Origin of the sequence: Mesorhizobium sp. M1312 (assembly GCF_040318115.1) — a bacterium.
Taxonomy (GTDB): Bacteria; Pseudomonadota; Alphaproteobacteria; order Rhizobiales; family Rhizobiaceae; genus Mesorhizobium.
Map to the genome: position 1 here is coordinate 115,344 of NZ_JAMYLQ010000010.1, position 56,654 is coordinate 171,997.

Consider the following 56,654-nt stretch of genomic DNA (forward strand, 5'->3'; position numbering starts at 1 on the left):
GTGGCGGCTTGGTCTGGACTCACTGCGTTATCGCGCGCCCCGCTCGCCTCGATCGATATGATCGGCTCCTGGTCGGAGGATACGAGTTCTGCCGCCAGATTCTGATAGGCGTGCAGGTTCGAGGCGGGCCTGAGATGTACTTTGTGCATCGCCTCGCCGGTGGCATCAAAGAATTGCAGGCTGCGGCGGATCTCGGCTCCCTCGCGCTTCTCGACGGCGAAGCCATACGCCCACGCTTTCCGGAAGATGCGCAGGTCGATGTCGTCGCCGAGCACCATGGCATGCTGGTTGCCGGTGACCACTTTGTCGTAGACGCCGATCTTTTCGTGCACGGCACTTTCGTTCCGGGTGAGCGCCATCACCTCGCCGACCGCTTCGAGGCCGGTCAGCAGATCATCGACGCGCGGCTCGATGCGCACCGCGCCGTGACCACAATGCGCCGCGACCAATTCGGCTTCCGAAATGCCCAATCGAGCGGCGAGATCATGCTCCCGGATTTTCGGATTGTCTTCGCACGCCCGCCGGATTTCGTCCGGCGACGGTTTCTCGCACTGGTCCATGTCTTACCCCTGCTTCCACCTACGTGTAAGGATCAGCTGCCCTGCCGGGGAATCTTCAGCCGATAGGGCGTGCCGTAGTGCTGCACCCTGATCTGCTGCTGGCCCGTGAACAAAGTGTCGCTGGACAGCGTGCGCACGTCGTCGCACCCGCGCGAAGACCGGGGGTGCTGCCGGAGCGGCGAGACCCGAGTGATACGAGCAGGCACATGCCGATGGGATCCCATCGAGCCGGTCGGCGGCCACTGGGCGGTGGTGAGCGATTGTGGGTGTTGTCGCAATCGGCCAATCGGGCATTCGGATGCCACGGGCGGCGCTGCTTTGCCAAACAAAGCGTATCTGACCCAGTCCTGACATGTTGCTCCCTTGCTTCGCCCCATCGATCGCGAGGGCACCCACGACATGATTGTGGATCGGCAGTCTCTTGCCGCCTCGCCAAATGGAGCTTCAAAAACCGTGCCAATTGCGCCGAAGCAAGCTCAGAAGAAGTCTTCTGTACGATGGTCATTGGTTTAATGTGAGTTCAGCCAAGAACTCAGGCCCAACATCCCGCGTGGCGGACCCGACAAACCCGACAGTAGGTGTCGGTTGGCCGACACCTTCGCAGCAATGGACTCACAAGAACCACGGCAGTGTCAGAGATGCCGCGCTGTGTTGAAACGTTTTTTCGCTTTGGCACGGTGCATGCAACGTGATGCGCAAGCAGGTCCCGGACTGAGGAGAATGGAGCTATGATTACGCTCACCGACAACGCTGTTGCCGCCATCAAGACTGCTCTTTCCCGCGCCAGCGAGCCGGCGGAAGGCTTTCGCATCATGGTCCAGGCCGGCGGCTGCGCCGGCTTCAAATACTTAATGGGCCTGGAGAGCGTGTCGCGCGAGGGCGACGCGATCACTGAGACAGATGGGATCAAGCTGTTCGTGGACGCGGGCTCCCAACCCCATGTCGCCGGCATGACCGTCGACTTCCTCACCGGGCTCGAAACTTCCGGCTTTGTCTTCGATAACCCCAACGCGCGCGAGAAGTGCGGCTGCGGCAAGTCCTTCAGTTGATCGCCCAGCGCCTGTGCGGGTCCATGAAGCGATTGCCGCCGACGGACTCATTTGCGGCAGAGGAGGCTTATATGGCCGGCACAACAAATGTCCCCGTCCTCAAGAACAAGGCAAGGTCGAAGCCGATCTTGGGACCGGCAATCGCTTCCGGTAGGATGCAAAGAACGTCGCCTCCCGAAACAGTTCGGTTCCTGGTGGCACCCGAGCTGCTGGCGGCCAAATCGCGCCGCTGCGCCAAATTCGGCTTATCGATAACGTTGTCGCGTTCGGGCGTCCTTACCTGCGGGCTGACGGCGGCCACTGCGAACCTGTCCATATCGACGGAGATCCGGTCTGCGTCAACGGTCCGGCGTCTGCGCCGGCTGCCAGTTCAGGCCCATTATCATCAACGGCATGCGCCAGAGGCTCAATGAGGCGGTCTCGCGCTCTCGTCATTCCGGTAAACTGAGGATCGCACCTATGAAGCCTGTCTACCTCGACAACAACGCAACCACACGGGTCGATCCTGAGGTCGTGCAAGCGATGTTGCCGTTCTTTAGGGATCAATTCGGCAACCCTTCGTCGGCGCACGCTCTTGGCGCCTCAGTCAGTGCGGCGGTGAGAAAGGCGCGGAGGCAGTTGCAAGCGCTGATCGGCGCGGAGTCCGACGATGAGATCACCTTCACCTCGGGTGGGACAGAAAGCGACAATGCAGCACTTCTTTCGGCGCTCGAGGCGGCGCCCAACCGAACCGAGATCGTGACGTCCGCGGTCGAGCATCCCGCCGTGCTGACGCTCTGCGCGCATCTTGAGAAGACCCGCCGCGTCAAGGTGCACAGGATCCCGGTGGATTGCCGTGGCCGGCTCGACCTCGACGCCTATATGGCCGCCCTCACCCCACAGGTGGCAATCGTCTCGATAATGTGGGCGAACAACGAGACTGGTGTGATCTTCCCCGTGGCCAGGCTTGCCGAGTTGGCCAAGGAAGTGGGCGCCCTTTTCCATACCGATGCTGTGCAGGCGGTCGGCAAGCTTCCGATGGACCTGAAGTCGACCGCAATCGACATGCTGTCGCTCTCCGGCCACAAGCTGCACGGGCCGAAAGGGATCGGCGCGCTTTTCGTAAAACGTGGCGTCAACTTCCACTCGCTGATCAAGGGGGGCCACCAAGAACACAACCGGCGTGCTGGCACCGAGAATACGCCCGGCATAGTCGGGCTCGGCACGGCGGCCGAACTCGCCTTGAAATTCATGGACGACGAGACCACACGGGTAAAGTCGCTCCGCGATCGCCTGGAGGACGGGATTCTCCAGCGCATTCCAAGCACCTGTGTCACTGGTGATCCCCTGCAACGGTTGCCCAACACCGCAAACATCTCCTTCGAACATGTCGAAAGTGATGGAATTCCACTTCTCCTCAGCCGCGTGGGCATCGCGTGTTCCTCCGGCTCGGCCTGCACCTCCGGTTCGCTGGAACCGAGCCATGTCCTGAGCGCGATGAAAACGCCACACGCGGCAGTCCGCTTCTCCTTGGCGCGGGACAACGGCGAAGAGGACGTCGACCGGGTGCTCGAGGTCATGCCGGGAATCGTGGGGAAGCTGCGTAGCTTTCCCAGTTCTGGGCCGGGTAAGCGAAGCTCCGAAGACGTTCAATCCGGTCTATGCCTGAGCGGCAGTAGAACAGGCTACCGTTCATGACGCGTCATGTCTTTCTCAACGATACGACCTTGCGCGATGGCGAGCAGGCGCCCGGCGTCGCCTTTACCACGACGGAAAAGCTGGAGATCGCCGAGTCTCTTGCGGCGGCCGGCGTCACAGAGATCGAGATCGGCACGCCGGTCATGGGCGCCGACGAGATCGAAACAATTCGCGCCGTGGTCGCGCGGCGTCTCCCGGTTCGGCTCATGGCTTGGTGCCGGATGACGTCGCTGGATCTCGATGCAGCGATCGAGAGCGGCGTCCACGCCGTCAATCTATCGCTGCCTGCGTCGGACATCCAACTTGCCGCCAAGCTCGGCCTCGATAAGGCGGGAGCGCTCCAGGTCATCGAGCATATGGTCAGGCGCGCAGCCGCCGCCGGCTTCTTCGTCGCGGTGGGCTGCGAGGATGCCTCGCGGGCCAATCGGGATCATCTCGCCCGCGTCATCGAGACGGCTGCACGCGCCGGCGCAAGCCGCGTCAGGCTAGCCGACACAGTCGGTGTTCTCGACCCGTTTTCGACCTTCGAACTTGTCGCCCAGCTCGTGGCGCAGTCTCCAATCGACCTTGAATTTCATGCGCACAACGATCTCGGACTTGCTGCCGCCAACACGCTGGCCGCGATCCGCGCAGGCACGCGCCATGCCTCCGTCACCGTCCTGGGGCTCGGCGAGCGTGCGGGCAATGCCGCGCTGGAAGAGGTGGCCGCCGCGATGGCGGTCCTCGACGGCGCTGATACCGGCATCGAGCTGACCGCATTGCCCGACCTCGCCGCCCAGGTGGCTTGGGCCTCCCGCCGGCAAATCGCGGCCATTAAGCCGGTCGTCGGCGCCGATGTTTTCACCCACGAATCCGGCATTCACGTCGCAGGGCTGCTGAAGGACTCGCGTACTTATCAGGGGCTCGATCCGGCTCTCGTGGGCCGCTGCCGGCGTATCGTCATCGGCAAGCATTCCGGCGCCACTGCGATTGCCCATGTGCTGAGCGAAAGCGGTCGCGATCTCGACCCGGATCTGGCAGCCGCGATGGTGGCCCGCGTCCGGCGCGAGGCGGCCGAGACCAAATCGACCGTCACTGCAACTCAACTGGTCGAGCTCTACGATGGAATGTGCAGCGAGGCATCCCTCGCGGAGCTGTGCGGGTCCAGGTCAGCCGTGCGCGAGCCCACCGACACCACAGTTTTCCGACCAGGGAGAATGCAATGAATTGTTCCGCTGACAGCCGCCCCATCGATGTCACCGACATCCTCGCACGACTGAAGCGCCTGTCGGCCGCCGAGGAGTTCTTCGCAGTCCTTGGCGTCTCCTATGACCCGAAGGTGCTGAATGTCTCGCGGCTCCATATCATGAAGCGCGTGGGCCAATACCTTGCCGAAGAAGATTTCTCCGGTCTGCCCGACCAGGTGATTGCCGCGCGGGTGCGCGCGACGCTCGAACGCGCTTACGAGGACTTCGCGATTTCCTCGCCGCTCACGCATCGGGTCTTCAAGGTGCTCAAAGACCACGATCCGAACAAACCTGCCACGCCGGGCCGCACCTTTGTCCCGTTCGAGTCCGTACTGAAGCGGTTCGGACAGGAATGACTGCGACACGGGTTGCGACGCGACAATGTCGAGAAGCCGACAAATCCGGTCATCACCACGGTACGGCGCCTTCAGAAGCAACCAACCGAAGTTCTAGGAATAGGGGGCACGCAAAACAGTTGGCACGAATGATGCACACCTAGGAGATGAACCGCCAAGCCCGCATCCGGACAGGAGCCTAGAGAAACCGCCAATGCACATCGTAATCTGTATCAAGCAGGTGCCGGACTCGGCACAGATACGGGTCCATCCGGTGACGAACACGATCATGCGCCAGGGTGTTCCGACCATCATCAACCCTTACGACCTGTTCGCCCTCGAAGAAGCCCTCAGACTGCGCGACGCCTATGGTGGCGAAGTCACCGTGCTCACTATGGGTCCGCCCATGGCAGAGGACGCGCTGCGCAAGGCGCTCGGATACGGCGCCGACCGAGCGGTGCTCTTGACCGACCGCTATTTTGCCGGCTCCGACACGCTGGCGACCTCCTTCGCCCTTTCCCAGGCAATCGCGAAGGTTGGCGAGACGTTCGGCACGCCAGACCTCGTCTTCACCGGCAAGCAGACGATCGATGGCGACACCGCCCAGGTCGGGCCCGGCATCGCCAAGCGCCTCGAACTCCTGCAGCTGACCTATGTCGCGAAGATCGCCTCCATTGATATTGCTGCGCGCGAGATCAAGGTCGAGCGCCGCTCCGAAGGCGGCACACAGATGCTGAAGAGCAGTCTCCCTTGCCTGGTCACCATGCTGGAAGGCACAAACGAGATCCGCCGGGGCTCGATCCAGGACGCCCTGTGCGCCGCGCGCAGCCAGGTCTTGAAATGGAGTGCGGCCGACGCCGGCATTGAGGATCTCACCAAATGCGGCCTGCGCGGTTCACCGACGGTCGTCAAGCGCGTTTTCGCCCCTCCTGCGCGGGCGGAAAAGGCGGCAAAAATCGGCACCGCCGAGATGACCTTGCGCGATATCGCTGACGAACTCATCACGGCAATCTTCACCCGCCAGCCGGCATTGGAACATGAGCTCGCCTTCAACGGCGGCGCGTGAGAGGGCAAGGAGCAGACGATGTCGACCGCGAATCGAGAAACCCCTCGCCCTGCAGCCGGCCGTGCCGGCATAAAGAAGGAGCTGCCCGCGCATTTCAAGGACTACCGGCACGTTTGGGTTTTCATCGAGCTCGAACGCGGCCAGGTCCATCCCGTATCATTCGAACTGCTCGGCGAAGGTCGCAAGTTAGCCGACAAGCTTCAGGTACAGCTTGCGGGCGTCGTGCTTGGACCGCCGGGAGAGGCCATCGGGAACGCCGTTGCCGAAGCGTTCGCTTATGGCGCCGACCTTGTCTACATCGTCGAGGCGCCGCTGCTCGCCGACTATCGGAACGAGCCGTTCACCAAGGCGATGACGGATCTGGTCGATACGCACAAACCCGAAATCCTTCTTCTCGGTGCCACCACACTCGGCAGGGATCTTGCCGGCTCCGTGGCGACGACCTTGCAGACAGGGCTCACGGCCGACTGCACCGAACTCGATGTGGATGCCGACGGTTCGCTGGCGGCGACCCGTCCGACTTTCGGCGGTTCCTTGTTGTGCACGATCTATACACTCAATTTCCGCCCCCAGATGGCGACAGTGCGACCGAGGGTCATGCCCATGCCGCAGCGGGCGGATAAACCGGTCGGGCGTGTCATCCGGCACAAGCTCTCGGTAGCCGAGGACGAGATCGTTACCAAAGTGCTGGGCTTCCTGCCGGATAGTCAGTCGGCAAAGGCAAATCTTGCCTATGCCGACGTCGTGGTTGCGGGAGGCCTCGGTCTAGGCGCGGCGGAGAACCTGCAGCTTGTGAAGAATCTCGCGCGAGCTATTGGCGCCGAGCACGGCTGTTCGCGCCCGTTGGTCCAGAAGAGCTGGATGCCAGCTGATCGGCAGATCGGCCAAACTGGCAAGACCATCCGGCCGAAGCTTTACATAGCGGCCGGGATTTCCGGCGCGGTCCAGCATCGGGTTGGCGTCGAGGGGGCGGATCTCATCGTGGCCATCAACACCGACCCGAACGCGCCGATTTTCGATTTCGCCCACCTCGGGATCGTCACCGACGCGATCCGCTTCCTGCCCGCACTGACGGAAGCCTTCACGCGGCGGCTGTCGCCCCACAGTCGCGATAAGCTTGCGAGCTAAGGGATGGACATGACCGAGGAAAAATTCGACGCCATTGTTATTGGGGCCGGCATGTCCGGAAACGCAGCTGCTTACACCATGGCCAGTCACGGCCTGAAGGTGCTGCAGTTGGAGCGGGGTGAATATCCGGGCTCCAAGAATGTCCAGGGTGCCATCATGTACGCGAACATGCTGGAGAAAATCATCCCGGATTTCCGGGACGATGCGCCTCTCGAGCGGCATTTGGTTGAACAGCGGCTTTGGGTGATGGACGACACGTCCCATACCGGGATTCACTATCGGTCGGACGATTTTAATGAGGCCAAGCCCAACCGCTACACCATCATCCGTGCCCAGTTCGATAAATGGTTTTCGCGTAAGGTGCGCGAGGCCGGCGCGACGGTTCTGTGCGAGACGACCGTGACGGAACTCATCCGTGACGCCAAGGACAGGGTGGTCGGCGTCCGCACAGACCGGGCCGGCGGAGCCATCTACGCGGACGTGGTCGTTCTCGCAGAAGGTGTCTGCGGACTGCTTGGCACGCGGGCCGGCCTGCGCGAGATGCCGAAGCCGCAAACCGTGGCGCTCGCCGTCAAGGAAATGCATTTCCTGCCCGAAGAGGTCATTGAGCAGCGGTTCGGCCTCAAGGGCGATGAAGGCTGCGTGATCGAGGCGGTGGGCACGACCTCCCGCAGCATGGCCGGGCTCGGCTTTCTCTACACCAACAAGGAGTCGATCTCACTGGGCATTGGCTGCCTCGTCTCCGATTTCGCCGCGATGGTCGAGAGCCCTTACGTCCTCCTCGACGCCTTAAAAAGCCATCCTTCGATCCGGCCGCTGATCGCCGGCTCGGAAGTGAAAGAATATTCCGCGCATCTCATTCCCGAAGGCGGCTACAAGGCTATTCCGCAGCTCTTTGGCGACGGTTGGGTCGTGGTCGGCGATGCCGCGCAACTGAACAACGCCATTCACCGCGAGGGTTCGAACCTCGCCATGACCTCTGGCCGCATCGCGGCTGAGGCAATCGTCGAGGTCAAGAGCCGCAACGGTCCTATGACCATACGGAATCTCGCCCTCTACAAAGCCATGCTGGACAAGTCCTTCGTGGTCAAGGACCTAAGGAAATACAAAGACATGCCGGCCTTGCTCCACACCAACTCCTGCAATTACTTCACGACTTATCCGCGGTTGATGTCGCAAGCCGCGCAGAGCTTCATGCGTGTCGACGGCACGCCGAAGATCGAAAAGGAAAAGGCGACCACGGCGGCCTTCATCAAGGCGCGCTCGCGCTGGGGGCTGGTCAGCGACGCGGTCCGCCTTGCATTGGCGTGGCGCTGAGGGGAGACGAAATGACGATCGCAGTGACGAAGTCACGTGTCGAGGACAAGCTTTACCAGAACCGCTACTTGGTGGATTCCGGCCGTCCGCATATCAAAGTGCGACCGCACGAGAGGCCAAGCGCGAACTTGCTCGCGCTGACCCACGTCTGCCCGGCGAAATGTTATGAGTTGAACGACAAAGGTCAAGTGGAGATCACTGCCGACGGCTGCATGGAGTGCGGCACCTGCCGGATTTTGTGTGAGACCAGTGGCGAGATCGAGTGGAACTATCCACGCGGCGGCTTCGGAGTCCTCTTCAAATTCGGATGACCAACGCACGCACCGTATCAACAGGGTCAATCTTGGTACACCTGAGGTCGCGACCAACGCCAAGTCTATCTTTGCTTGGATCGCCTCGCAACGAAGAGAAGCTCGTGAATACTGTGCTTTCAGAATTCAGACTCAGATACAAAAGGAGGAGCACTCTGGACGACAACCCCTGAGGTGTTTCCATGGCTCACGTACCGCAAGATCGGGTCGACGAGGTAGCACCTCGGGATACCCGCCCTGAACCGCCCATCAAAAGCATGCCCCAAGCAGATATCGCGCTCAGGGGACTCTACGAGATATCGAAGGTGCTGACCGCCCCCAGCGAGCTGGAGATTACGCTCGCCAATGTCGTGAACATCCTGCCATCGTTTCTGCAGATGCGTCACGGAGCAATCGTCGTCCTGGACGCTGAAGGAGAGCCGGAGATTGCCGCAACTGCCGGCAATACCCACGCACCTCAATCAGGCACTCGCCGCGTCATACCACAGGCCGTAACCGATCAAATCGTCGCTACGGGGACGCCGCTCTTCATACCGGACGTCCGCAAGTCCCAACTATTTCAGGCTGACCTTCAAACGTCTTCAAGCAGCGGTACCATCCCAATTGCCTTTATCGGTATCCCGCTAAAGGCTGATCATAAGATCCTTGGGACATTGTCGATCGACCGCGCCGGAGACGGCGCCACCGACTTTCGCGACGACGAGGACACATACTTCCTGACGATGGTCGCCAACCTTGTCGGCCGGACCATCCGTCTCCATCGCATCCTGCGTACAGATCGTCAGCTGTCTGTCCATGAGCAATTCAGACCGGAGAAATCGCCCAACGAGGCGAGGACCTACGACCCTGCCCGGCATGCGGATGTCAAAATCGACGGGATCATCGGGGAAAGCCCCGCACTCAAGCAGGTGCTCGAAACCGTCTCGGTCGTAGCAGGGACAAATTCCACCGTGCTTCTGCGGGGTGAAAGCGGCACCGGCAAGGAATTTTTTGCGCAAGCCATCCATAAGCTCTCACGTCGGAGGAAGAAGTCTTTCGTCAAATTGAACTGCGCCGCACTGTCTGAAAGCGTTCTGGAGTCAGAACTGTTTGGGCATGAAAAGGGCGCTTTCACGGGTGCTATCTCCCAGCGCGCCGGTCGTTTTGAATTGGCAAATGAGGGAACGCTGCTACTTGATGAAATCGGCGAGATTTCGCCGGCCTTTCAAGCCAAGCTGTTGCGTGTCTTGCAGGAAGGCGAGTTGGAGCGAGTCGGCGGCACCAAAACGCTACAGGTCGACGTGCGCCTCATATGCGCCACCAACAAGGACCTCGAGACGGCCGTCATAAAAGGGGAGTTCAGGGCCGACCTTTATTACCGCATCAATGTGGTGCCAATTATTCTGCCTCCGCTGAGAGAGCGACCCGGCGATATTCCACGCCTTGCGAACGCCTTCCTCAACCGATTCAACAAGGAGAACGATCGCGCACTCGCCTTCGCGCCGTCGGCGCTTGACCTGATCTCGCAATGCTACTTCCCTGGTAACGTCCGCGAGCTGGAGAACTGCGTCCAAAGGACGGCCACACTTGCGCGTTCACGGACGATCACGCCATCCGATTTCGCCTGTAAGAAGAGCCAGTGCCTTTCCTGGCTCCTCTGGAAGCGAGCCGACCGCTCGAATGGCGGCAATGCCATCGACGATCTCGCACGGGTCAACGCAGTGCCGGTCGAATTGCGGCTGCCGGCCAGTCGCATCGGTGCCTCCGCAGGCAAGGTATCTCCCCTTACGGCCGGCGATCCGAACGATCCCGCTTGTCCCCCGCGTCTGACGGAACGCGACCGGCTGATCGACGCGATGGACAAGGCCGGTTGGGTTCAGGCCAGGGCGGCTCGTATCCTCGGCCTCACGCCGCGGCAAATCGGCTACGCCCTGCGCCGGCATGGTATCGAGGTGAAGAAATTCTAGACGTCGTGATGACGTCAAACGTAAGCCCGGAGTAGTCTCCCTCACACTCTGCGCGCCCAAGGCTGGTAGCCTTCGCGACCCGATTTGCTTGTCCACTGTCGGAAGCCCGACAAAGGTGTGTCGGAGCAATCCGACGGAATCCGACACGAAAGCCAATTCGTGAACCAAAACCGCTCTTTGAGCTGGCATAGCTCTTGCGGTTTGAACTGCGACATTCACCCAGCAACGGAGCCGTTCGATGTCCGCACCGGCAATTTCGCTTGAGAGCCCCAGCACGACATTCGGTGACCAGTTGCTTGCCACCGTGAAAGCCGGTGGCTGCGCATCTTCGTCCTGCGGCTCGTCGATAAAACCGGACGACACGGATCCGGCTATCTGGGAGAAGATCAAGGATCACCCCTGCTTTTCAGAAGAGGCGCATCACTATTTCGCGCGCATGCACGTCGCGGTCGCGCCCGGCTGCAATATCCAGTGCAACTACTGCAATCGCAAATATGACTGCGCCAACGAAAGCCGGCCTGGGGTGGTCTCCGAAAAGCTGACGCCCGACCAGGCGCTACGCAAGGTGGTCGCGGTCGCCAACGAGGTGCCGCAGCTCTCTGTGCTCGGCATCGCCGGACCGGGCGATGCCTGTTACGACTGGAAGAAGACGAAGGCAACGTTCGAACGAGTCGCGAGGGAAATCCCAGACATCAAGTTTTGCATCTCCACGAATGGGCTCGCGCTGCCGGACCATGTCGATGAGCTTGCCGACATGAATGTCGATCACGTGACGATCACCATCAACATGGTCGACCCTGAGGTCGGTGCAAAGATCTATCCTTGGATCTTTTACGACCATCGCCGCTACGTCGGCATCGAAGCCGCCCGGATCCTGCACGAGCGGCAGATGTTGGGTCTGGAGATGCTGACCGCGCGCGGCATCCTCACAAAAATCAATTCGGTGATGATCCCCGGCGTGAACGATGAGCATCTGATCGAGGTGAATAGATGGGTCAACGAGCGAGGCGCGTTCCTGCACAACCTCATGCCGCTGATTTCGGACCCGGCGCACGGCACACACTACGGACTGAGCGGGCAGCGCGGCCCAAACGCAATGGAGATGAAGGCTCTTCAGGATCGTGTCGAAGGCGGCGCCCAGTTGATGCGCCACTGCCGGCAGTGCCGGGCAGATGCCGTCGGCCTGCTCGGAGAAGATCGTGGCCAGGAATTCATCGCCGACCGGATTCCCGGCGAGGTCACTTACGATGCCAGCAAACGCAAGGCCTATCGGGAGTTGGTCGCGGAGGAGCGCCGTGATCACGTGGCGGCTAGGAGAGAAGCGATCGGAATGATCAAGGCAGCGGGCCCCAGCAAGTCCGTTCTCTTCGCCGTGGCGACTAAGGGCGGCGGCCGCGTCAATGAACATTTCGGCCATGCGAAGGAATTCCAGGTTTATCAAGCCTCGCCGAGAGGGATCAGCTTTGTCGGGCATCGGAAGGTGGAGCAGTATTGCCTCGGCGGCTGGGGCGGAGAAGCCGCCCTCGATGGCGTCATCGCAGCGCTTGAAGGCATAGATTTCGTGCTGTGCGCCAAGATCGGAAATTGCCCGCAGGATCAGCTCGCGGACGCTGGAATCCGAGCCACCGACGCTTATGCCCATGACTATATCGAGACCGCAATCAGCGCGATTTACGCCGCCGCGTGTGGGACCCCCGCACTCGCGGCGACGGCCTGAGCTGTCTCATTCATTCGGACCAGGAGTTAAAATGGCTTTCAAGATCATCGCATCCCAATGCACCCAATGCGGCGCCTGCGAATTCGAATGTCCTTCCGGCGCGATCAAGTTCAAAGGCGAGAGCTACGTGATCGAGCCGCACAAGTGCACCGAGTGCGAGGGGGTCTTCGATGCGCATCAATGTGCCTCGGTATGCCCGGTGCCGAAGACCTGTGTTCCTGCGTGACGGACATTGGGCTGCCGACATGGTCGGGGATGCCTTCGCAGGACGCCTGGAACGCCTTTGTTCACAATCTGCAGCCTCAAGAGAAATCAGGGAACGGACATGTCGCTTGGACGCGAAGAGGAGGTCGAAATCCGCAGGCCTCCACGATTCATGCCGGGAGAGCGGGTACGTGCCACTCGCCACATAAAGAATGACGGCACCTATCCTGGCAGGGAGATCGGCGAAAATCTCGTGCGGAAGGGCGACGAGGGATATGTGCGCGACATTGGCACCTTTCTCCAGCAGTTCTTCATCTATGCGGTCGAATGGATCGACCGTGGCACCGTCGTCGGCATGCGAGCGCGTGAACTGATGAGCCTCGACAAAGCCGAGGCGCCCTGCAGTGCTGAAAACAATACCAATGAAGGGACGGCCAGATGAAAGTCATGATCCGCAGGACCGATGCTGGCTTGTCGGCGTATGTCCCCAAAAAGGACCTCGAAGAGCCGATCATCAAGCTTGAGAAGGAAGAGTTGTGGGGCGGAACTGTGACGCTCAGGAACGGGTGGCGGCTCCTCCTACCCGACCTTCCACGGGATACGCGTCTGCCGATCACCGTCGAGGCAAGGAAGGTTTCCGAAGAGGACTGATGCTGCCCCTTGATAAGGTGCGTCGCGAGGAAACGAGCATGAACACGATCCTGACATCGGGCCACCTCGTCATCGTGCGGGACAGTTTTGCCGAAAAGCTGCTTGACCTGGCGAAGGAAGCGCTCGCCGGCGACGAGGTGATCCCCTATCTCGGTCCGGGTCTTCTTGGATTCAACTGTGCGGAACCGCCTGTGCCGCATACGCCGGAGGTCGTTGCCGCGGCACTCAATGCACGGGCGCCAGCCCCTTCCAGGATCCGCACCAATATGTGGTCGGTTGCGCAGTTCATCGAACAGCGCCGGCATCGCCGGACGCTTCAAGCTTGGATGACCGACATATTCGCAGCGCCGGTGGCGCCGACCCTCCTCCACGCCTGGCTCGCAAGGCTGCCGCTCTCTCTCATCGTCGACAGCTGGTACGACGGCGCGATGCGCACGGCTCTCGTAGAGACCGGCCGAACGGACGTCGTTGAGATACAAGGCGTCACGCGGGCGAACGAAATCCGGGACATTTGGACGAAAACCTACGATCTGTCCGGGAGGGAACTCGACCCCCGATCGGGGGCAAAGACGGTTCTCTATACACCTCACGGGAGTATTAGGCCGGCGCAAAACTTTCTCGTCGCAGATTCCGACTATGTCGAAGTCCTGACCGAAATCGATATCCAGACACCGATCCCAGACCTAGTGAAGGAACGGCGCATCACCCGTGGATTTTTCCTCGTTGGCTGCCGCTTCAACGATCAGATGCTGCGCACCTACGCCAGGCAGATCATGAAGCGCTCCCGAGGTCCACATTGCGCGGTAATGGACGCGGAAACGCTGACCAGAAACGAAGCGCGTTTCCTTGCGGCAAGCGGAATCACGGTGATCGACATGCCAGTAAGTGAAGCCGCGGCTCGGCTTATTGGAACGGGCACTGCTGCAGGTGGTGGACAGGATTAACAATGGCGGGCCCCTTTGATGATTGGTCCTTCGGCTTGCCTCGAAGGCGCAAAATGCAGTCGGGAATACACCCGTGAGCAGTGATGCTATCGGCAGCGCAACGAACGCTGTGAATTCGTTGACCCATGTGGAAGCGGCGCGCTGGGGCCGGGATTTGAGTACGCTGTTGCGCATCACGCGTATGAATTTGCGGCACCCCTGGCAGGTCGCCTTCGCTATGGGCTCGACGGTCCTGGCGGCAATCCTCCAGTTGCTAATTCCCCAGCTTCTCGGCCGGGCCGTCGACCTGACCCAGACAGCCATCGGGGGCGGTGTCGCGGGGACCGCGGCAGGACAAGCGCTCTGGACCCCTGCTCTCCTGCTGCTCGCCGTCAGCGCGCTACGCGGCCTTTTCACGATGGCGCAGAACTATTTTGCCGAAGCCGTCGGGCATCATGTCGCGTACGAACTGCGGCTCGCCTACTACGACAAGATCCAGCGTCTCAGCTTTTCCTTTCACGACCGGGTCCATTCAGGCGATCTGATCACCATCGGAATGCTCGATCTCCAAGGCGTGCGGATGTATTTTTCCACCGCGCTCGTTCGCGTGCTCCTGCTCACCATGCTGATCGGGATCGGCGCCTACATGATGATCTCGACCGATCCCATGCTCGGCCTGGTCGCGCTGAGCTTCGTGCCTTTTGTCGCCTGGCGCTCATCGGCCACACAGCTTAGGCTGCGCGCCACCTGGCTCGACCTGCATGAGCGGCTTTCGGTACTAAGCCGCGTGATGGAGGAAAATCTCGCAGGCATCCGCGTGGTCCGCGCTTTTGCGGCTCAAGCCTATGAGATGCTGAAGTTCGACGGCGCTTCCAAGAACGCGCTCGACCTCGCCCGCGACCGAGTTGACATCTACGTGCCCAGCACGTCGGCGATGACCTTGTCCTTCTTTTTCGCAATGGGATTGGTGCTCTGGATCGGTGGCAGCAAGCTCGTCGCTGGCGAGATCAGCGTCGGAACGGTGGCGACCTTCCTGACCTTCATGACAATCCTGCAAATGCCAGTCCGCCAGATCGGCCTCATGGTCAATGCCTTTGCCCGCGCTTCTAGCTGCGGTTCGCGGCTTTTCGGTCTCCTCGACCAGGAGATCACAATCAGGGATGCTCTCGAGGCCAGACCGCTCGAGATAAGCGACGGCACTCTGCGCTTCCACAACGTCTCGTTTGCTTACCCCAGCGCCGAAAACCGCGCCATTCTGAAGAACCTCAGCTTTGAGGCCCGTAGAGGCGAGACGATCGCGATCGTCGGTCCGCCGGGTTCGGGCAAATCGACGATGGCTCATCTGGTCCCCCGCTTTTACGACGTGACCGGTGGCGCCATCACGCTGGACGGCCAGGACATACGCAATGTCACCCTCGCGACGCTTCGCAAGGCGGTCGCCGTCGTACAGCAGGATGCATTCCTATTCACCACCACGATCGAGAACAACATCGCTTATGGCGATCCCTGGGCGAAGAGACAGCGAATAGAACGCGCTGGCGAATTCGCCCAGCTCCACAACTACATCCTCGGGCTCCCAGCAGGCTACGAGACGGTCGTGGGCGAGCGCGGCGTCTCTCTCTCTGGCGGCCAGCGCCAGCGTCTCACGATTGCTCGCACCATGATGCTGCGCCCCTCCGTCGTCGTTTTCGACGACTCAACGGCCGCGATCGATGCCGGCACCGAGCAGCGCATCCGCGCGGCGATGCGGCGCTTCGCCAAGGATCGGGTGACGATCATCATCGCGCACCGGCTGAGTGCGCTTATGCACGCCGATCAGATCCTTTTTGTCGATAACGGCGAAATCGTAGAACGCGGCACGCATCAAGAGCTTTTGGCGAAGCGGGGACGCTACCGGGCCCTTTACGATCTCCAGACGCGCCCGGGTGACGACATTATGACCCAGTATGGAGGCGCCCGCTGATGGCGCAGGGCCGCGCCGGCGAACTCGAAGCCGAACGTGACGACGGCAGACGCCCTCCGCGCGCGGTTGTCGGCTCGCACCGCATCGAGGAAGAGATGTTCGGCCGGGCTTTCGACAAGAGCATCCTCCGGCGCATCTGGGCCTTCGTCCGTCCCTATCGGGCCAGGGTAGTCATCACGATTGCAGCAATGCTGATCTTCACGGGGACGCAGCTTCTCATCCCGTTGATCATCCGCTACGCGCTCGACCAGGGCATGAACCCGGCAAGGACCGATCGCTCAGCCCAGCTTGCGGCCGTCGGCGCGTTCGTTTTGGCGATTTTGGTCAATTTCGCTGCCGGCTACATGCAGGAAACCGTGGTTGGGAAAGTGGCCGAAACTGTCTTGTTCGACATCCGCCGCGCCATGTTTGGCCATCTGCAGAAGGTTTCGCTCTCCTTCATGGACAAGACCGAGGTCGGACGCCTCATGTCGCGCCTGCAAGGCGACGTCAACTCCATACAGGAATTCCTCGAAACCTCGGTATATTCCGTAGGCGATGTTGCGCTTCTCTTCGGCATCGTTTTCGTAATGCTGTGGCTCGACTTCCGCCTCGGCCTCCTGACGCTCTCGGTTCTGCCGGTCCTGGTGATCGTCCGCATTGTCTGGCTGCCGCGTGCCCGCGCCGCCTTCATGGCTGCACACGAGACTAATTCCGTCGTCAACGGCGCGCTGGCCGAAGCCATTCACGGCGTGCGCACCGTCCAGTCCATGGACCGCCAGCAGGTGAATTTCATCCTTTTTGACGACAAGGCCCATGCCAACCTCAGGACCCACCTGATCGCTGCCAAATATGCACTGGTCATGGTGCCTATCGTCGATGGCCTCACCGGCCTCGCCATGGCCGCCGTTATTGTGGTCGGCGGCTCGATGGTCATGAATGGCCGCATAGATGTGGGCGTATTGGTTGCCTACCTATTTTACATCCAGCGCTTCTTTGACCCGATCCGCTCACTCACCCTGCAATATTCGATCATGCAGCGCGCCATGGCCTCAGGCAAGCGCCTGACCGATGTGCTCGACGTCAAGATCGATGTTCAGGACAAACCCAATGCCGAGGTGCTTTCGCCCGAAATGGACGGCTCGGTCGAGTTCAGGGACGTCAGCTTCGGCTACAATCCCAAGTGTCCGGTGCTGAAAAATGTCTCCTTCCGGGTCAATCCCGGCGAGACGGTCGCACTGGTCGGGCCGAGCGGTTCTGGCAAATCGAGCGCGATGGCCCTGGTCCACCGCTTCTATGATGTTCAGCAGGGCCAAGTGCTGGTCGGCGGACATGATGTGCGCGATCTCACCCAGGAATCGCTCGGCCGCCAGGTCGCCATGGTGCTGCAGGAGCCATTCCTGTTCACCGGGACGGTCTTCGAGAACATTCGATACCACAAGACGGAAGCCACGCGCGACAAGGTGATCGAGGCCGCCAAGGCGGTCGGTGCGCACGACTTCATCATGAGCCTCGCCGACGGGTATGAGACCCAACTTGGCGAACGCGGCGACAACTTATCTCTCGGCCAGCGCCAGCTCATCAGTTTCGCTCGCGCCCTCGTCGCTGACGCCAAGATCCTCGTGCTCGACGAAGCTACCGCCAACATCGACAGCTACACGGAAATGCAGATTCAGAAGGCTCTGATAAAGCTGCTTGAAGGGCGCACTGGCCTCGTCATCGCCCACCGTCTTGCCACGATCCGGGGTGCCGACCGCATCATCGTGCTTCAGAATGGCCAAGTTATTGCGACTGGAAACCACGATCAGCTAATAGCCATGGGGGGCCTGTATTCCAAACTCTACAATCTCAACTACGCCTCCTTCGACGATATTCCCGAACACGATCCGACCGTACAAGCCGGCTGCCAGACCTGATCATCTTGGCGGCCTTGTGGTACTGGCATTGACTTCGGGCGTGCCGGCGGACACTCAGGCCCCCGCAGACGAGGAAGCAGGCAGCATTCATGAAAAGCACGCGCGCAGATCGTGAAGACCGGCTGCGAACGATTTCCTCCAGCGTCGTTATCCGACCGCGGTGCACCCCGCGACATGGGCGAACTCGCTCCAGGTGGTGTCGCTCGGCGTAGCAAAGCCGCTCGCGAGCGCGCCCTCAACAGCGCCGTAGCGAGTGACGGCTTTGCTACCGCCGAGCCGCTGATGAAGCTGGATGCGGGAGCCGCCACCGGCGCCGCCCCGGTCGAGAAGAACCCTCTGCGGCGGGCTATGGGCAATGCCTAGCGCGAGCGCGACGAGCAGACGCGTGCCGGCACCGTGGCGCGCTCGGCAATCATCTCCTTAGGATCGTGCAGGCTCACACCGTGGCCCAGACGCCGGCCAACGCACAAACCCGGCAATCTGCGCCCCCGGTTCGTCGTCAGTTTGGCCTCCCTCACGATTGCCCAATCCCCACCACGTGCACGCTCGAGCACGTGGATGTGAGGGAGCGCTGTTACAACGATTTACCTTCAGATCAGACCGCGAATTTCATGGTCAGCCAAGTCGAGCCATGATTTCGGATTGAATGGTCGTCGCGGTGTACAGGGAAGCATCGAGCGGCAGATTTCCAAATGCCAGTTGACAAAGCAGGTAGTTGGCACCTGCCTCTTCCAACTGATCCAACAGAACTTTTCGCACAGATTCTGCTGATCCTACCACGCACAATTCACGCTCTATTGCCGCATCGAAGGTCAGCGGCAGGTTTGGTGGAGTCGGGATGGCATTAAGGTCGTAAAGGAATTGGAAGCTCTTGAGCCATCGTTCGTAAGCAGGTGCCGCGATCGAATACGCGTCTGTTTCGGAACGCCCAATCACCACCATTCGGAGCAATCCAATAAATGGTGCTTGATCGCCCGTGTCAGTGTTGTCCTCTCGATAGGCGCGGAAGGCATCCGTAGTTTTGCGAACAAAAGAGGAAGGTCCTACACACGCGATATTTGCTCCATTCGCAGCGGCCCAGGCTGCGGACTCGGGTCGATTGGCAGCGACCCATGTCGGCGGATGTGGACGCTGATGAGGTCTTAGCGTCAAAGGAACGTCATTGAGCTCAAAATGGTGGCCTTGATAGCACAGGGTGCCGACCTTCATCGCATTAACAAGTATTTCAATAAGAATTTCGCTGGCTTCCGCATAGCGGCCCGGCACCGCGTCCGCACCAATCCCGAAGTAACCCAATTCGATCGGGAGAGCACCGCGCCCTATGCCCAGTTCGAGCCTGCCACCGCTCAACTGGTCCAGCATACAGATCTCTTCGAACGCACGCAGCGGATGATAAAGCGCAAGCAGCATCACCAAGGGTCCGAGACGCAGGCGCCGGGTGCGCTGGGCGACGCTCGATAAGAACAGATTTGGCGATGGACCTCTCCCATGGGGGGTACAGTGGTGCTCTGCGAGATGATAGGCATAGAACCCAAGCTGATCGCACGCCTCTGCTAATATCAGGCGATCTTCGTACTGCCGGGCGATATCGCGGCCGTCCTCGTCCAGATGATCGAAGATGCCGAAGGCTAGGTTTGAAGGAAAGACGTTTGTCACTCGATATTGTCCCCGATTTTAAAGAAAAATGTTGTCATGCTTGGGTGACCAAGCAAGTCTAAAGATAGCAATGTGTGATATCGGATTAGGGTCAGCGTACCGAACAAGCAGAGCCTGACGCTCCCCTGCCCGTGGTGCTTGGTATGTTTAAGCTTCCAACTATATCGCCAGCGGCAGCAAGAAATGCGTCCAGCTGCTCTTTTGTGCCGATGCTGACGCGGATGCAATGTTCCAAACCATTGTCCGGAAAGTAGGCAACGAGTATCTTTTGCCCTTTCAAGGCTGCTTGCCACCATGAGCCGTCCTGTCCCGCTGGCACACGGGCTAGCAAGAAATTTGCGTGGGAGGGCGTTACGGAAAATCCAAGTTGCGACAGTGCGGCTGTCACTCGCTGTCGTTCATGTCTGATGTGCTTGTGGTTCTCTGCGTAGGCGCCGCGATGCGCAAGCACGCTGATACCAACCGCATGCCCGATCACGTTCATGTTGAAGACGTTCTGGATGTTGCGCAGCCTGCCAATAATTTCAGGGTGACCAAAACCGAAACCGACGCGAATGCCGGCGGCGGCATAGCTCTTCGAAAATGTTCTCAAGATCAGAAGGTTCGAATAACGGTTGACGAGGCGCAGCCCGTGATCGGGCGCAAAGTCGACGTAGGCCTCATCAAGGACGACCAGGCGGTCCGATTGTGCTACGAGGCGTTCGATATCGCTTATCGGGAGGAATGTTCCGGTCGGATTGTTTGGATTGGCCAACAGAATGAACTTGGCGTCTTTTGCCGGACCGGAAAGCATTTGCTCCATTGGTAGCGAATGATTTTGACATCCGATCTCCAGAAACTCAGCACCATGCAACATGGCAAGTTTGCGGTTGAACGAAAACCCAGGCGAGATCATCGCCACCTTGTCGCCAGGGGCGAGGAAAGCTCTGTAGATGAGTCCGAGCAGTTCAGACGACCCGTTGCCTGCGATGACCTGATCCCTGGATAGGCCATAGGTATGGGACGCTGCTTCCCTCAATCTGATGTTATCGTCGTCCGGATATAGATACTGGCGCTTGAGGGCCGCCACTGCACTTTGCATTATGATTGGCGGCAACGGAAACGGGTTCTCATTCGTATTCAGCTTGACAAAACTTCTACCCGGCGCTGGTCCGTTGGACGGCAGAGGATCTAACTGTCGCGTCACTTGCGGAAGAGACGAAAGCACAGTTTGCAGTTTTGCATCGGACATATCTTATCTCCGTTTCAGTCGCAGAGCGGCATCCGTATGAGCTCGCAACGAGAGCAACATGGCGGACGGGATTGACGATGGCAGCGCTGCCTTTCACAGGATGGTCGCAACGCCGGCTGCCGGGAATTGGGCCAGGCTGTCCTCGGTCGGATCGACTTGACGCCGACGCAGATCTGCATCCCTGCGCGGGGCTAAAGTGCTAAGCGGTCTGAGCTAATCGCCTGAGTCATGCTTTCACAGACGCCTGATCTCGATGCCGTATTTCCTCAGCACGTAGCCAATCTGGCGCGGCGTCAATCCAAGCAGGCGCGCCGCCTTTGCCTGCACCCAGCCACATCTTTCCATGGCAGCAATGACGCGCTCGACGTCGGTGGTCCTCGCGCCAATCGGGTGGGTTGCGCCGGCAGGCGGGACTATAGTTTCGGCCGAACGAGCGGCCGCATCCGGCGGCGTGGCCGGCTTCACTGGCTCCGGCAGGATCGGCGCTGGTTGCAGCGCGGCCTTGCCCGATCTGCTCTCCCACAGCGCCTCGGCAAAGCATTGGCCCTGGGAGCAGGCAAAGTCGTTTCTCCCGATTGATAGTCCCGCCGCCAGGATCGCTGTCCGGTGCACGCAATTTTCAAGCTCGCGAATGTTGCCGGGAAATTCACATTTCATCAGCACTTCAATCGCACGCGGATCGAAGGTGAGCGTACGGCCGTTCTCATCGTTGAAATTCTTGAGAAACTCAGCTGCGAGGAGCGGAATATCGCTGCGCCTTTGGCGCAACGCCGGCACCAGCAAGGGAACCACGTTGATGCGATAATATAGGTCGGCGCGGAACTCATTCCTTGCAACCGCCTCTTCCAGGTTCCTGTTCGTGGCGGCAATCACGCGAACATCGACCTTGATGGTCTGGTTGCTGCCGACGCGCTCAAACTCCTGCTCCTGCAGCACGCGCAGCAGCTTTGCCTGGAACGAGGCCGAGATCTCGCCGATCTCATCCAGAAACAACGTCCCCTTGTCGGCGAGCTCAAAGCGCCCCTTGCGGGAATTGAACGCGCTTGTGAAGGCACCCTTCTCATGACCGAACAATTCGGATTCCAGGACTGTCTCTGGCAGCGCTGCACAATTGAGTTTGATGAAGGGCCGCTTGGCGCGCGGCGACAACTCGTGAATTGCCTTGGCAGCCAACTCCTTCCCGGTACCAGATTCGCCTCGCAACAGAACCGTGGTCTTTGCCTTGGCTATCACCGCGATCTTCTCGAGCAGCGCGCTTAGCGCCGGACTGTCGCCAATCATCCCCTCGACGTGAACCTTCTTGCGCTGCCGTGCTGGGTGCGTGACATCAGAGAATTTCGTTTGCAGCCGATCTTCCAACGCCGGCGGTCGCTCGCGGTCGCCCGCGGAGAAGCGATGCAACTTGACTGTCTGTCCCACCATGTTGGCAATCATGGTGAGCAGCCGGACATCATAATCGAGCCGATACCTTGACCTGCTGTCCAAGAGGCGGTCGATAGTCAGCGTGCCTACGGCGTTCCCATCAACACGGATGGGAACGCCGATGAACGACACGGTGTCGGAGGCCCCAAGCACCTCTATGTCAGCGGCAGTGAAGGCCGAATGCATCGCTATGTCCTCGGCGACGAGCGGCATGTCCGTCGTCACAATCTGATCGATTGCGTTGCGCGGCAGGCGCGACCGGGAGCGCTCATTGCTGTTCTTGTCGCAGCCAGTGGCCACGGTGATGTCCAGTACGCCCTCCGCGTCGCAGAGAGCGATGATGCCGTGCCGCATCTGCACAAACGAGCGCAGGAGATCAACGACCTTGGCCAACGTGACTTCGAGCCGGGCGGGGTCGGTGAGTACTTTCGATATTTCGGAGATGCCGATGAGCACGCGCTCGTGGAATGCCACATCCGCAGGATTCGTCTCGGACTTTGGGTAACCCTTTTTCGCATCCGGAAGCGATATGCGGCACTCGCCGGCATTTGGTTCTGATTTGCGAATGTTGTGGTGCATGTGATCCTCGATCTCGCGGCATGAAATGAATGCCGGCGGCATGTGCGCCCGCGACGTCGCGGGGCAAGCGCGAAAATGCTCTGACGTGAACTCGTGCCGCCGCCATCTGGTCGAGTGCAAAGCGGGTCGACCCCCTGACGCATCGCTTGGCTCTCCCTCCACGAAGCTTGGCCACGTTCTCGGCTTACACCGGGAGCAACCGCACGTTGATTCAAAAGACCGGAGCGAGGCGGGATAGTCAATCGAGCTTTCTTTCTTTCGTGAAAGGAAACCTCGGGGCCCATGATAGAATTTATCAGTTCTAATTTGTGTCGGCGATATTGAACGACAGAAATACCTGCGCCGGCGATGCGGTGCCCGAGCGAGTGACCGCGCCAAGCGCAAACTGCGGGGCCGTGCAACCGCATCGTCGCGGTCACGACCAGCGGCGTCAATCTCTACGTCTCGACGTCGCTTCCAAGCTGTTGCTGCAGCATTAGCGGGGCAAAGAGCACGGCAATTGTCCGCTCTCGTGCCAGCGATACGGCCCGTCCAAAGTCGGCAAAACCGAGGGGCGCACCACGATGTGCAGCAAAACCGCAACCCAGAGAGATCGACCGCCGGCAATCTGCCGGAGAACATCAACGGCGTGTCGGACGGCGGCCTGTCAATCGCGTCTTGTGCCACCGCGTTCTTCAGATCCGATTATTGGCCACGGTCAGTTCAGCTCATGCGGATTCATTTGGCATGGGTATTGCGGCGGCGTTGGTGCAGCGTTCGACCGGAGCGCCGCGATAGGGAGAAGCCCGGGAGAAGTCACCCCACCTCGATCCGGTCAGGGAGAGAGAAACAGTGTCAGCTGCACAAGTCCGCGGCGCGAGTCCCGCGCCCCGCAAACCCTTCTATGCCAAGCTTTACGCCCAGGTGCTTGTCGCCATCGCCCTCGGCGTCGCAATTGGCTATTTCTATCCGGGGACCGGCGAGAGCCTGAAGCCGCTGGGCGATGCATTCATCAAGCTGGTCAAGATGATCATCGCGCCTGTCATCTTCCTGACAATTGCGACCGGCATTGCCGGCATGAACGATCTTCACAAGGTCGGCCGGGTCGCCGGCAAGGCGATGGTCTATTTCCTCACCTTCTCGACGCTCGCGCTGATCGTCGGCCTCATCGTCGCCAATGTCGTCCAGCCTGGCGCCGGCCTCAACATCGATCCGGCCTCGCTCGATGTCCAGGCCGTGAATACCTATGCCGCAAAGGCCCACGAGCAGTCGGTCACCGGCTTCCTGATGAACATCATCCCGCCAACGATTGTCGGCGCCTTCGCGGATGGCGACATCCTGCAGGTGCTGTTCTTCTCGGTTCTGTTCGGCATGGCGCTGGCGATGGCCGCAGAGACGGGCAAGCCTGTCGTTTCGTTCCTTCAGGCGCTCATCGCGCCTGTCTTCAAGCTCGTCGGCATTCTGATGAAGGCCGCCCCGATCGGCGCTTTCGGCGCAATGGCCTTCACCATCGGCAAATATGGCATCGGTTCGGTCGTCAACCTCGCGATGCTGGTCGCGACGTTCTATTTCACCGCCTTCCTCTTCGTGTTCGGGGTTCTCGGCGCGGTCTGCCGCTACAACGGCTTTTCGATCTTTTCTCTCATTCGCTACATCAAGGAAGAGCTGCTGCTTGTGCTCGCAACGTCCTCCTCGGAGGCCGCGCTTCCCTCGCTCATCCAGAAGATGGAGAAGGCCGGCGCCAGGCGTTCGGTTGTGGGTCTCGTCATCCCGGCCGGATATTCGTTCAATCTGGACGGCACCAATATCTACATGACGCTGGCGGCCCTCTTCATCGCGCAGGCGACGAACACGGATCTGTCAATCGGCGATCAGGTGCTGCTGCTGCTCGTTGCGATGCTTTCCTCCAAGGGCGCTGCAGGTGTGACAGGTGCGGGCTTTATCACCCTGGCTGCTACGCTCGCCGTAGTTCCGAGTGTTCCCGTTGCGGGGATGGCACTGATTCTCGGCATCGACCGCTTCATGTCCGAATGCCGGGCACTGACGAATTGCGTGGGTAACGCAGTGGCATCCCTCGTCGTCGCCCGTTGGGAAGGAGAATTGGACCGAGCGCAGATGAAAGCCGCCTTCTCCGGTCATCAACTTGCCGAGGCATCAGACCGGCTACCCTCCGCCGAGTAGGTCGACACACCGCGACCGGTTAAGTCGCCTGGCTGGTCACATGACCTGAACGATCGGCTCGCAGGCTCTAAACGGCGCCTCACGGACCATGTATCAGAAGCGCTAAATGTGTGAGTGCAAATCGTCGCCCCCCTAAGCGAATGAACCTTCCGTTATACCCGGCCGGTCTACGTCTGGAGTGCTGTTCGTCCAATACGCTGTTCAGTATGCGGACGTCTTCACTTTGCCACCCGAAACCATTGTCGAATCGCGCTAGGTGACAGAGAGCCAGCCTGCGCCAAAAACCAATCAGAACAGGACCCATGACCAAGCGCCCCACAATTGCCGATCTCGCCCGCGAAGCCCGAGTCAGCGTAGCAACGGTCGATCGGGTTCTGAACGCCCGCCATCCGGTGCGCGAGGAGACCGCGCGGCGGGTCCACGACGCCGCCCACGCGATCCGCTATCATGCCGCGGGGCTCATCAAGCAGCGCTTGCGGCGAGACCTTCCGCACTACCGTCTGGGCTTCATCTTGAGAAAACCGGCCCAGCATTTCTACCAAGACTTTGCGCGCGAGGTCGAAGCGTCGGTCAATTTGGCCCAGTCCTTCCACGGCATTCCGCTCATCGAATTCGCCCCGTCACATATGCCCAGCGACCTGATCGCACCGCTCAAGGATTTGGGCGCACGCTGCCATGCGATCGCGATGGTGGCACCGGACCACCCGAAAATTACAGCAGCGGTTGAGGACCTCAAGGCCAAAGGCATTCCGGTTTTCTCGCTGCTTTCCGATTTCGCCGCCGGCGTGCGACAGGGCTATATCGGCCTCAACAACCGCAAGGTGGGACGCACGGCCGCTTGGATGGTGTCCAAAGTCGCAAAACGGCCCGGCAAGGTGGCGGTGTTTGTGGGCAGCCATCGTTTCCAGGGGCACGAGCTCCGCGACGTCGGCTTTCGCTCCTATTGCCGTGAGAACGCGCCGATGTTCGAGGTGCTCGATCCGCTCGTGAACCTCGAGAAACGGCAGATCACCTACGAGGCAACGCTTGACCTCATGCAGCGGGAACCCGAGCTCGTCGGCTTCTATGTCGCCGGCGGCGGGATGGAGGGCGCCATCTCCGCGGTCCGGGAAGAGGGCAAAAGTCGGGATCTCGTCGCGATCGTGAATGAAATCACGCCGGAATCTCGGGCGGCACTCGCAGATAACATCATCACGATGGCGGTCGCCACGCCAATGCGCCGGCTTTCCCAGGAGCTGATAACGCTGATGACGCGGGCTATCGAGACCGGCACCGCTGAAACACCAGGACAGACATTTCTGCCGTTCGACATCCATCTGCCGGAAAATATATGAAACTGGATTCTATCGTAAGCGGGGAGTTTCCTTTCATAGATGAGAGAAAGTTGATTGATGATCCGATCCACGCGGGGTAGCCGCACCCCATAGGCCTCAGTCGCGGCCCAGGATGAAGCGCCGATTGGGTGAACGGATCGGCCGCGCGTTCAGGCGGAAGCGCGAGGTAAATTGCCTACATCCGCAGCGTCGACCTCGACCGGCTTCATTGCCAACATCCTCGACGTTGTCGGTGCAGGGCGGTGTCGTCAAGGATGCCTCACGCCAGTAGCCGAGCGAGGCCGGCAGTCCATTGGTCGACCTCGTCGACCGCCATCTCCCCGCCTGGCTGCGCGTGAAAAGCCGCGGCAAGGCCGGCAAAGTTGGCATTTAAGTGGGGCAAAACATCTTCTGGGACTTCGCACGCGAAATCGGAGGCGGCAGTCAATTCAGTACCAACCCGGGCATGTGTTCTGCTCGTTCCTGGCCATCGTACTCAGCAAGGAACTGCGCCGCTCTGCCGGGCCAAGGCCTGACGCCCGAATGGCAACCGCTCCTACGCGATCGCGACCGCCTCCAGGAAGCCACCATTGAAAAGGATGCTCGCGTCGTCACCACCACGTACGGCCAAAGTGGGCAACGTCTTGAAGGCAGCTGGCATCGCTCTGCCACACAACCTCGACGAACAACTCGCCTGAGATCAGCCCCAAAATGTGGTGGTAACACGTGCCGGCGCGCGCCTAACATGCTGATCAACGGCATTATTCTTACAGGCGGTGTTTAGGTGGGGCTAAATCTCTTCTGGGACTTCGCACGCGAAATCGGAGGCGGCAGTCAATTCGGTACCAACAACGGCAAGGTCGGATCCGGCGTGCCCGAGACGCTCAATAGCTTTCAAGCAAAGGCGCCAGGCGAGATGCCTCCTGCAACATCATTTCCCGCATCCATAGGCTTGCCGGATCAGTGTTGTGAAGCGCAGGCCATTGGACGGCCTCCGTGAATGCGGGATGAGGAAGTGGCGGCGGAAGTCCGACAATCCGCAGGGGTGTTGTTTGTGCGAAATGCTGCGCCAGCCGTAAGGGCATGGTCCCGATGCGGTTGGTGCCTGATAGGACGGGCGCGATCAGGCTAAAGCCCTGTACGACGACCTCGATACGTCTCTCGAAACCGTGCTCGAGCAAATACCATTCCTCCATGGTGGGCTGCCGGGTGTGCCTGAATTTGAGCACAACATGCCCCATCGACAAGTATCGGTCGAATGTAAGTGGCTCTGACAGCTGCTTGTTCGTGCCGCAGCCTACGCATACGAGCATATCTTCGAACAGGGCTGCGCGAGGATGTTTCGACATGAACACTTCCGGCATAATCAGAAAATCAACGTCGCCGCGCCGGAGAAGCTCCTCGGGGTCGTCGGAAATAGGCAGACATTCGAAGCGGACGGCGGGAGCTTCCCGCGCAGCACGCTCTACGATCTTCTTAAAAAATACGAGCGTGAGGTAATCGGAAAGCATGATTCGGAAGAGACGAACCGATTGGGCTGGGTTAAAGGCGTCGGAGGAAATAATCGATAGCTGGATGTGCAGCAATGCGTCCCGGACTGCTGGGGCGAGCCCCTCCGCGCGCGGTGTCAAAATGAGCTCGCGGCCGTTCATCGCAAATAGCTCATCGCTGAAATAGGCGCGTAACCGAGCGACGGCGGCGCTCATGGCCGGCTGGCTCAGGTTAATACTGTTGGCCGCGGCAGTGACTTTACGCTCCCTGATCAGAGCGTCCAGCACAACGAGGAGATTTAGATCCAGCCCCTTAAAACGCATGCCCTGATCTATCCAGCGTGTGGATGGGTACCATCTAAACAATCAATTTTACGAATTTACGAACCATGCATTAGAGGAACGTAAATGACCGACGTCAAGCTAAAATCGACGGCGCCGCGACACGGGCGGGAACATCGAGAGAGCTCATTTGCGAGCCCGACCGGCTGGCTCACCTTCGCTAACGACAACGGTTGAGTGCAGCCAACAACGCCGCCGCTTTGGCCGGGTAATGCGGCCCGCAACAAACTAATATGAAGAGAGGTCCTGAATGCGCCCTCAGGTGCAGTGGAAGTTGTGCTGGGAAAACGAGTTGCAGCTCTCCGATCACGTCGAGCTCGCCGAGTTCTTTCGTAATACCTACGGGCCGACCGGGGCGTCCAACGCAGAACCGTTCGAAGGTAGTCGAAGCTGGGCCGGAGCCAGGCCTGAACTCCGCGTAATCGCCTATGATTCGAGCGGTGTAGCGGCTCACATGGGCGTACTGCGCCGTTTCATCAAGGTTGACGCCGTCGACCTGTTGGTGGCTGAGCTGGGCCTGTACGGGGTACGTCCGGACCTTGAGGGTCTCGGAATCGCCCATTCAATCCATGTCATGCTTCCAATACTGCAGGAGCTTGGCGTTCCATTCGCTTTCGGAACGGTCCGGGACGCGCTGCGGAATCATGTTGAGAGGTTCGGGCGGCGATACAGCCCTTTGGCCGTTTTGTCGGGAATTCGCGTGCGCTCCACCCGACCAGAGGCGCGCCTCGACCTGCCGCCCACACGCATCGATGACGCACTCACCATTGTTCTGCCAGTTGGACGGCCGATCAGCGATTGGCCCACGGGCACGATGATCGATCGGAACGGACCAGAGCTATGAGCCGTCCCGATTGCTTGTACGAAGTGCGCCGTGAGTGCTCTGACGGCACCGGCCGTCGCAGCGTTTATCTGACGTTTGACGACGGTCCCAATCCACTTTTCACACCGGAGATTCTCGATGTGCTGGCAGAGCAGCGGGTGCCGGCGACTTTCTTCGTCATCGGCGCCTACGCCTTAGAGCACCCGGATCTCGTCCAACGAATGTTTGCAGAAGGGCACGAGCTAGGCAACCACACGATGACTCATCCGAATCTGAACAAATGCGGCTTCGGCGAAGTGCAACGTGAGGTCTTTGGAGCGAACGGCGCCATCACGAGGGCATGCCCGCAGGCCTCGGTGCGCTATATTCGCGCGCCCTATGGCGCCTGGAGCGAAGAAGTCTTCACAGCGTCACAGATCGCCGGGCTGGCGGCCCTCCATTGGTCCGTCGACCCTCGAGATTGGTCTCGCCCTGGGGTCGGCGCGATTATCGATAAAGTGCTCGCCTCTGTCCGGCCGGGCGCAATCGTACTCTTGCACGACGGATGCCCTCCCGGCGAGTTGAGCCAAGGCGCTCACGTCGGTCTGCGCGACCAGACGGTCACGGCGCTGTCCCGGCTGATTCCAGCACTGCATGAACGCGGATTTGTAATCCGCTCACTTCCCCAACATCACTGAACAAACGAGATCCCATGACTCTTCTTGGTACAACCAGCACTGTCGCCATATCGCTTTATGCGCTGCTCTCGACTGCTTATAAGAGCATGCAGGGGCTTTATGCTCTGCCGACAAACGACTCATCGGCGTTGGAGGATCTCGTCGGCTCCGATCAACTGCCCAGCGTGGATGTCATCGTCCCCTGCTTCAACGAGGATCCGGGCACGCTTTCAGAGTGCCTGGCTTCCATTGCAGACCAAGAATACGCCGGAAGACTTCGGGTCTATGTGGTTGATGACGGTTCTGGAAATCGCGAAGCCGTAGGAACTGTCCACGAAACCTACGCGCGCGACCCTAGGTTCGACATCATTTTGCTTCCTGAGAATGTTGGAAAGCGCAAGGCGCAGATCGCCGCGATACGCCGCTCATCCGGGGATATGGTGCTTAACGTTGATTCAGACACGATACTCGCGTCCGACGTCATTACCAAGCTTGTACCGAAGATGCGAAATCCAGCGGTCGGCGCGGTCATGGGTCAGTTGACGGCCAGTAACCGGAGCGAGAGCTGGCTGACCAGGCTGATAGACATGGAGTACTGGCTGGCTTGCAACGAGGAGCGCGCGGCACAGGCTCGCTTCGGTGCCGTTATGTGCTGTTGCGGCCCATGTGCCATGTACCGCCGGTCTGCGCTCCTTTTGTTACTGGACCAGTACGAGTCGCAATTTTTTCGGGGCAAGCCAAGCGACTTCGGTGAGGATCGCCATCTCACTATCCTCATGCTGAAAGCAGGCTTTCGAACCGAGTACGTTCCGAGCGCCATCGCGGCCACAGTCGTTCCGAACAGACTCGGACCGTATCTGCGCCAACAACTCCGTTGGGCACGAAGCACATTCCGGGACACGCTGCTTGGGCTGCGCTTGCTGCCCGGCCTCAATAGCTATCTCACGTTGGACGTGGTCGGACAGAATCTCGGGCCGCTACTCCTCGCCCTATCGGTACTAACGGGCCTCGCACATTTCGCACTGACAGGCACTGTGCCTTGGTGGACAGGATTGATGATTGTGTCCATGACCATGCTCCGATGCAGCGTGGTAGCATTTCGCGCTCGACAGTTTCGATTTCTGGGCTTTTCCCTGCACACGTTCATCAACATCTTTCTCTTACTTCCCTTGAAGGCCTACGCGCTGTGTACATTGAGCAATAGCGATTGGCTGTCGCGAAGCTCTGCTGTCCCTACGTCTTCGGGATTAGCGCTTCGGGCAACATTTGCGGCGACCAGTGATCGCTAATTACCTAGGTGGACGAGAGGTGGACGAGTTTGACCCAGAACATGAATCATCAGTTGCTCGATCGGGAATTGGCCGCAGACGATCCGTGGCGCCTCGACGGCAATCCGTTCGAGCGGGAGCGCCACACGCAAATGCTCCAGCTGGCGCTTGCCCAAGGCTCCATTACAAATGCCCTCGAAGTCGGGTGCGCTGCCGGCGCATTCACGGAAAAACTAGCCCCCTACTGCCAAGGGCTCACCGTCATCGATGTCGTGGCGCAAGCGATTGCTCGAGCACGTCAACGGATAAAGGAGCCGTCGCGCATCAACTGGATAGTCTCCGATGTTCAACAGTTTTCGACGGACGAGTTGTTTGACCTGATCGTTGTGGCGGAGGTCCTATACTACCTCGAAGACATAGCCGAGATGCGCGCGGCCGTCAAAAACCTGGTGCGGGTGCTTGCGCCAGGCGGGCATCTGATCTTCGGATCGGCAAGGGATGCTAATTGCCGTCGCTGGGGTCACGCCGCTGGTGCTGAGCCGGTCATCGCCATGCTGAACGAAACGTTGATCGAGGTAGAGCGTCTTGAGTGTCGGGGCAAGTCGGTCAACGAAGACTGCTTGCTCGTCCGTTTCCGGAACCCGCTTTCCGCTTCCTGATGAATCGAATCTATCGCCGTTAACGTGGAGACACTATGCGCATCTGTGGTACCAAGCTGACCCATGATGGGGCGATCGCCCTTGTCGAGGATGGACGGCTCGTCTTCTGCGTTGAGCAGGAAAAGCGGCACAACAATCCGCGTTATCAAACCATCGATAATCTCGACGCAATTGTCGCCGCTTTGGCGGAACAGGGGCTAAATCCTTGTGATGTCGATCAGTTCGTTATCGACGGCTGGGATGGCGAAGACGAGTCACAGTTTCAGGTCCGGCAGGCAACCAAGCAACCGCCAGTCTTGGCATCCCTCTCGGTAAAATGAACCCATGTCCATGGTAGCGATCGATCTTACTGACGTAAGCAAAACTTATGACAAGCTCGTTGTCGACAGACTGTCGTTCCGCGTTGCGGCGGGGGAATGCTTCGGGCTCTTGGGACCGAACGGTGCGGGCAAAAGCACGATTGCGCGTATGGTCCTCGGCATGACATCGCCTGATGCGGGGAAGATTACTGTGCTCGGCGCTCCAGTGCCGGCGCGCGCGCGTTTGGCACGTATGCGCATCGGCGTGGTCCCGCAGTTCGACAATCTTGATACCGCGTTCACTGTACGCGAGAACCTGTTGGTGTTCGGGCGCTACTTCCGGATGAGCAGACGCCAGATCGAAGCGGTCATACCGTCGCTGCTTGAGTTCGCCCGCCTCGAGAACAAAGCGGATGCGCGCGTCGCCGAACTGTCCGGCGGCATGAAGCGGCGCCTGACGCTCGCGCGTGCGCTGATCAATGACCCGCACTTGCTGGTGATGGACGAGCCGACCACCGGCCTCGATCCGCAGGCCCGCCACCTGATCTGGGAACGGCTGCGATCGCTGCTGGCGCGGGGCAAGACTATTCTTTTGACTACCCATTTCATGGAAGAGGCCGAGCGGCTGTGCGATCGGCTGTGCGTTATGGAGGAGGGGCGCAAGATCGCCGAAGGCCGCCCGTCCGCACTCATTGACGAGCAGATCGGCTGTGACGTGGTCGAGGTCTACGGCGGCAATCCGCATGAACTGGGTGCGCTGATCCGGCCGTACGCACAGCGCATCGAGGTGAGCGGTGAGACGCTTTTTTGCTATGCACCCGATCCGGAGCAGGTGCTGGTGCAGCTACGCGGGCGCGCGGGTCTGCGCCTTCTGCAGCGTCCCCCCAATCTCGAGGATGTGTTCTTACGGCTAACCGGGCGCGAGATGGAGGACTGAACAATGGGCGAACGTTATGCGGCGGGCATGCCCGCCAATGCGTGGAATTGGGTCGCGGTTTGGCGCCGCAACTATCTTGGATGGAAGAAAATCGGGCTTGCATCGGTTCTCGGCAACCTCGCCGATCCGATGATCTATCTGTTCGGTCTCGGCTTTGGCATCGGAACAATGATAGGTCCTGTTGAGGGCACTTCGTACATTGCGTTTCTCGCGGCTGGCATGGTTGCCACAAGCGCGATGGCATCGGCGACCGCTGAAACGGTTTACGGGAGTTTCGGCCGCATGGACAACCAGCGCACCTGGGAAGGAATGCTATGCACTCAGCTAACGCTCGGCGATATCGTACTCGGCGAATTGGCGTGGGCAGCCACCAAGGCCCTGATGGCGGGCACAGCAATCACTATTGTTGCCACCACGCTCGGCTACACATCGTGGCCATCCATCCTCTGCTTGCTGCCAGTCATCGCTCTCAGTGGCCTCGCCTTCGCGAGTCTAGCGATGGTCGTCACGGCGCTTGCGCCCAGTTATGAATATTTCATATTTTATCAAACGCTTGTTATAACACCCATGCTGTTCCTTTGCGGCGCCATGTTTCCGGTCAACCAATTGCCCGGCGCTTTTCAGGACGTTGCCTCCTTGTTGCCGCTCGCACATGTAATCGACCTCATTCGTCCGGCGATGCTTGGCCGTCCGGTCGGCAGCATGGGCCTGCATATCGGCGCGCTTTGCATATACACGGTTTTGCCGTACTTCCTGTCAGTTGCTCTTTTTCGTCGTCGGCTGATGCGTTGACGCCACTCACCATTCGTAAAATTGATTGTTTGGGCGATACCCATCCACGCGTCGGATAGGTCAAAACATGCGTTTTAAGGGGCTCGATCTAAATCTCCTCGTTGTGCTGGACGCTCTGATCAGGGAGCGTAAAGTCACTGCCGCGGCTCGCAGTATTAACCTGAGCCAGCCGGCCATGAGCGCCGCCGTCGCTCGGTTACGCGCCTATTTCAGCGATGAGCTATTTACGATGAACGGCCGCGAACTCATTTTGACACCGCGCGCGGAGGGGCTCGCCACAGCAGTCCGGGAGGCATTGCTGCACATCCAGCTATCGATTATTTCCTGGGACGCTTTTAACCCGGCCCGATCGGATCGTCGCTTCCGCATCATCCTTTCCGATTACCTCATACTCGTATTTTTTAAGAAGATCGTAGAGCGTGCTGCGCGGGAAGCTCCCGCCGTCCGCTTCGAATGTCTGCCTATTTCCGACGACCCCGAGGAGCTTCTCCGGCGCGGCGACGTTGATTTTCTAATTATGCCGGAAGTGTTCATGTCGAAACATCCTCGCGCAGCCCTGTTCGAAGATATGCTCGTATGCGTAGGCTGCGGCACGAACAAGCAGCTGTCAGAGCCACTTACATTCGAGCGATACTTGTCGATGGGGCAGGTTGTGCTCAATTTCGGGGACACCCGGCAGCGCTCCATCGAGGAACGGTATTTGCTCGAGCACGGTTTCGAGAGACGTATCGAGGTCGTCGTACAGGGCTTTAGCCTGATCCCGCCCGTTCTATCAGGCACCAACCGCATCGGGACCATGCCCTTACGGCTGGCGCAGCATTTCGCAAAGTCAACACCCCTGCGGATTGTCGAACTTCCGCCGCCACTTCCTCCCGCATTCACGGAGGCCGTCCAATGGCCTGCGCTTCACAATAATGATCCGGCAAGCCTATGGATGCGGGAAATGATGTTGCGGGAGGCATCTCGTATGATTACCCCGCCTAAGAGCACCGGACGTCTCAGTTGTCGGCCGAATTGAGAAACTGACCCCCTCGGTTAGGAGAGGAGGCATGGATGGCGATTGGGATTGGGCGATTCCTGCATTGTCGAGAACGATGCAGGGAGAGCAGATCCTTCAGCCTGAAGAGGTGGCGGCGATGCTGCGGCTGCATGAGCTTGGCTGGGGAATGAACCGACGGGCGAAGGAATTCGGGTGCGCGCGCAACACGGTGCCTCGGTATCTAAGCGAGGGCGGGACTGTTCCGTTTCGCAAGCCTGTGCGGCCGACCGCGTTTGACGGACTGTACGATTGGCTGCGGGAGCGCTTCTTCCCCCATGGCTCGGGCTGGATGACGATCTCGACCCGCTCCAGATGCGCCGGGAACGCCTTGCGCGGTCGCGCAGCACGTCGCGGCTCGCCTGTCGGTCTTGCGGCCTCGAGCTCGGACTCAATCGCGCCGAGCCCGGTCTGGATTTCGTCGAAGGCGAAGGCCTGCTGGTCCCGTTCGAGCTTCTCGGAGCTGCGACCGAAGCGGCGCGCTCCAGCTGCTTGACGATCCCATGAAGGTCGGCGATCCGCTCCTGGGCAGGCTCGTTGAGTGTCGCCATCCGGACGATCTCGGCCTTGAGTGTTTCGCTCCGGAGTTGTTGCAGTTCGGCCTTCTCCGCCGCCATGGCGACGAACATCGCCTTGAGCGTATCGATGTCCGCGGGAAGGGCCGAAGCGCTTCTCGTCATGACGCCGACAGAAGCTTATTGTGCACGGCCTGAAGCCCGCCTTTTGCGCCTGAGTCACTTCGCCACGGCCTCGGGCCGATGTCGGGCGCCGTCTCCGTTCGGCTCGAACGCGCGTCCAGTCCATGCCTTCCGAGCGCCATCAGTTCGGCGCGGCAAGCCGGATCACGCCGTTCTCCACCCGCGGCCAGCGGAACTTGTCCTCGTCCAGCGCTTACGGTGCGGGTATGCCGGCGTCGAGCAAACAGAGAGAAGTTTGGGGCCGAACCAGGTCGGCCCCATTACGAAGTGTTGTCCTGGTGGTTTGAGTGTCGAATCTTCAGATCGATTGCTTGGGCGACCAGCGTCCCCGCCGCCAGCGAGCCCGCAACTGCTCAGCAGAAGGAAGTGAACGGGAGTGCATCCATTTCGTAAATGTGTGTCTATCCAAGCAATCGATTTCTCTAATTATCCGATGAGCAATATGAACGCGTCAGGCAGGGTGCATCATTAGGAGTATTTTTCGATGGCAAACATTATCGAGGGTGGCCCGAATGCCGAAACACTCATCGGCACCGAGCGTGAAGATTGGATGGAGGGTTTCCAGGGCGGTGACTGGATTGACGGTCGTGGCGGCAACGACGAGATCTCGGCTGGCCCGGGCAGTGACCGAGCCCTTGGCGGCGAGGGTAACGACCGCATCTTCGGCGGAGATGGCTGGGACGATCTCTCCGGCGACAACGGCCGCTTCAACGCGCGCATCTCCGGTGACGACAATGACAGGCTCAGCGGCGGTCCCGGCCAGGATGTCCTCTACGTGGGTGACGGCCAGGACACGTTGACCGGGGGCACCGACAATGACACGTTCGTGTTCCAGTTCCACAATCCGGTGCCTGGGGTTGTCGGGTCGAAGTCGGACATTACCACTATCACCGATTTCAACCCGGCGGAGGACAAGTTCGCCTTCGATGCGGTGGGCCTCTACAATGACGGTTTTGGCGCGAACTTCGTCAACAACGCCAGCATACAGTCCGGCTACCCGGTGGGCAGCTTCTACAGTGGTGCGGCCTCAGGTGCGAACGGCGAACACGTCGTGGTAATCACTGGCGAATCTTTCAACTCTGCTTCTGAAGCCGCGAGTGCGATCTCCGGCGAGCACGCCGGCGACATCATTGTCTACCAAAGCAGCTACACCGACAGAGTCGCAACTCTGGCCTATGTCACGGCCGACAACAGCGCGCATGAGTTCGCCCACCTGGGCGGTGTGGTCACCGTGGCCGACCTAGGCCTGACCGCGTCGGACTTCACCTTCGTTTGATCCAGAAAACCCATACGGAACAGCGCCCCGCCCCCCCGGGGCGGGCGCTTTCCGTTTCCGCTACTTGCGATGGGCCGGGGCGCCCGGGAGCAGTCGCAGCGTGTACAGCTTGACGAAGCCCTGCACGTCGCGCTGGTCGTACACCGAAATCTCCCTGAAGGCGTGGGCGGTAAGCCTGTTCGGGCCCTTGCGGCCGGCCACGATGACGTTGCCCTTCCAAACCTTCAGCCGGACGGTGTTGTTGACCCGCTCTATCAAACGCCGGGACCAAACATATTTGGCGGGAGCACTGATCCTGACTCAGCGAGCGGATGCAGTCGATCGCCGTTCGGGAAGCAATATAGGGAGCTGGGTGCCAGATCCTCACGGAGATCTACCTGAATAACCATTCCTTGAAGGATTCAGCTTTGAGACCCTTCCCTCTGACTGCCGCAATCTGGGGTATTGTGTTGATCAGCGGCGTGGTCAACGTGCTTGCGCTGATCTCGCCGCTGTTCATGCTTCAGGTCTATGACCGCGTTCTGGCAAGTGGCAGCGTATCGACGCTGGTGGGGCTCGTCGTGCTTGCTACAGGGCTTTATGCGTTCCAATGCCTGCTCGACATTTTGCGCGCGCGCGTGCTGCTGCGGATTGGCGAGCGTTTCGATGAACAGTTTTCCGGACGCGTTCACGATGCGATCGTTCGCCTTCCGCTTTTAACGCGCATGCCGGGCGACGGCTTGCAGCCGCTTCGCGATCTCGACAATATTCGCGGATTCTTAGGTGGAAACGGTCCGACAGCGTTCTTCGATCTGCCATGGATGCTGCTTTATCTTGGCATTTGCTTCCTCTTTCATTTCTGGATCGGCATGACGGCACTTATCGGGGCGATCGGTCTCACATCTCTGACACTCCTTACCAACACTCTCTCGCAAGGGCCGATACGCGATACCATTGACCACAACATGGTACGCAATGGTCTACTGGAAGCAGCGCGCCGCAATGCCGAGGTCGTGCAAGCTCTCGGTCTCGGAAAGCGGATCGCTGCCCGATGGCACAAGGCCAATGCCAAGTATCTGGCCGCCAACCGGAAAGTCGGGGACGTGGCAGGTGGGCTGGGTGGCATTTCAAAGTCGCTGCGCGTGCTGCTGCAATCGGCCATTCTTGCCGTCGGCGCGTACCTTGTCATCAGGCAGGAGACTACGGCCGGGGTCATGATTGCCAGTTCGATCACGATGGGGCGTGCGCTGGCTCCGGTCGATCTGGCCATTTCAAGCTGGAAACCCTTCCTCATGGCGCGCCAGGGTTGGGCGCGGCTGGAGGACCTCCTGGGAAAGGTTCCTGAAACCGCTCCTGTTATGCCAATGCCTGCACCTGAACGCGAACTCCGCCTCGAAGGCGTGACAATCGTTCCGCCCGGCGAAAGGAAGCCGACCGTGACCGGCCTTGCGTTTGCCGTTCAGGCGGGAAGCGCACTCGGGATCATCGGTGCATCGGGTTCGGGCAAGTCGACACTCTCGCGCGCCATCGTCGGCGCATGGGCGCCGGTCGCCGGAAAGGTTCGCATCGACAGCGCAAGCCTCGATCAATGGGACCGGGAAGCGCTAGGCCGTCATATCGGCTATTTGCCGCAAGGTGTTGAACTGTTCGACGGCACCATTGCCGAAAACATCGCTCGTTTTGAAGACGATCCTGACCCTGAGGCTATTGTCGCCGCGGCGAAGGCAGCGGGCACGCACGAACTGATCCTCCGATTTGAGCACGGCTACGAAACTCCGATTGGTGAGGCCGGATCGGCACTTTCCGCCGGGCAGCGCCAGCGTATCGGTCTTGCCCGTGCTCTTTATCGAGACCCTTTCCTTGTCGTGCTGGATGAACCCAATGCCAATCTCGATGCGGAAGGCGAGGCTGCGGTCGTTAAGGCGATCGCCTCCGTGCGCGAGCGCAAGGGCATTGCGGTTGTCGTTGCCCATCGGCCGAGCGCCATCCGCGCCGTGGATTTGGTGTTGGTGATGGAAGGTGGACGGCAGCGAGCATTCGGTGCGCGTGATGAAGCGCTTTCCAAAGTCCTTAAGGGGGCAGCGATGGCATCAGGCGCTGGGGTCAAGGCCATCGAGTCTACACAGGATAACGAGCGCGCTGACATGGAGGATCCCGGTGTCCGGCATTCATCAGAACAATGACGTTTCCAGGTCCATTCGCCGGCACCTGGTGGCGGGCCTGCTGGCGAGCGTGATCTTTGTGGGAGGAGCCGGAGCCTGGGCGGCCTTCACGAATCTCTCCGGCGCGGTTGTCGCGTCCGGACACTTTGTCGTCGATTCCTATGTGAAGACGGTGCAGCACCCGACCGGCGGGGTGGTGGGAGAAATCCTGGTGCGCGAAGGCGATAAAGTAAAAGCCGGCGACATCCTCATGCGGCTCGATGCCACCCAGACGCGCGCCAATCTCGCCATAGTCACCAAGCGGCTCGATGAGCTGGCCGCCCACCTGGCACGACTCGAAGCTGAGCGTGACGATCTGGCGGAGATCGCCTTCCCGGACTGGCTGCTCGCCCGCAGAGATGTTCCGGACGTAGCTTCGGCAATACATAGCGAGACGCGGCTGTTCGAATTCCGCAGACAATCCCGCGACGGAAAGCAGGCGCAGCTAGCGGAACGCATTACTCAATATGAGCACGAGATCGAGGGACTCAAGGCGCAGGAAATTGCCTGTGAGGAAAGCATCGAGATTCTCCAAAAGGAAATTGCTGCCCTGAGTGGACTGCGCGACCAAGGCATTGTCTCGGACCAACGCTTGAACAGCCTGAAGACGCAGGTTGCCACTTTCGGCGGCGAACGCGGTGAGAAGATTGCATATCAGGCACAGGCGGCAGGCCGCATAGCCGAAACGCGCCTGCAGATCCTGCAGATCGATCAGGATCTCAAGACGGAAGTCGGCCAGGAGCTCAGAGAGGTTCAGGCGCAGGTTGGGGAGTATGTTGAGCGCAAGGTGGCGGCTGAAGACGAACTGCGACGGATCGATATTGTCGCGCCGCAGTCAGGCGCCATTCAACAACTCGCAGTTCATACGGTCGGCGGAGTGATCACGCCCGCCGATCCGATTATGCTAATCGTGCCGGAAGGCGACGATCTTGCGCTGGAAGTACGGATCACCCCGAAGGACATCGACCAAATCCAGCTTGGTCACAAGGCCATGCTGCGGATGTCAGCCTTCAATCTGAGAACCACGCCGGAATTGAACGGATATGTCAGCCGGATCGCAGCCGATCTGGCGACGGACGAAAAAACCGGCATTTTCTATTACCTGGTGCGTCTATCGGTTTCGCATGCGGAACTGACGAAGCTCAAGGACCTGACGCTCGTGCCCGGCATGCCAGCCGAAGCGATGGTCCAGACGGGCGAGCGTACGGCGCTTTCCTATTTTGTGAAGCCGCTGTCGGACCAAATCAGTCGGGCATTCCGGGAGGAATGAAATTAATCCAAAGGAATATTTTGTTGGTATTTCTGTTGGTTGGTACGGTTGCTATATGAGTCATAACCATCTGAAAACACAGCCAGATTTTCTTCACTTGGATTCCGCCTCTGACTCAGATTCGTGGTTCGGCGGTCATTTTGCCCTTCCAAGTCGCCGCCCATTCAGTTCTTGGCCTCGAGCGCATTAAGATACCCATCATCGTACACAAAGGCTGGAAAAGAGTCCCGTGTCTTGAGCGATCCTAGGTCTGGAGACCTAGGGTGAGCCTGCAAGCACAGGGCCAGGACATGATTGAGCGTCTACAATATTGGGACAGGTGCATAGGAAGACAGGCAGGCGTTAAAGACGCGCTTTCACGCTAAACCGATGCTACGCACCCCGAGCGTCTTGCCGCCCTCGCTCCCGCCGGTAGGAATCAATCGCGAGCAGGCTGCGACGTTCATCGGCGTAAGCTCAACGACCTTTGATGAAATGGTCCAGGACGGCCGGATGCCGCAGCCACGAATGCCGAGCAAGGGGCGCATTGTTTGGGACGTCGAGGAACTTGTATTGGCGTTTCGAAAGCTCCCTCACCGCCAAATCGGAGGAGCACCAAAGCTTGACGAAGATTCGCCGCCACTAGACAATCCTTGGGATCGAAAACCACGAACATGACGGATGAGCCCGTGAAGGTCGATCTTAAGGGCGTAGTGAAGGACACTGATCGCCACGGCAATGATCGGTACTATTTTCGCGCACCGGGTCGGAAGAAGGTCCGGCTCCGTGAACCGACCGGCAGCGACGAGTTCCTCGAGGAACTGCGCTGCGCGCGCGCCGAGGTCACTTATGTTCGGCCCGGCACTCTTCCCGAGATTTGCCGGCGCCTCCCCAAGCCTTCCGAGCCAGCGAAGAAAGGCACGTTGCTGTGGCTTTGCCAGGAGTATTACCGTCGGGGCGGCACGGAAATCACCCAAGACACTATGGCGCGCCGACGAGCAATTCTGGAGCGCGTATGCGAATTACCTCATCCCCTCGAAGGTGACCCGGATCCTCAGTATCCCACCAAGGGATCTCTGCCATTCGCCGGTATGAAACGGTCTCATGTTAAGGAGATCAGGGACACCAGGCTCGACGCCCTTGGCGCCGCAAACAATATCGTAAAAGCCATCAGCGCGATGTTTGAGTGGGCAAAGGACACAGAGATTCCGGGCGTCGACTCCAATCCCGCCCGCGGCATCAGACGGCTGAAGAGCGGCGACGGCTGGCACCCATGGGACTTGTCGGAGATCGTTCAATATGAGAAGCGGCATCCGCTGGGTACCGCAGCCAGACGTGCGCTCTCGATCTTCATGTTTACTGGCCTGCGGTTGTCGGACGTCGCGATCTTCGGTCGACAGCACATCACGCTCGTCTACAACGAGGAGACCGAGCAGTGGGAGAAGTGGATCAGAATCAAGCCTGGGAAGACCAGTCGTAACAAGGATGCGGTGTTGGTAGAGCTCCCGCTGCTGCCCGAACTAGAGGCGGAACTTGAGCACACGCCCTCCGACCAGATGACATTCCTGGTCAATGAATATGGTCGCCCGTTTTCGGAGAACGGTCTAGGTAACAAGATGCGCCAGTGGTGTGACCAAGCTGAGCTGCCGCACTGCAGTGCTCATGGAATTCGCAAGGCCGGCGCGACGATCGCCGCTGAGAACGGCGCGACCCACGAGCAGCTGAAGGCGATATATGGGTGGACGACGTACCAGCAGCCCGACCACTACATCAAGAAAGCGCGTCGCCGGAAGGTAGCGAGAGCGGCGAAATACCTGCTGGTTATCGATCGAAAAGAGAACAAAATTGTCCCACTTTCTGAGGCGGTTGAAAGAGGTGGGACAAAAATGGCCAAAAAATCCAATTAAATCAACGGCCACAAAAGCCAATGGTGGGCCCGGAGGGACTCGAACCCCCAACCAAGCGGTTATGAGCCGCCGGCTCTAACCATTGAGCTACAGGCCCCACACGCGGCTGGATTAATGTTTTTCCCCGAATCGCACAAGGCTTTCCGAACTGGCTGGCCGAGATCGTCCCAAATCAGCCCATATTCAGACATTAGAGCGACGTGCGTCCACTTAGACGCGCAAAGTGCGCTCTAACGCTTTGAATCTACGCATCGTGCTTTCCGAAATCGATTCCGATTTTTGAGGCGATGCGGTAGTCGACAAGCGCGACTGGATCGCAGACCGAGGAGATTTTTATGACCAGACATCTTTTGCCCTTAGCGTTCGCCGCCGCAATCGCTTTTCCGGCGATGGCCGGCGCGGTCGATTCGCCGCCCCCGCCCCGCATCGTCGTCACCGGCGAAGGCGAAGCGACCGCGGCCCCCGATCTGGCGCTGCTGACGCTCAGCGTCATGCGCGAGGCCAAGACCGCGCGTGCCGCGCTCGATGCCAACAACGACGCCATGGCCTCCGTGATCGCCGCTATGAAGTCGGCTGGCATCAACGAGCGCGACCTGCAGACAGCCGGCATCCAGATCAGCCCGCGCTACAACTACACCAGCAAGCCGGACGGCAGCCAGGAAGCCGAACTCATCGCCTACCAGGTGACCAACACGCTTTCGGTGCGCATCCGCGACATCGACAAAACAGGCGAGATTCTCGACAAGGCGGTTTCGCTCGGCGTCAACCAGGGCGGCGGCATCTCGTTTTCCAATGAGGATCCGGCTGCAACTCTCACCGAAGCCCGCAAGAAGGCAGTCGCCGACGCCATGGCCAAGGCAAAGACGCTGGCTGAAGCCGCCGGCGTCAGCATCGGACGGGTGCTGGAAATCACCGACCAGAACGTCGCGCCGCCGCCGATACCGATGAACGCCAAGGCCTTCGACGCGGCCCGCGAATCGGTTCTGGTGCAGGCCGGCGAGAATTCCTACACGGTACAGGTCACTGTCACTTTCGAGTTGAAGTGACCGCCGCCGCCTGAACAGTTCGGCCTTTGCTGCATCAAAAACCCCGGAGGACTGGTCCTCCGGGGTTTTTTCGAGCCGCACCCGCCCTTGCGGAAAGGGGATCCGCTACTCCAGACCGACCTTCGCAGAAGGTCGTGTCTCCGGCTGATCTTCGCAGGAGATCATCTCCCAAGCCGACCTTCGCAGAAGATCCCGAACCGGTAGCTGACCGTTTACCGGTAGATAACCGGGCAGCCGCGTTCATTGGCGAACACGATCACCACGCGGTCACCGTACTGGCGGCCCGCGACTTTCACCGTGCGGCGGCTGACGTCGATGATTCGGGCGCGGCGCAGACCCATGCGCTCTGCTTTATTGAGGGCACGGTTCGGCGAGCAGGACCGGCGCCAGTCGCGTTCGCGGCGGCGTTCGCGATAGAAACCATCGTCGTCGCCGGTATAGACGCCGACGCGCGGATCGTTGTTATTGCCGAAGCCGAGATAGATGCTGTCTGCCTGGGCAGTGGCGGGGATAGCGGCAAGCGTGCCGAGCCCGATAAACGCCGAAAGGGCCGCCGTCTTAATCGTGTTGAACATTGTCTTCTCTCCTTGTTCAGGGCTTCCGCCTGTCTTGATCGAAACCGGTGTGTCTTGATCGAACCGATGTGTCTTGGTCGAACCGATGGGGAGGAGAATGCGCCTGCGTATCTGAACTTTTTACGAACCAGCCGTTCATATTGGGTTCATGTGGCAACAAGAGGTAATTTCGCAGTTTTCTCCGCTTTTCCGGTTCCGAACGATCTGACCGGTTCTGAACAATCTAGCCGGTTTTGAACAATCTGGATAGAAAACGCCCTGTCGCGCAGCCGGTTCCGGGCCCTGGCTCCCCCCTTAAGGCTCGTCGTCCAGCATGTGCTCGAAATAGTCGTCCGGCTCGGCAAGATCGGTCTCGCTGGCGCTGACCCGGCCGCGCATCGAGATGCCGGCCTCGTGCACCGTCTCGGCACTGCCCGACACCAGCCTGTGCCACCAGTAGAGATCGTGGCCCTCGGCGACCAGTCGGTAGGCGCAGGTTTTGGGCAACCAGCTTATAGTGCGCACATTCTGCGGCGTCAGCCCGACGCAGTCGGGGACACGCGCCAGCCGGTTGGCATAGTCCGAACAGCGGCAAGTTTCGGCGTCGAACAGCCGACAGCCGACGCTCGTCCAGTAGATCTCGCCGGTGTCTTCGTCCTCGAGTTTCGACAGACAGCATTTGCCGCAGCCGTCGCAAAGCGATTCCCACTCAGCTGGGGTCATCGCCTCGAGCGTCTTGATTTTCCAGAACGGCGTTTCCATTGACGGGATGTGGCCCCAGCTGGCGTCAAGGTCAAGCACCGCAACAGACGCAAACCCGGCCAGCACCATAGGCGGCACCATAGGAATGACACGAAGTCGCCTTCAAAACGCCGGCCAATCGCCCTTCCTGGCCGTTAATGCCTGCTAACCGGAACCAATCCGGTTGATGAACAGTTTGGGCCGGGATGGGACGCCAAAAGGAGGATTCTTAATGAAACGCCAACCACGGATTCTGGCAGGCACGGCACTTGGCCTGCTGATGGCGTCCGCGCCGTTGGGCGCATTCCCGCTGCAGGGCGGCGCCGCGTTCGGCCCACCGCAGCGTACCGCAACGCCCTTGATCCTGGCGCAATCGAATTGCCCCGAAGGCGAGTCGGCGGAAGGCTGCGCACAGCAGGCAGAACCTGAGCAGAAGCCTCGCAAGAAGCGCGAGCGGCAGGCTGAATCGGCTCCCACGGAGCAGGCGGCGCCTTCCGGCGATGAGCAAGAGGGCAATCAACGCAGAAAGAAGCGCGAGCAGCAACAGCAGACCGAATCAGCCCCTGCCGAACAGGCCGCCCCGGCCGAAGAGCAAAAACCGCGCAGAAAGAAGCGCGACCAACAGCAGCTCGAAGCAGCCCCGGCCGAACAGGCCGCCCCGGCCGAAGAGCAAAAACCGCGCAGGAAGAAGCGCGACCAACAGCAGATCGAAGCAGCGCCCGCCGAACAGGCCGCCCCGGCCGAAGAGCAGAAACCGCGCAGGAAGAAGCGCGACCAACAGCAGATCGAAGGAGCGCCCGCCGAGCAGGCGGCACCTGCCAACGACGAACAGCAGCCGCGCAGAAAGAAGCGCGACCAGCAACAGCAGATCGAAGCCGCACCCGCCGAAGAACCCCGCGAAAAGGCCGCACCTGCAAATGACAACGAGCAGGTCACGCCGCGCCGGAAGAAGCGGGACCAGGATCAGCAGATCGAAGCCGCACCCTCCGAACAGCCGGCCAGGGAGGAAACGCCCGACGGCGAGCAGGCCGAGCCGCTTCCGACCGACCGGCAAACGGCTCCCGCTGAGGGCGAAAAGCCCCGGGATCAGGCTAAGGAACGTCGCAAGAAGCCTATCGGCGAACAGCCGGCGCCGGGAGAGCAGCCCACATCCGGCGAGCAGCCCGCCGATGGCCAACAGGCCGCGCCCGCCGAAGGGGAAGGTCCGGCCCAGGGTGAGGCTCCCGTGTTCGACAGCCAGAAAGATGCCGTACGCAAGCGCAAGGGCGGCAGGGACAACGCGCAAGAGACGGGCGGCCAGGACGCGGGTGGTCAGCCCACGCAGCAGGACGGCGAGCAGGCGGAAGCCCCGAAGCCGGCTCCGGTCGACCAGGGACCGCCGCCCACCGACGACAGGGCGGCCCAGCAGGAGCTCAAGCTTGAGAGGATGGTTCCGGTGACGGAGGAAAAGGGCAAACGCGTTGAGCGTGTGCGCGGCGACGAGGACATTCGCCGCCGTCCGCGCCCGCAAGGGGTCGACGTCGTCAGGGAACTCGGCGACCGCGTTATCCTACAGTTCAACAACCAAACGATCGTCGAAAGCGACGATGCCCCGCGCATGCATCGTGGCGCGAGGAACGTCTACTATGAGGAACTGTCGGGCGATCGCACCCGGGAAATCGTCGAGCGTGACAACGGAATCCAGATCGTCACCATCCGCAACCGCTACGGCGACGTCATCCAGCGTTCACGCATCGCGCCCGACGGACGCGAATATGTGCTGAGCTATGTCGACGAGCGGCACTATGACGACGATAACGACTGGCGCGATCCGGGCGACGACCTGCCGCCGATTCGGATCGACATTCCGCGCGAGGAGTACATTTTGGACGCCGAAGACATCGAGGATCCAGACGACTACTATACCTTCCTCGAACAGCCACCGGTGGAAAGGGTTCAGCGCCTCTACTCGATCGACGAGGTTAAGCGCTCGGCCCGCGTGCGCGACATCGCGCGCCGCATCGACCTCGACACGCTGAACTTCGAATTCGGTTCAGCCTCGATCCCCGAAACCGAGGTGCAGAAACTGGAAGGCGTCGCCAGCGCCATGGAGAAGCTGCTGGAGAAGAACCCGGCGGAAACCTTCCTGATCGAAGGCCATACCGATGCCGTCGGCAGGCCGGAGGCGAACCTCGCTCTGTCCGACCGTCGCGCGGAGGCTGTCGCCGAAGCCCTGACCAATGCCTTCAGCATCCCGCCGGAGAACCTGACGACACAGGGCTATGGCGAGGAGTATCTCAAGGTCAACACGTCGGAGCCTGAGCGCGAGAACCGTCGCGTCGCCATCCGCCGCATCACCTCGCTGGTGGCGCCGGTGGCCAGCGCGAATTAAGCCATGGTCCCGAACCGAAGGTCAGCGAAGCAAAAAGTGTAAACCGGTTTTCGTAAAGACCGTGGCCAACTTAAAAGCAACGATTCCAGAAACCTGAACTGGTTTCTGGAATCTATACGGGAAGAAAGATCCCACCCCGGTTTCACCGGATGGGCAATTTCCGGCAATGAGCTGAGGGGGAAGGAGAATGTACGTCGCGATTTAACCAGGCATTGAATCGCGAGGTCGCCCACCCCAGATTCTGGCTAGGGCTTCCCTGCCCTGTCCCGACTCCAGCGGGACACATGAGCCCCGCCGGTACCCCCTCGCCGGCGGGGTTTTGTTTCCGGCTTCGGTGGAGAACCGAAGCCTATGCGGGGCCCAGACATTCCTCGCTTCCGCCTCAAACCCTTCCAAACGAAAGCGACCCGCCCGAAACACGGTGCTCAGACAGCAGCGCGATTCTCGCTAATAAATCCCCTTTATGTTTGTAACCGAATTCGCAAACACCTCGTCGGGCACGAAGAAATCGCCGGCAAGCGGGCCTGTCGCATCAGGCGCATAGATCGAAAAATCGCTGACGCGCTCGGCGCGCAGCACCTCCTCGTCGATGTAGAAATTGCCGGTCGCTTCGCGCGACGGCCTAAGCAGGATCGCATGCGCGGCATCGGCCATGATATCGGGCGAACGGCTCATCGCCGCCACTGTCGCCCCGCCCAGAAGATTGCGCACTGCTGCCGTATCGATCGTCGAGATCGGCCACAGCGAATTGACGGCGATGCCGTCCCTGGCGAACTCCGCGCTCATGCCCAGCGTGCACATCGACATGCCGAATTTGGCCATCGTATAGGCGACATGGTTCTTGAACCATTTGGCCTTCATGTCGAGCGGCGGCGCTAGATTCAAGATGTGAGGATTGTCAGCCAACTTCAGGTGCGGAATGCACATTTTGGAAACCAGGAACGTGCCGCGGGTGTTGATCTGGTGCATCAGATCGTAGCGCTTCATATCGGTTTCCAGCGTGCCGGTGAGTTGAATGGCGCTGGCATTGTTGATGCAGATGTCGATGCCGCCGAATTTTTCGACGGTCCGGGCGACTGCCTCGTCCACCTGCCCCTCCTCGCGTATGTCGCACAACATCGGCAACGCCTTGCCGCCTGCCTGCTCGATCTCCTCAGCCGCCGTGTAGATCGTACCCGGCAGCTTTGGATGCGGCTCGGCGGTCTTGGCCGCGACCGTCACATTGGCACCGTCGCGCGCAGCGCGCAGTGCGATCGCCAGCCCGATGCCGCGCGACCCGCCGGAGATGAACAGCGTCTTTCCCTTGAGCGACATGTCTTGCGCCTCCCTTGCAACATTACAGGCGTGATCCTTGCGCGGCGGTTGCGTGCCGCGCAAGGCCAAACACGCCGGATGTGAGTTACGCTGCGTAGGCTTGGAGGTTAGACCAGCACCAGGCCTTGCCGCATGGCGATGGCGATCGCGTCGGTGCGGTTGGCCGCACCTAGCTTGATCAGGATCGCCGCGACGTGGAACTTCGCCGTATGCACGGAAATGTTCAAGCGCCGCGCGATCACCTTGTTGGGCGCGCCCTCGGCCAAAAGCGCCAGCACTTCGCTCTCGCGCGGCGACAGCGGCGGCCGGCCGGCCCTGTCGTCGACCGGCTCCTCGTCGGAGAGGTCGTCGTCATGGAAGGCGAAATCGTCATGCCGGTCGGACAAAGGGCGGCCCTCGCCCGAGATCCGATAGCCAGCCGCCGCCAGCCGCGCGGCGGCAGCGATCAGCAGATCGTCCGCTGCCGCCGGAAGCACGGCAAATACGTTATCGGCCGGCCGCTGCCGCCTCCCTCGTTGAGACAGGAGCACCTGGGGTATCGCGGGATCGGTGGCCGCACCTTCCAGCCCTCCGCCCTCCAGGTCCCGTCTTTCCAGGCTATTGTCATCGACGATCGCGACATCCGCTCTGTCGCCGCTATCGCTGCTGCCAGCCACAATCGGCAGCAGATCGTCAGTCGCGGCAAGGGCCGTGGACAGGTGTTCGGCACGCACGGCGTCATCGAGCGCGATCAGTATCGTCAGCCGCCGCCTCGTGATCCCGTGACTTGCCATCGCTCTTCTCAGTTCAGCGGCTTTTCGCCGATGGTCAGCACGACATCGCGCCGTTCGCCGCCGCGCTCCACGCCGAGCGTCACCGACGCGCCGGCGCTGTCCGGCCCGAGCCTGCGGATCAGCTCGCGCGGACCATGCGCCGCTTCGCCGTCCCACGACACGATGATGTCGCCAAGATGCAGGCCGGCCGCTTTCGCCGGGCCATTGTCGTCGAGGCTCATCACCATCGCGCCATGCGTGTCGCCATTGCGGATCGGATGCAGGCCGGCGCCGAGATAGCCGCGCGCGACATGGCCCTTCTCGCGTAGCGTCGCTGCCGCCCGCTCGATCGTCTCGTAAGGCATGACCAGCGCCCGCCGGCGCGGCCCGAACAGCAGCATGCCGATCAGTGCGCCCTTAGCGTCGAGCACAGGGCCGCCCTCGAAACGGCCGCCGGCATTGACGGCCAGATTGATGCGCCGGTCGATCGTACCGCCGCGCATTGAGCGCCAGGCCGGACCGACCTCACCGACCGTGCCGAATGCGGCGAGCCCCGCACCGTCGCTATTGCCGACGGCGATGGCAAGGTGGCCCGGGCGCACCGTGCCTGCCTTGGCCAGCGACGGCGCGTCCGGCGCGCCGGTCGGCTTCAGAAGGGCCGTCCCCGTGGATGGATCCCGGCCGACCAGCTCAGCCTTCACCTTGTCGCCCGAAGAAAGCGTCAGGTCGATCTCCTCGCCGGCCTCCACCGCCTCCTCGGCAGCGATAAAATAGCCGTCGCGCCAATGGAAGGCGGTCGCGGTGCGATGCTGATGCGTGGCGAAGCTCGCCGTCGCCGGCGCCGCTGCGGCGGCTATATCGGCGACGGCGTCGGAAAATGCGCTCAGATTGAAGTCGCTCATCTTGGATCTCCTGGGTTTTTATCGCATCGGCCCGAAAATCGGAATCGATTTTCGGAAGCACGATGCGAGAACTCAAAGTCTTAGAGCGTACTTTGAGCGCCCAATGGACGCTCGTCGCTCTAACCCAGATATCGCTCGGCAGCGCGTTCGCGGGTACTCGCCTGACGGCTAGTTGGGCCTTGGACTGGCCATCTGGTCAGGTCGCGGCCGATCCGGCCGCTCCGCACATATAGGCATCCTTCTTCTTGCTCTAAAGACACGGAGCCCTGCCATGTCCCTCCCCGCCCAGCAATTGCAATTCGACGATGCGCTGCTCGATGATTATTCGGCAACGGTCGCCGATGCGGTGGACCGCATCGGTCCCGCCGTCTGCCGCATCGAGCGCATCGGCGGCGCCGGCGGCCAAGGCTCCGGCTTCGTCATCACGCCGGACGGGCTGGTCGTCACCAACTTCCACGTCGTCGGCGATGCCCGCAGCGTCCGCGTCACCATGCCGGACGGCGTCTCCAGGGAAGGCCGTGTTCTCGGCCGCGACCCCGACACCGACATCGCGCTGGTGCGTGCCGACGGCAGCTTTGCCGATATCGCGCCGCTCGGCGATTCCAAGCGCCTGCGGCGCGGCCAGATCGCCATTGCCATCGGCAACCCGCTCGGCTTCGAATGGACCGTCACATCAGGCGTCGTCTCGGCGCTCGGCCGCTCGATGCGTGCCTCCACCGGCCGGCTGATCGACGATGTCATCCAGACCGACGCAGCACTCAACCCGGGCAATTCCGGCGGACCGCTGGTGTCGTCGGCGGGCGAGGTCATCGGCGTCAACACCGCCATGATCCATGGCGCGCAAGGCATCGCCTTCGCGGTTGCGTCCAACACCGCCAATTTCGTCATTTCGGAGATCATCCGCTTTGGCCGGGTGCGCCGCGCCTTCATCGGTGTCTCGGCCGATACGACAAACCTGCCGCGCCGCGCCGCCCTTCTTTCGCAAGTGTCGAGCAGCACGGCGGTGCGCCTGCGCAGCGTCGAGGCGAACAGCCCGGCCGCCAAGGCCGGGCTCAGGGAAGGCGACATCATCGCCGCCATCGACGGACGCCCGGTCACCGGCGTCGATGATCTGGTTCGCCTGCTCGACGCCGAGCGCATCGGCCGCGAAACACTGTGCACGGTGGTACGCCGCTCCGGCATTACTCAGGTCACGGTGATGCCGGTGGCGCGAAGCTGACCATTATCGCGGCGCATAGATCTGGCCAAGCAGCGAAACCAGCAGCACTGCCAGCTCGCCGGTCGGATCGAGGTCCGGATCGAAAATGGTCATATCCATTCCGGTGCAGCGCGGGTCCGCCATCAGCGCCGCGAGGATGGCGACGAGATCGTCGGGATCGATTCCGGGACTGCCTGGTGAATCCACCGCCGGCATCACCGTTTGGTCGAGCGCATCGACGTCGAAATGCACCCAATAGGGCCAGCCGGTTCGCGCCAGCGTGGTCCAGGTCTTTTCCAGGACCTTTGCCGCGCCAAGCTCCCGCACGGCAAAGACATCGATCAGCGTCATCGCGGTCGAATTGATGTCCGGCCAGGCGAAGTCGGGGTCGCGGTTCTCGCGTTCGCCGATCTGAATCACCTGTTCGTCCGCTACCAGGGGGCTTGCTATTTCAGGCCAGTCGGTCAGCAGCGGCTCGCCACGTCCGGTGGCGAGCGCAAGGTCCATGCCGGCGACCGCGCCGAGTGAAGCGTTGATGTCGTAGTTGCCCGGATGGCGGAAATCGCTGTGGCCGTCGACATGGACCAGCGCCCAGCGGACCGGATCGCCGTGCAGCAGCCAGTGCGCCAAGCAGGACCGCGCAGTCGCCGCCGACGACCAGCGGGAACTCGCCCCGTCCCAGCGCGCCGGCAACAACTTCGGCAAGTTCGAGATTGAAGCTGCGTATCGCGTTGCCGTTGCGCAGCCGGGTGCCCGGCTGCGGCTCCGTGCTATAGGCGGGCCGATTAAGATCGACCACATTGAGGGGCGAAAGCGTCTCGATCAAGCCGGCCTCGGTCAATGCCTGCGGCGCACGCCACGTCCCCGGTATATGACCTGGCCTCAGCGGGCGCAGGCCAAGGCTTGAGGGTGCGCGGACAAGGCAGATTTCACGCATGGATTGGGCCCAGGCTGATGAGCCTCAGCATAGACCCCAAAGACGTGACCGGCCACGCGGCTGAAGGCTTTACGTCACATCTACAGACAGTTCCTGCCAGCCGCTATCTCGCTCAGCCCGCCGCCGCTTCGGCATACTGCTCCAGAAACTCGGCGCTTGGCGGGATCGGCTTGATCACGTCGATCAGCACGCCATTCGGGTCTTTGGTGATGAAATGGCGCTGGCCGAAGGGTTCGTCGCGGAGCGTTCGCAGGATCGGCAGGCCGGCAGCCATGACCCGATCATAGATTGCATCCGGGTTCTTGACCTCGAAATTGATCAACAGGCCGGAGGTACGGCCGCGCCCTTCCTCCGGGATCGTTTCATGATCGCCCTGGACGATGCCGAGATTGACCCGGCGATCCTCGATTGAGCGCAGATGCACGTACCAGTCGCTCTCAAACAATGGCTGGAAGCCGAAATGCGCGACATAAAAGGCTGCCGTGCCCGCAACGTCGCCCGTCATGAGCACTGGATAATAGCTTGTTGTCTTCATCTTTCCTTCTCCCGTCAAATAACATACAATCTGCATGTAAATACGAATTAACATACAGGCTGCATGTATGCAACAAGAATCCGCGCGCCGCTCCAATCGCGATCGCACCGAAGCGACGCGCGCCGACCTGATCGCCGCGGCGCGAAGACTGTTCACCGAAAAGTCCTATACGGAGACCGGCACGCCCGAGATCGTGGCTGCGGCCGGAGTCACGCGCGGCGCGCTCTATCATCACTTTGCCGACAAGCAGGCGCTGTTTGCCGCGGTCGTCGAGCAGGAGGCGGCGGCTGTGGCGGAAGAGATCGAGCGCGCCTCGCCGCCCTCACTGTTTGCCCGCGACGCGCTGATCGCCGGCTCGGATGCCTATCTTGCCGCCATGCGCGCACCCGGCCGCACCCGGCTGCTGCTGCTCGACGGACCGGCCGTGCTCGGCCGAGCCGCCATGGACGAGATCGACAACCGCCACGGCAACCGCTCGCTGCGCGAAGGCCTAGTTGCAGCGATGCGCTCGCAGTCCATGATGAGATTGCCGGTGGAAGCGCTGACGGCGCTGCTTGCCGCAGCCTTCGACCGGGCGGCCCTCGCTATCGAGGCCGGCGCATCGCCTGCCCCGTATCGCGAGGTGCTTATCGCGCTCATCGACGGTCTGTCCCAAGCTCCTCATCGGGGACCTGGCGCGGCTCGAACTCGTTGAAGCAGCCGAGTTGGCGCTTGAACTGGTCGATCAGCCAGGCTGCCGCGGGTTTCGGGCTGCGGTCGGTGCGATGCATGGCATAGAGCGGCGAGCGCACCTCGCTGTAGGGCTCGAGGTCGAGCTCGACAAGGCGGCCGCTTGCCAGATCGTCGGCAATCAGCCAGCGCGGCAGCCCGCCCCAGCCCAGCCCCTCCCGCATCAGCGCATGCTTGGTGCGCACATCGGTCAGCCGCCAGGTGCGGTAGGCGAACACGCCGTAGTCGCGTCCGCGCGTGCGCTCCGACTGATCGCTGACGACAAGCTGGATATGTTCGCGCACCTCCTCGAGCGGCACCGGCCTTGGAAGCAGCGCCAAGGGGTGGCTGGGCGCGGCAGCGGGCACCAAAGTGGTGAAGCCGATCCGCAAAAGGTTGACGTCGGCTTCGCCCAGAATGCCTCCGACGCCGAGATCGGCCTGTCCGTTGACGACATGATCGAGGACAAGGCCGAGCGAGCCGGCATGCAGGCGCAACATCACGGTCGGAAACTGCGCCTCGAATGCCTTCAGCACCCGAACCAGTACAGGCGAAGGCAGTGTCACGTCGACCGACATACTGACTTCCGCCTCCAACCCTTGCTTATGGCCGTCGACACGCGAGCGGATGCGCTGCAGCACGCCGGTCATGCGTCGGGCATCCTCCAGCATCGCCCGGCCGATCTCGGTCAGTTGCGGCTCGCGCGTGCCCTCGCGCTCGAACAGTTTCAGCCCAAGCTGCGCCTCAAGATTGGCGATTGCGTAGCTAATCACCGACTGCGCACGGTTGAGCCTGCGTCCGGCGGCGGAGAAACTGCCCGTGTCGGCCACCGTCACCAGGATTTGCAGTTGGTCAAGCGTTGGATTGGGTTGCATTGTACCTTATCCAAATTTTAGATGGATAGTACAGAAAATATACCAGTTTTTTAAATAGGTCGAGGGCCCATATCTGAGGGGACAAAATCATTCCAACCCTTGGAGACCCGCCATGTCCATCCTTTTTGTCACATCCAGCCCGCGCGGCGCTGCCTCGCATTCGACCCGCATCGCCACTGAACTTGCAGAAAAGCTGCTCGCCGCCGATCCTTCGGCCAAGCTGGTCGCACGCGATCTCGTGGCAAACCCGCTGCCGCACATCGATCCGGACTATTCGGCTGGCATCTATACGCCCGTCGAAGCCCGCACCCAGCGCCAGGCCGAGGTCGTCGGCGTCTCCGACGGCGTGTTGGATGAACTGTTTGCGGCCGACACCATCATCCTCGCCACCGGCTTCATCAATTTCGGCATCTCGTCGACCCTGAAATCCTGGGTCGATCACGTCGCCCGCACCGGCAAGACTTTTGCCTATGGCGAGAATGGCCCGAAGGGCCTCGTCACCGGCAAGAAGGTCTACATCGTCCTTGCCTCGGGCGGCATCTATTCGGAAGGCGCTGCCGTGCAGATGGATCACGCCGTCCCTTATCTGCGCAGCGTGCTTGGCTTCATCGGCATGACCGACGTCGAGGTCATCCGCATCGAAGGCGTCGGCATGGGGCCCGATGCCGTCACCGCCGCTCTGGCCAAGGCATCAGCCAAGGTCGATGCGGCGGTGGCCTCGACTGGAGCGGTCGCCGCTGCCGCGTAGAGCGCGAACAGCTGGTAAACTAGAAAAAGGCAGGCGCCGGGCGCCTGCCTTTTTTGCACTTGCCTGATGCCGATGCGTCGGCCTGCAGCTTTCTTACTTCGCTCCGAAGTCGCGCGACATTGCCATTCGCGACGCTAACCGAAGATCTTCTCGCCCTGCTCGTCGACCAGTTGGATACCCTTCTTGATCGAGATGTCGACAGCGTCGTCGAGCCCGGCAAAACGATCGGCGCGGATGAATTTGTGCTCCTTCACCACGCCGTCGACTTCCTTAGAAACCACGCCGCAGGTCTGGTATTGGCCCTCCGCCTTGTAGGGCGTGGCGCTGATCAAAAATCCCTTGTGCTCGATCTGCTTTGCCGGTGCAGCACTCTTTGGTTCGCCCGCGTCACCGCCGCCACCGCCGAAAAGACGTTTCAGAAAAGACATGGGAGCGCCCTCCAACGGCAATCATCCTACATCACATAGCGTGGTGCAGGATGATTTCACTAGCGGTCCCTAAGCAAACGGGCAAGGGCCGCGTCCGGCCGCAGAGTCAGTCGCGCGACAGCGCTTCCAGGGCTTCGGCCGCCCCTTTCAATATCGCGATCGCCTCGGCCTGTTTTTCAGCCGGCGCATCGACAAAGTCGCCAAGGGCTGCGCGCAGCCGGTGACGCACGGCGCGGAATTCGTCGCGCTTTTCCGAACCGCCGCGGCCGCGACGTCCGCCATCCTCGCCGTCGTCGTTCCAGCCGAACCAGTCGCGCGCCTTCGCCATCTTGCGGCCGAAACGCTCAAGATGATCGAGCACGTGGTCGATCATCTCGCGATTGTCATTGAGATGCGCCCGCCCTGCCTCGGTAATCGAAAACACTTTCTTGTTGCCTTCCGCCGACGAGACGGCATAGCCGGCCTCTTCAAGGAAGGTCAGCGTCGGATAGACCACGCCCGGGCTCGGGCTATAGACGCCGCTGGTGCGTTCCTCCAGCGCCTTGATGATGTCGTAGCCGTGGCGCGGCGCCTCGGCCAGCAGCGACAGCGTGATCAGCTTGAGATCGCCGTCGGCCAGCATGCGCCCGGCACGGAACATGTCGCCCGGACCGCCGCGCCCGCCGCCCCGCATGCCAGGGCCGAACGGACCGAAGCCGGCGCCACGGCCGCCGAACCTGCCCGCCATGTGCATGAAGGCGCGCTCGGCATGTTCCCCGAAATGATGATGTCCGTGCATCGTCTGCTGCTTGAGTTATGTCTTACGATATATCTTAATTAGGCAGGCGAGGTAATTGAGTCAAGATATATCTTACGATGTAACGTGATTCCCGCACGGGATTGAAAGAGCGCGTTTGCGATCGGCGAAGCGATCATAGGCGTAGCGCGTCAACGGCAGCACGGTGCGGTTGCCGAAAAGCGCTGCCAGCCAGCCCTCGCCCGGCGTCATCCGCCAGACGGCAATTGCGACGTCGGCGCCGACCAGCAATTTGCCATCCGCATCGGTTGCGTGCAGCCGGCGGCGGATGTCCTCCAGCGACACGCCGTATCCGGCCAGCGCAGCCGGTTCGGCATTGATGTCGCGAAACGCGATCCGCCCCGCCTTGATCGCCTCGACCAGCCGTCGCTCCTGCCTGACGATACCGGCATCCCAAACCGGACAGCGGGTGTTGTACCAGATGGTCAGCGGAGGCTTGGGCATGTGTCTCGAGACGCGAGCTGAAGGACCACGCTGACTATCCGGGAAATACCTTCGCCTCGCAACATTTCGGGCCAGCCTGGCCGGGCGCCGTCAAGCGGCGCCTGACCGTGCCGGACTCGGCAGCTTGCGCGGATCTGTAGCCGCGCAACGCCTCAGCCGAGCGAGGCGATGATCTCGCGATAGGCCAATTCTGGGAAAGCCTTGAGCGTCCGCGTCCTCACATTGCCGCCTGTCGCCAGCATCAGCGAGAAACGAGCGAGCACCGCATCGTCGGGCGCTTCGACGATCGCCACCATATCGCATTCGCCCATGGTGAGATAAAACGCCTTGAACGAGCCGCCCATGTCTCCCAGCAGCTTCTTGG

General features: G+C 60.7%; 54 protein-coding genes, 1 tRNA gene and 4 pseudogenes (2 of these 59 cut by a window edge). 38 read left to right on the forward strand and 21 right to left on the reverse strand.

Annotation, left to right across the window (positions count from 1 at the left end; genetic code table 11):
• Nucleotides 1-560, reverse strand: the 5' portion of a protein-coding gene (locus NKH36_RS14355) for a hemin-degrading factor (protein WP_352959219.1). 508 nt of this gene lie to the left of the window's left edge; the window shows 560 of its 1,068 coding nt (coding positions 1-560); the start codon lies at nt 558-560; the stop codon falls past the left edge of the window.
• 32 nt (nt 561-592) lie between these two features.
• A complete protein-coding gene (hemP, locus tag NKH36_RS14360; RefSeq protein WP_352959220.1) occupies nt 593-961 on the reverse strand; it encodes a hemin uptake protein HemP in 369 nt (122 codons plus the stop codon).
• Nucleotides 962-1,288: 327 nt separating this feature from the next.
• Between hemP and NKH36_RS14365 the strand changes: the two genes are divergently transcribed.
• The 17 genes from NKH36_RS14365 (at nt 1,289) to NKH36_RS14445 (ending at nt 18,331) form a co-directional block, all read left to right on the forward strand.
• Nucleotides 1,289-1,609, forward strand: coding sequence for a HesB/IscA family protein (locus tag NKH36_RS14365; protein WP_352959221.1), 321 nt, complete (start codon nt 1,289-1,291; stop codon nt 1,607-1,609).
• A 459-nt stretch (nt 1,610-2,068) separates the two neighbouring features.
• Nucleotides 2,069-3,286: a cysteine desulfurase NifS gene (gene nifS, locus NKH36_RS14370; RefSeq protein ID WP_352959222.1), complete on the forward strand. Its 1,218-nt coding sequence runs from the start codon at nt 2,069-2,071 to the stop codon at nt 3,284-3,286.
• Nucleotides 3,283-4,491 carry a homocitrate synthase gene (nifV, locus tag NKH36_RS14375; RefSeq protein ID WP_352959223.1) on the forward strand — a complete coding sequence of 403 codons (1,209 nt, stop codon included), beginning with the start codon at nt 3,283-3,285 and terminating at the stop codon, nt 4,489-4,491. Before nifS ends, nifV begins: the two co-directional genes overlap by 4 nt.
• Nucleotides 4,488-4,868, forward strand: a complete 381-nt coding sequence (gene nifW / locus NKH36_RS14380; protein ID WP_352959225.1) for a nitrogenase stabilizing/protective protein NifW — start codon at nt 4,488-4,490, stop codon at nt 4,866-4,868. The genes nifV and nifW overlap by 4 nt, the downstream gene beginning before the upstream one ends.
• Before the next feature lie 193 nt (nt 4,869-5,061).
• Nucleotides 5,062-5,913, forward strand: a complete 852-nt coding sequence (locus NKH36_RS14385) for an electron transfer flavoprotein subunit beta/FixA family protein (RefSeq protein WP_352959226.1) — start codon at nt 5,062-5,064, stop codon at nt 5,911-5,913.
• Nucleotides 5,914-5,931: 18 nt separating this feature from the next.
• Nucleotides 5,932-7,041, forward strand: coding sequence for an electron transfer flavoprotein subunit alpha/FixB family protein (locus NKH36_RS14390; RefSeq protein WP_352959228.1), 1,110 nt, complete (start codon nt 5,932-5,934; stop codon nt 7,039-7,041).
• 9 nt (nt 7,042-7,050) lie between these two features.
• Nucleotides 7,051-8,358: an FAD-binding protein gene (locus tag NKH36_RS14395; RefSeq protein ID WP_352959229.1), complete on the forward strand. Its 1,308-nt coding sequence runs from the start codon at nt 7,051-7,053 to the stop codon at nt 8,356-8,358.
• Between the two features lie 11 nt (nt 8,359-8,369).
• The gene (locus NKH36_RS14400) at nt 8,370-8,669 is read left to right on the forward strand and encodes a ferredoxin family protein (protein ID WP_023678245.1); all 300 of its coding nucleotides are present in this window, start codon (nt 8,370-8,372) and stop codon (nt 8,667-8,669) included.
• A gap of 182 nt (nt 8,670-8,851) precedes the next feature.
• On the forward strand, nt 8,852-10,615 hold the full coding sequence (gene nifA, locus NKH36_RS14405) for a nif-specific transcriptional activator NifA (protein ID WP_352959231.1): 1,764 nt from the start codon (nt 8,852-8,854) through the stop codon (nt 10,613-10,615).
• A gap of 238 nt (nt 10,616-10,853) precedes the next feature.
• Nucleotides 10,854-12,332 (forward strand): nitrogenase cofactor biosynthesis protein NifB, encoded by a 1,479-nt coding sequence (gene nifB / locus NKH36_RS14410; RefSeq protein ID WP_352959233.1) that lies wholly within the window; start codon nt 10,854-10,856, stop codon nt 12,330-12,332.
• 31 nt (nt 12,333-12,363) lie between these two features.
• The gene (locus NKH36_RS14415; protein ID WP_352959234.1) at nt 12,364-12,558 is read left to right on the forward strand and encodes a 4Fe-4S dicluster domain-containing protein; all 195 of its coding nucleotides are present in this window, start codon (nt 12,364-12,366) and stop codon (nt 12,556-12,558) included.
• Between the two features lie 99 nt (nt 12,559-12,657).
• The gene (locus NKH36_RS14420) at nt 12,658-12,978 is read left to right on the forward strand and encodes a nitrogen fixation protein NifZ (RefSeq protein ID WP_352491475.1); all 321 of its coding nucleotides are present in this window, start codon (nt 12,658-12,660) and stop codon (nt 12,976-12,978) included.
• Nucleotides 12,975-13,187, forward strand: coding sequence for a putative nitrogen fixation protein NifT (gene nifT / locus NKH36_RS14425; protein ID WP_023678250.1), 213 nt, complete (start codon nt 12,975-12,977; stop codon nt 13,185-13,187). The genes NKH36_RS14420 and nifT overlap by 4 nt, the downstream gene beginning before the upstream one ends.
• Before the next feature lie 38 nt (nt 13,188-13,225).
• On the forward strand, nt 13,226-14,131 hold the full coding sequence (locus NKH36_RS14430) for an SIR2 family NAD-dependent protein deacylase (protein ID WP_352959236.1): 906 nt from the start codon (nt 13,226-13,228) through the stop codon (nt 14,129-14,131).
• Between the two features lie 73 nt (nt 14,132-14,204).
• Nucleotides 14,205-16,073, forward strand: coding sequence for an ABC transporter ATP-binding protein (locus tag NKH36_RS14435; protein ID WP_352959238.1), 1,869 nt, complete (start codon nt 14,205-14,207; stop codon nt 16,071-16,073).
• Nucleotides 16,073-17,968, forward strand: a complete 1,896-nt coding sequence (locus NKH36_RS14440) for an ABC transporter ATP-binding protein (protein ID WP_352959240.1) — start codon at nt 16,073-16,075, stop codon at nt 17,966-17,968. Before NKH36_RS14435 ends, NKH36_RS14440 begins: the two co-directional genes overlap by 1 nt.
• A gap of 174 nt (nt 17,969-18,142) precedes the next feature.
• A complete protein-coding gene (locus NKH36_RS14445) occupies nt 18,143-18,331 on the forward strand; it encodes a hypothetical protein (protein WP_352959242.1) in 189 nt (62 codons plus the stop codon).
• Nucleotides 18,332-18,583: 252 nt separating this feature from the next.
• On the opposite strand, the gene NKH36_RS14450 is transcribed toward NKH36_RS14445, so the two are convergent.
• From NKH36_RS14450 to nifA (NKH36_RS14460), 3 genes are all read right to left on the reverse strand, one after another.
• Nucleotides 18,584-19,624: an LLM class flavin-dependent oxidoreductase gene (locus NKH36_RS14450; protein WP_352959244.1), complete on the reverse strand. Its 1,041-nt coding sequence runs from the start codon at nt 19,622-19,624 to the stop codon at nt 18,584-18,586.
• Between the two features lie 91 nt (nt 19,625-19,715).
• Nucleotides 19,716-20,855, reverse strand: a complete 1,140-nt coding sequence (gene hisC / locus NKH36_RS14455) for a histidinol-phosphate transaminase (RefSeq protein WP_352959245.1) — start codon at nt 20,853-20,855, stop codon at nt 19,716-19,718.
• 234 nt (nt 20,856-21,089) lie between these two features.
• Nucleotides 21,090-22,856: a nif-specific transcriptional activator NifA gene (gene nifA / locus NKH36_RS14460; protein ID WP_352959331.1), complete on the reverse strand. Its 1,767-nt coding sequence runs from the start codon at nt 22,854-22,856 to the stop codon at nt 21,090-21,092.
• 831 nt (nt 22,857-23,687) lie between these two features.
• On the opposite strand from nifA (NKH36_RS14460), the gene NKH36_RS14465 reads away from it, so the two are divergent.
• From NKH36_RS14465 to NKH36_RS34830, 3 genes and pseudogenes are all read left to right on the forward strand, one after another.
• Complete coding sequence (locus tag NKH36_RS14465) at nt 23,688-25,016, forward strand: dicarboxylate/amino acid:cation symporter (RefSeq protein ID WP_352959247.1); 1,329 nt, start codon at nt 23,688-23,690, stop codon at nt 25,014-25,016.
• A gap of 302 nt (nt 25,017-25,318) precedes the next feature.
• Nucleotides 25,319-26,350 (forward strand): LacI family DNA-binding transcriptional regulator, encoded by a 1,032-nt coding sequence (locus tag NKH36_RS14470; RefSeq protein ID WP_352959249.1) that lies wholly within the window; start codon nt 25,319-25,321, stop codon nt 26,348-26,350.
• A gap of 441 nt (nt 26,351-26,791) precedes the next feature.
• Nucleotides 26,792-27,027 (forward strand): annotated as a pseudogene (locus tag NKH36_RS34830) (IS1634 family transposase); the annotation flags it as partial.
• A 186-nt stretch (nt 27,028-27,213) separates the two neighbouring features.
• Here NKH36_RS34830 and NKH36_RS14475 read toward each other — a convergent pair.
• Nucleotides 27,214-28,143 (reverse strand): LysR family transcriptional regulator, encoded by a 930-nt coding sequence (locus NKH36_RS14475; RefSeq protein ID WP_352959251.1) that lies wholly within the window; start codon nt 28,141-28,143, stop codon nt 27,214-27,216.
• 268 nt (nt 28,144-28,411) lie between these two features.
• Between NKH36_RS14475 and NKH36_RS14480 the strand changes: the two genes are divergently transcribed.
• From NKH36_RS14480 to NKH36_RS14520, 9 genes and pseudogenes are all read left to right on the forward strand, one after another.
• Nucleotides 28,412-29,005, forward strand: coding sequence for a NodA family N-acyltransferase (locus tag NKH36_RS14480; RefSeq protein WP_352959253.1), 594 nt, complete (start codon nt 28,412-28,414; stop codon nt 29,003-29,005).
• Nucleotides 29,002-29,661 carry a chitooligosaccharide deacetylase NodB gene (nodB, locus tag NKH36_RS14485; RefSeq protein WP_352959254.1) on the forward strand — a complete coding sequence of 220 codons (660 nt, stop codon included), beginning with the start codon at nt 29,002-29,004 and terminating at the stop codon, nt 29,659-29,661. The genes NKH36_RS14480 and nodB overlap by 4 nt, the downstream gene beginning before the upstream one ends.
• A gap of 14 nt (nt 29,662-29,675) precedes the next feature.
• Nucleotides 29,676-30,929: a chitooligosaccharide synthase NodC gene (gene nodC / locus NKH36_RS14490; protein WP_352959256.1), complete on the forward strand. Its 1,254-nt coding sequence runs from the start codon at nt 29,676-29,678 to the stop codon at nt 30,927-30,929.
• Nucleotides 30,930-30,970: 41 nt separating this feature from the next.
• Entirely contained in the window at nt 30,971-31,567 is a 597-nt protein-coding gene (nodS, locus tag NKH36_RS14495) for a nodulation methyltransferase NodS (protein ID WP_352959332.1), read from the forward strand.
• Between the two features lie 35 nt (nt 31,568-31,602).
• A pseudogene (locus tag NKH36_RS14500) lies at nt 31,603-31,848 on the forward strand (carbamoyltransferase N-terminal domain-containing protein); the annotation flags it as partial.
• A gap of 43 nt (nt 31,849-31,891) precedes the next feature.
• A complete protein-coding gene (nodI, locus tag NKH36_RS14505) occupies nt 31,892-32,803 on the forward strand; it encodes a nodulation factor ABC transporter ATP-binding protein NodI (RefSeq protein WP_023719311.1) in 912 nt (303 codons plus the stop codon).
• A gap of 3 nt (nt 32,804-32,806) precedes the next feature.
• On the forward strand, nt 32,807-33,595 hold the full coding sequence (locus NKH36_RS14510; protein WP_352959258.1) for an ABC transporter permease: 789 nt from the start codon (nt 32,807-32,809) through the stop codon (nt 33,593-33,595).
• Nucleotides 33,596-33,662: 67 nt separating this feature from the next.
• Nucleotides 33,663-34,613, forward strand: coding sequence for a LysR family transcriptional regulator (locus NKH36_RS14515; RefSeq protein WP_352959260.1), 951 nt, complete (start codon nt 33,663-33,665; stop codon nt 34,611-34,613).
• Between the two features lie 31 nt (nt 34,614-34,644).
• Nucleotides 34,645-34,911 (forward strand): annotated as a pseudogene (locus NKH36_RS14520) (hypothetical protein); the annotation flags it as partial.
• A gap of 29 nt (nt 34,912-34,940) precedes the next feature.
• Here the strand turns inward: NKH36_RS14520 and NKH36_RS14525 are convergent.
• Nucleotides 34,941-35,435: pseudogene (locus NKH36_RS14525) on the reverse strand (transposase domain-containing protein); the annotation flags it as partial.
• 378 nt (nt 35,436-35,813) lie between these two features.
• Here NKH36_RS14525 and NKH36_RS14530 point away from each other — a divergent pair.
• The gene (locus NKH36_RS14530; protein ID WP_352959262.1) at nt 35,814-36,605 is read left to right on the forward strand and encodes a calcium-binding protein; all 792 of its coding nucleotides are present in this window, start codon (nt 35,814-35,816) and stop codon (nt 36,603-36,605) included.
• A gap of 60 nt (nt 36,606-36,665) precedes the next feature.
• Here the strand turns inward: NKH36_RS14530 and NKH36_RS14535 are convergent, their stop codons facing one another.
• Nucleotides 36,666-36,863 carry a hypothetical protein gene (locus NKH36_RS14535; RefSeq protein WP_352959263.1) on the reverse strand — a complete coding sequence of 66 codons (198 nt, stop codon included), beginning with the start codon at nt 36,861-36,863 and terminating at the stop codon, nt 36,666-36,668.
• Nucleotides 36,864-36,997: 134 nt separating this feature from the next.
• Here NKH36_RS14535 and NKH36_RS14540 point away from each other — a divergent pair, with 134 nt between their 5' ends.
• The 3 genes from NKH36_RS14540 to NKH36_RS14550 all read left to right on the forward strand — a co-directional run bounded on the left by NKH36_RS14540 (nt 36,998) and on the right by NKH36_RS14550 (nt 41,941).
• Entirely contained in the window at nt 36,998-38,767 is a 1,770-nt protein-coding gene (locus NKH36_RS14540; protein WP_352959265.1) for a type I secretion system permease/ATPase, read from the forward strand.
• Nucleotides 38,742-40,055 carry an HlyD family type I secretion periplasmic adaptor subunit gene (locus NKH36_RS14545; protein WP_352959267.1) on the forward strand — a complete coding sequence of 438 codons (1,314 nt, stop codon included), beginning with the start codon at nt 38,742-38,744 and terminating at the stop codon, nt 40,053-40,055. The genes NKH36_RS14540 and NKH36_RS14545 overlap by 26 nt, the downstream gene beginning before the upstream one ends.
• Before the next feature lie 668 nt (nt 40,056-40,723).
• Nucleotides 40,724-41,941 carry a tyrosine-type recombinase/integrase gene (locus NKH36_RS14550; protein ID WP_352959269.1) on the forward strand — a complete coding sequence of 406 codons (1,218 nt, stop codon included), beginning with the start codon at nt 40,724-40,726 and terminating at the stop codon, nt 41,939-41,941.
• A 21-nt stretch (nt 41,942-41,962) separates the two neighbouring features.
• On the opposite strand, the gene NKH36_RS14555 is transcribed toward NKH36_RS14550, so the two are convergent.
• Nucleotides 41,963-42,038: transfer RNA gene (locus tag NKH36_RS14555), tRNA-Ile, on the reverse strand.
• Nucleotides 42,039-42,276: 238 nt separating this feature from the next.
• Here NKH36_RS14555 and NKH36_RS14560 point away from each other — a divergent pair.
• A complete protein-coding gene (locus tag NKH36_RS14560; protein WP_352962843.1) occupies nt 42,277-42,987 on the forward strand; it encodes an SIMPL domain-containing protein in 711 nt (236 codons plus the stop codon).
• Between the two features lie 212 nt (nt 42,988-43,199).
• On the opposite strand, the gene NKH36_RS14565 is transcribed toward NKH36_RS14560, so the two are convergent.
• Both NKH36_RS14565 and NKH36_RS14570 read right to left on the reverse strand, forming a co-directional pair.
• Nucleotides 43,200-43,562 (reverse strand): hypothetical protein, encoded by a 363-nt coding sequence (locus tag NKH36_RS14565; protein ID WP_352959273.1) that lies wholly within the window; start codon nt 43,560-43,562, stop codon nt 43,200-43,202.
• Between the two features lie 294 nt (nt 43,563-43,856).
• The gene (locus NKH36_RS14570) at nt 43,857-44,303 is read right to left on the reverse strand and encodes a YcgN family cysteine cluster protein (protein WP_352954869.1); all 447 of its coding nucleotides are present in this window, start codon (nt 44,301-44,303) and stop codon (nt 43,857-43,859) included.
• A 211-nt stretch (nt 44,304-44,514) separates the two neighbouring features.
• Here NKH36_RS14570 and NKH36_RS14575 point away from each other — a divergent pair, with 211 nt between their 5' ends.
• Nucleotides 44,515-46,653 (forward strand): OmpA family protein, encoded by a 2,139-nt coding sequence (locus tag NKH36_RS14575; RefSeq protein WP_352962874.1) that lies wholly within the window; start codon nt 44,515-44,517, stop codon nt 46,651-46,653.
• Nucleotides 46,654-47,100: 447 nt separating this feature from the next.
• Here the strand turns inward: NKH36_RS14575 and NKH36_RS14580 are convergent, their stop codons facing one another.
• The 3 genes from NKH36_RS14580 to NKH36_RS14590 all read right to left on the reverse strand — a co-directional run bounded on the left by NKH36_RS14580 (nt 47,101) and on the right by NKH36_RS14590 (nt 49,621).
• Nucleotides 47,101-47,967 (reverse strand): SDR family oxidoreductase, encoded by an 867-nt coding sequence (locus NKH36_RS14580; RefSeq protein ID WP_352959277.1) that lies wholly within the window; start codon nt 47,965-47,967, stop codon nt 47,101-47,103.
• Nucleotides 47,968-48,074: 107 nt separating this feature from the next.
• Nucleotides 48,075-48,740 (reverse strand): helix-turn-helix transcriptional regulator, encoded by a 666-nt coding sequence (locus NKH36_RS14585; RefSeq protein ID WP_352959279.1) that lies wholly within the window; start codon nt 48,738-48,740, stop codon nt 48,075-48,077.
• 8 nt (nt 48,741-48,748) lie between these two features.
• Nucleotides 48,749-49,621, reverse strand: a complete 873-nt coding sequence (locus tag NKH36_RS14590) for a S1C family serine protease (RefSeq protein ID WP_352959281.1) — start codon at nt 49,619-49,621, stop codon at nt 48,749-48,751.
• A gap of 271 nt (nt 49,622-49,892) precedes the next feature.
• Between NKH36_RS14590 and NKH36_RS14595 the strand changes: the two genes are divergently transcribed.
• Entirely contained in the window at nt 49,893-50,840 is a 948-nt protein-coding gene (locus tag NKH36_RS14595; RefSeq protein WP_352959283.1) for a S1C family serine protease, read from the forward strand.
• A 3-nt stretch (nt 50,841-50,843) separates the two neighbouring features.
• Here NKH36_RS14595 and NKH36_RS14600 read toward each other — a convergent pair whose 3' ends face one another.
• Both NKH36_RS14600 and NKH36_RS14605 read right to left on the reverse strand, forming a co-directional pair.
• Nucleotides 50,844-51,449 carry an arginase family protein gene (locus NKH36_RS14600; RefSeq protein WP_352959285.1) on the reverse strand — a complete coding sequence of 202 codons (606 nt, stop codon included), beginning with the start codon at nt 51,447-51,449 and terminating at the stop codon, nt 50,844-50,846.
• Nucleotides 51,450-51,868: 419 nt separating this feature from the next.
• On the reverse strand, nt 51,869-52,291 hold the full coding sequence (locus NKH36_RS14605) for a VOC family protein (protein WP_352959287.1): 423 nt from the start codon (nt 52,289-52,291) through the stop codon (nt 51,869-51,871).
• Between the two features lie 67 nt (nt 52,292-52,358).
• Between NKH36_RS14605 and NKH36_RS14610 the strand changes: the two genes are divergently transcribed.
• A complete protein-coding gene (locus NKH36_RS14610; protein ID WP_352959289.1) occupies nt 52,359-52,985 on the forward strand; it encodes a TetR/AcrR family transcriptional regulator in 627 nt (208 codons plus the stop codon).
• Here the strand turns inward: NKH36_RS14610 and NKH36_RS14615 are convergent.
• A complete protein-coding gene (locus tag NKH36_RS14615) occupies nt 52,927-53,874 on the reverse strand; it encodes a LysR family transcriptional regulator (RefSeq protein WP_352959291.1) in 948 nt (315 codons plus the stop codon). The genes NKH36_RS14610 and NKH36_RS14615 overlap by 59 nt on opposite strands.
• Nucleotides 53,875-53,986: 112 nt before the next feature.
• Here NKH36_RS14615 and NKH36_RS14620 point away from each other — a divergent pair, with 112 nt between their 5' ends.
• Nucleotides 53,987-54,622: an FMN-dependent NADH-azoreductase gene (locus NKH36_RS14620; protein WP_352959292.1), complete on the forward strand. Its 636-nt coding sequence runs from the start codon at nt 53,987-53,989 to the stop codon at nt 54,620-54,622.
• A 134-nt stretch (nt 54,623-54,756) separates the two neighbouring features.
• On the opposite strand, the gene NKH36_RS14625 is transcribed toward NKH36_RS14620, so the two are convergent.
• The 4 genes from NKH36_RS14625 to NKH36_RS14640 all read right to left on the reverse strand — a co-directional run.
• The gene (locus NKH36_RS14625) at nt 54,757-55,050 is read right to left on the reverse strand and encodes an HlyU family transcriptional regulator (RefSeq protein ID WP_352959294.1); all 294 of its coding nucleotides are present in this window, start codon (nt 55,048-55,050) and stop codon (nt 54,757-54,759) included.
• A gap of 106 nt (nt 55,051-55,156) precedes the next feature.
• The gene (locus NKH36_RS14630; RefSeq protein ID WP_352959296.1) at nt 55,157-55,828 is read right to left on the reverse strand and encodes a PadR family transcriptional regulator; all 672 of its coding nucleotides are present in this window, start codon (nt 55,826-55,828) and stop codon (nt 55,157-55,159) included.
• A gap of 72 nt (nt 55,829-55,900) precedes the next feature.
• Nucleotides 55,901-56,290 (reverse strand): thiol-disulfide oxidoreductase DCC family protein, encoded by a 390-nt coding sequence (locus tag NKH36_RS14635; protein WP_352959298.1) that lies wholly within the window; start codon nt 56,288-56,290, stop codon nt 55,901-55,903.
• 152 nt (nt 56,291-56,442) lie between these two features.
• Nucleotides 56,443-56,654, reverse strand: the 3' portion of a protein-coding gene (locus NKH36_RS14640; protein ID WP_065009207.1) for a GYD domain-containing protein. Its footprint extends 82 nt past the window's final position; the window shows 212 of its 294 coding nt (coding positions 83-294); the start codon falls outside the window, past its right edge; the stop codon is at nt 56,443-56,445.

Coding starts and splice junctions, on each gene's coding strand:
- nifT (WP_023678250.1), top strand. CDS start 12,975: ATGAAAGTCATGATCCGCAGGACCGATGCTGGCTTGTCGGCGTATGTC.
- nifS (WP_352959222.1), top strand. CDS start 2,069: ATGAAGCCTGTCTACCTCGACAACAACGCAACCACACGGGTCGATCCT.
- NKH36_RS14585 (WP_352959279.1), bottom strand. CDS start 48,740: ATGGCAAGTCACGGGATCACGAGGCGGCGGCTGACGATACTGATCGCG.
- hisC (WP_352959245.1), bottom strand. CDS start 20,855: ATGTCCGATGCAAAACTGCAAACTGTGCTTTCGTCTCTTCCGCAAGTG.
- NKH36_RS14415 (WP_352959234.1), top strand. CDS start 12,364: ATGGCTTTCAAGATCATCGCATCCCAATGCACCCAATGCGGCGCCTGC.
- NKH36_RS14385 (WP_352959226.1), top strand. CDS start 5,062: ATGCACATCGTAATCTGTATCAAGCAGGTGCCGGACTCGGCACAGATA.
- NKH36_RS14445 (WP_352959242.1), top strand. CDS start 18,143: ATGGGCGAACTCGCTCCAGGTGGTGTCGCTCGGCGTAGCAAAGCCGCT.
- NKH36_RS14575 (WP_352962874.1), top strand. CDS start 44,515: ATGAAACGCCAACCACGGATTCTGGCAGGCACGGCACTTGGCCTGCTG.
- NKH36_RS14570 (WP_352954869.1), bottom strand. CDS start 44,303: ATGGAAACGCCGTTCTGGAAAATCAAGACGCTCGAGGCGATGACCCCA.
- NKH36_RS14420 (WP_352491475.1), top strand. CDS start 12,658: ATGTCGCTTGGACGCGAAGAGGAGGTCGAAATCCGCAGGCCTCCACGA.
- nodS (WP_352959332.1), top strand. CDS start 30,971: ATGAATCATCAGTTGCTCGATCGGGAATTGGCCGCAGACGATCCGTGG.
- NKH36_RS14430 (WP_352959236.1), top strand. CDS start 13,226: ATGAACACGATCCTGACATCGGGCCACCTCGTCATCGTGCGGGACAGT.
- NKH36_RS14365 (WP_352959221.1), top strand. CDS start 1,289: ATGATTACGCTCACCGACAACGCTGTTGCCGCCATCAAGACTGCTCTT.
- NKH36_RS14560 (WP_352962843.1), top strand. CDS start 42,277: ATGACCAGACATCTTTTGCCCTTAGCGTTCGCCGCCGCAATCGCTTTT.
- NKH36_RS14635 (WP_352959298.1), bottom strand. CDS start 56,290: ATGCCCAAGCCTCCGCTGACCATCTGGTACAACACCCGCTGTCCGGTT.
- nifV (WP_352959223.1), top strand. CDS start 3,283: ATGACGCGTCATGTCTTTCTCAACGATACGACCTTGCGCGATGGCGAG.
- NKH36_RS14515 (WP_352959260.1), top strand. CDS start 33,663: ATGCGTTTTAAGGGGCTCGATCTAAATCTCCTCGTTGTGCTGGACGCT.
- NKH36_RS14605 (WP_352959287.1), bottom strand. CDS start 52,291: ATGAAGACAACAAGCTATTATCCAGTGCTCATGACGGGCGACGTTGCG.
- NKH36_RS14615 (WP_352959291.1), bottom strand. CDS start 53,874: ATGCAACCCAATCCAACGCTTGACCAACTGCAAATCCTGGTGACGGTG.
- nifA (WP_352959331.1), bottom strand. CDS start 22,856: ATGCACCACAACATTCGCAAATCAGAACCAAATGCCGGCGAGTGCCGC.
- NKH36_RS14480 (WP_352959253.1), top strand. CDS start 28,412: ATGCGCCCTCAGGTGCAGTGGAAGTTGTGCTGGGAAAACGAGTTGCAG.
- NKH36_RS14565 (WP_352959273.1), bottom strand. CDS start 43,562: ATGTTCAACACGATTAAGACGGCGGCCCTTTCGGCGTTTATCGGGCTC.
- NKH36_RS14580 (WP_352959277.1), bottom strand. CDS start 47,967: ATGTCGCTCAAGGGAAAGACGCTGTTCATCTCCGGCGGGTCGCGCGGC.
- NKH36_RS14590 (WP_352959281.1), bottom strand. CDS start 49,621: ATGAGCGACTTCAATCTGAGCGCATTTTCCGACGCCGTCGCCGATATA.
- NKH36_RS14620 (WP_352959292.1), top strand. CDS start 53,987: ATGTCCATCCTTTTTGTCACATCCAGCCCGCGCGGCGCTGCCTCGCAT.
- NKH36_RS14395 (WP_352959229.1), top strand. CDS start 7,051: ATGACCGAGGAAAAATTCGACGCCATTGTTATTGGGGCCGGCATGTCC.
- NKH36_RS14390 (WP_352959228.1), top strand. CDS start 5,932: ATGTCGACCGCGAATCGAGAAACCCCTCGCCCTGCAGCCGGCCGTGCC.
- NKH36_RS14610 (WP_352959289.1), top strand. CDS start 52,359: ATGCAACAAGAATCCGCGCGCCGCTCCAATCGCGATCGCACCGAAGCG.
- nifW (WP_352959225.1), top strand. CDS start 4,488: ATGAATTGTTCCGCTGACAGCCGCCCCATCGATGTCACCGACATCCTC.
- NKH36_RS14440 (WP_352959240.1), top strand. CDS start 16,073: ATGGCGCAGGGCCGCGCCGGCGAACTCGAAGCCGAACGTGACGACGGC.
- NKH36_RS14625 (WP_352959294.1), bottom strand. CDS start 55,050: ATGTCTTTTCTGAAACGTCTTTTCGGCGGTGGCGGCGGTGACGCGGGC.
- nodB (WP_352959254.1), top strand. CDS start 29,002: ATGAGCCGTCCCGATTGCTTGTACGAAGTGCGCCGTGAGTGCTCTGAC.
- hemP (WP_352959220.1), bottom strand. CDS start 961: ATGTCGTGGGTGCCCTCGCGATCGATGGGGCGAAGCAAGGGAGCAACA.
- NKH36_RS14595 (WP_352959283.1), top strand. CDS start 49,893: ATGTCCCTCCCCGCCCAGCAATTGCAATTCGACGATGCGCTGCTCGAT.
- nifA (WP_352959231.1), top strand. CDS start 8,852: ATGGCTCACGTACCGCAAGATCGGGTCGACGAGGTAGCACCTCGGGAT.
- NKH36_RS14475 (WP_352959251.1), bottom strand. CDS start 28,143: ATGCGTTTTAAGGGGCTGGATCTAAATCTCCTCGTTGTGCTGGACGCT.
- NKH36_RS14400 (WP_023678245.1), top strand. CDS start 8,370: ATGACGATCGCAGTGACGAAGTCACGTGTCGAGGACAAGCTTTACCAG.
- nifB (WP_352959233.1), top strand. CDS start 10,854: ATGTCCGCACCGGCAATTTCGCTTGAGAGCCCCAGCACGACATTCGGT.
- nodI (WP_023719311.1), top strand. CDS start 31,892: ATGTCCATGGTAGCGATCGATCTTACTGACGTAAGCAAAACTTATGAC.
- NKH36_RS14510 (WP_352959258.1), top strand. CDS start 32,807: ATGGGCGAACGTTATGCGGCGGGCATGCCCGCCAATGCGTGGAATTGG.
- NKH36_RS14530 (WP_352959262.1), top strand. CDS start 35,814: ATGGCAAACATTATCGAGGGTGGCCCGAATGCCGAAACACTCATCGGC.
- NKH36_RS14470 (WP_352959249.1), top strand. CDS start 25,319: ATGACCAAGCGCCCCACAATTGCCGATCTCGCCCGCGAAGCCCGAGTC.
- NKH36_RS14630 (WP_352959296.1), bottom strand. CDS start 55,828: ATGCACGGACATCATCATTTCGGGGAACATGCCGAGCGCGCCTTCATG.
- nodC (WP_352959256.1), top strand. CDS start 29,676: ATGACTCTTCTTGGTACAACCAGCACTGTCGCCATATCGCTTTATGCG.